Source organism: Lentzea sp. NPDC004782 (assembly GCF_040609115.1).
Lineage (GTDB): Bacteria > Actinomycetota > Actinomycetes > Mycobacteriales > Pseudonocardiaceae > Lentzea.
Genome location: NZ_JBEXJN010000001.1, coordinates 56,980 through 113,568, shown reverse-complemented (window position 1 = coordinate 113,568; position 56,589 = coordinate 56,980). Strand labels below are relative to the sequence as shown.

Below are 56,589 nucleotides of genomic sequence, written 5' to 3'. Positions count from 1 at the left end.
GGCCGTGCTGCTGGTCGCACATCACCTGGTGATCGACTTCGTGTCGTGGCAGGTGGTGATCGACGATCTCGGCCGCGCTTGCGAGCAACTGGGGCTCATGCCGGTGGCCACGCCGTTCCCGGTGTGGACGGAGCTGTCCCCGCCGGGCAGCCCGAGGACGGGACCGCCGATCGGTTCGTTCGAGGAACGGCACACCCGCGTCACCTCGGGTCGGCTCGGCACAGCGGAGACCGAGGCGTTGCTCGCCACGCCCGCGGACCGCGAAAGCCCGCGACCGCAGGTGATCGTGCTCGCCGCCGTGGTGCGCGCGGTCTCGCTGTGGACCGGCTGCACCAGCATCGGCGTCGACGTCGAGGGCCACGGTCGCGACGCCGACGCCGATCTCAGCCGGACCGTCGGCTGGCTCACCGCCGTGCGTCCGCTGCAGTTCGAGTTCGATCATTCGCTGGCACCGCCGGAGGTGCTCAAGAACGTCGTCGAAGAGCTCCGCCGCGAACCGGGAACGACTCCCGCGCCTCAGGCGACGATCTCGTTCAACTACCTGGGCCGGCTCGGCGACGTACTCGGTGACGACAAGCGCGGGGGGCTTTTCGCCACCGTGCCTCTGCCGTCCGGACTGGACCGCGGACCGGGCAATCGGCGTCCGTACCCGTTGGAGATCAGTGCGATGAACGAGTCGGGCCAGCTCCTGATCAGGGTGGCGCACGGGCCGGACCGCGGTGTCGACCGGCTCGTCGAACTCATCATCGACGACCTGACCGCACTCGTGACGCCGGAACCCGAGCCGGACCTGGCCACGTGCGTGCGCGCGGTCTGGGCGGACGTGCTCGGCCACGACGACTTCACCGACACCGACGACTTCTTCGCGATCGGCGGCCACTCGCTGCTGATCGCCCGGATCATGGCGAAGCTCGGCAAGGTCAGCGGCCTGCGTCTGCCGTTGCGGCTGTTCTTCGACCATCCGACGGTGGGCGGCCTCGCCGACGTGATCGCGACCCGGAAGGCGGACGTCCGATGACCGAGCTGCCACCTGCGGCGTGGAACGACACGGCTCGTCCGTTCCCCCGGGACCTCACGATTCCGGATCTGACTCGCGCGGCAGCCGCCCGCCACCCCGACCGCCCCGCGCTGATCGCGTCGGACGGTTCGATCACCACCCACGCCGAGCTGGACGCGTACACCGACCGGCTTGCCAGGACGTTGAGTGATCTCGGCGCGGGGCCGGGAACGTTCGTCGGGCTCTACAGCGACCGCAGTCCTCTCGCCTGCGCGGCGCTGCTCGCCGTGCTGAAGGCGGGCGCGGCGTACGTCCCGCTCGATCCGGCGTGGCCCGTGCGGCGGGTGGTGGCTCTGCTCGGTGATCTCGACGTGCGACTGCTGGTGACCAGCCGCGCCCACCTCAAGGCGGCGCAGGAGTTCCGCTGGGATCTGCCGTCGCTGCGGGACGTGATCTGCCCGGAGATCTCCGCGGAGCTGACCTGGGCGCCGGATCTGGACCGTGAGCTGGTCGAGGAGTTCTTCGACTTCCTGTCCGGTCAGCCGGATCCGCTGGAGGCGGCCGGGTTCAACCTGCGCAGGACCGACCGGGAGTACACGCCCGACGACGTGACCCACTACCGCGACCACGTTGCCGCGCTCGCGCTCGAGGCCGCCGGCGAGGGCGCGGCCGTGCTGGAGATCGGATGCGGCTCCGGCCAGATCGTCGCCGCGTTGTGCGAGTCGACGAGCAGGTACGTCGCCGCGGACCCGTCTCCCGTCGCGGTCGCGCGGTCGGTGGAGGAAGGCGCACGACGCGGCGTCGAGGTGGAAGGTCTCGTCGGTTACGGTCACGAGATCGCGTTCAAGGCCACCGGGTCGTTCGACCTGGTGCTGATGGCCAGCACCGTGCAGTTTCTCCCGGATCTCGCCTACCTGCTGGAGGTGTTGAGGTCGCTGGTACCGGTGTTGCGGCCGGGTGGGGCGATCGTGCTGGCCGATGTCATCGATCCAGCCCTGGAGAACCACGCGGGCGTGCGCGTGCCGCCCGCGTTGATCGAACGCCTGCCGGAGCTGGTCGACGGCATCTCCGAGGTCGGGGTTCGTCGCCGCGTCCCGGACGGCTTCGCGGGTGAGCTGCGGCAACGGTACGACGTGCTGATCCGCACCGGAACGTCGAAGTCGACCTGGGAGGGTCGCGTGTGGACAGGAGCGGACGTGGCTGTGCGTGAGGCCGCTCCGCCGCAGGTGGAGGTTGCGCCGGAGGACATCGCGTACGCCATCTTCACCTCCGGGTCCACTGGAACACCGAAGGGCGTGCTGGTCGGGCACCGCTCGGTCGTCAACCTCGTCGACTGGGTCAACCGCACCTACGAGGTCGGCCCGTTCGACCGTCTCCTGTTCGTCACCTCGTTCTGCTTCGACCTCTCGGTTTACGACATCTTCGGCGTGCTGGCCGCCGGCGGCGCCATCCGTGTTGCGACCGAGGCCGAGATCGCGGAGCCGGACGTGCTGATCGACATCCTGGAGAACGAACCGGTCACCCTCTGGGACTCGGCGCCGGCCGCACTCGCGATGGTGATGCCATTCGTGGACAACAGGGAGCCCAACGGCCGCACCAGTCTGCGGCTCGCCCTGCTGAGCGGCGACTGGATCCCGGTGGCGCTGCCGGACAAGCTGCGCGAGGCCTTCCCCCGCACACGGGTGGTCGCTCTCGGTGGCGCGACCGAGTGCACGGTGTGGTCCAACCACTACCCGGTGAATGTCGTCGATCCGGCGTGGCCGAGCATCCCGTACGGCAAGCCGATGCAGAACGCGCGCTACTACGTGCTCGACGACAAATGTTCGCCGTGTGCCGTCGGCACACCAGGTGACCTCTACATCGCAGGCGAGTGCGTGGCCGTCGGCTACCACGGCGCGCCCGAGATCACCGCGGCGAAGTTTCTGCCCGACCCGTGGGTGCCCACCGAGCGCATGTACCGCACAGGTGACCGCGCCCGGTGGTTGCCCGACGGCAACATGGAGTTCCTCGGCAGGCAAGACGACCAGGTGAAGATCCGCGGGCACCGCATCGAGCTGGGCGAGGTGCAGAGCGCTCTTTCGCAGTGCCCCGGCGTGCTCGCCGGGATCGCGCTGGCCCGGGACACCAGCACCGGCAAGGAGCTCGTGGGTTTCTACGTGCCGACTGCGGACGGCCCGGACGACGTCCGGGCGCACCTGCGCGCCATCCTGCCCGCGCACATGATCCCTTCACGGATCGTGGAAGTTGCCTCATTCCCGTTGCGCACCACCGGCAAGGTAGATCGAGACGAGCTGCTGCGCACCTTGTGACCCCTCAGGGCAGGTGTCCTGGACGTAAGCGCTTACGTTGGCCTCACTGGAAACGTAAGCGCTTACGTCTGTTCCCGTAAGCGCTTGCAATGCCTAACGTCGCGCCCAGACATAGGGTGAAAGGTGCGTCACATGGCTGAGGTGTCCTACATCAAGGCGTCACGGGTCTTCCCCGGCAACCCGCCGGTCCGTGCCGTCGACGAGCTCTCTCTCGAGGTGAGCGACGGCGAGTTCCTAGTGCTGGTCGGCCCGTCCGGTTCCGGCAAGTCGACCGCGCTGCGCATGCTCGCGGGCCTCGAGGACGTCGACGAGGGCGCCATCCACATCGGTGGCAAGGACGTCACGAACGTGCCGCCCAAGGGCCGCGACATCGCCATGGTGTTCCAGTCGTACGCGCTCTACCCGCACATGACGGTCGCGGAGAACATGGGCTTCGCGCTCAAGCTGCGCGGTGTCAACAAGACCGAGATCAAGGCCAAGGTCGACGAGGCCGCCAAGATGCTCGACCTGACCAAGTACCTGGACCGCAAGCCGAAGGCGCTGTCCGGTGGTCAGCGGCAACGTGTCGCGATGGGGCGCGCCATCGTGCGTGAGCCGAGCGTGTTCCTCATGGACGAGCCGCTGTCCAACCTGGACGCGAAGCTGCGCGTCGAGACCCGTGCGAACATCGCGGCGCTGCAGCAGCGGCTCGGCACCACGACGATCTACGTCACGCACGACCAGGTCGAGGCCATGACGATGGGTCACCGCGTGGCGGTGCTCAAGGACGGTCTGCTGCAGCAGTGCGACACGCCTCGCGCGCTGTACGACCGCCCGGCCAACGCGTTCGTCGCCGGGTTCATCGGTTCGCCGGCCATGAACCTCAAGACCGTGCCGATCACGTCCGAGGGCGCGAAGCTCGACGGCATCATCGTGCCGCTGTCCCGTGCCGCGCTGGACGCCGCCGGTGGGCTGGACGAGGTCACCTTCGGCATCCGGCCGGAGGCGCTCGGCATCGTGCCGTCGGGTGAAGAGGGCATGGAGATGACGGTCGAGCTGGTCGAGGAGCTCGGTGCCGACGCGCTCGTGCACGGTGCCGTGAAGATCGGTGACTCGACGCAGCGCTTCGTGGTCCGCGTCGACGGCCGCACGCCGCCGACCCTGGGCCAGCAGGTCAAGGTCGCCGTCCGCGACCACACCGAGATTCACCTGTTCCACCCCGAGTCGGGCGAGCGCCTGGAGGCGTGAGTCACACCTGAAAGCCCCCGGCGTGACCGCCGGGGGCTTTTTCGTGTTCTAAACTGAACTCGACAACGGTTTCCATTACCTGATCGAGGTACGTGTGATGACTCTCCGCAACCTCCTGGTGGGCGCACTTGCGGTCGTGAGCCTTGCTGCCTGCGGTACGACGAGCACGCCCTCGGCGGACAGCGGCAAGATCCAGGTCGTCGCGTCCACCAACGTGTGGGGCAGCGTGATCAAGGCGGTCGGCGGCGACGAGGTCGACGTCAAGGCGCTGCTGGACGACCCGAGCGCGGACCCGCACTCGTACGAGAGCAAGCCCGCGGACGTCGCGCTGGTCAAGGACGCCAAGCTGGTCGTGTTCAACGGCGGCGGCTACGACGACTTCTTCGCCAAGCTGATCACCGGCGACGCGCAGAAGAAGATCGAGGCGTTCCCGCTGCGCAAGCACGACAAGGACGAGAACGAGCACGTCTGGTACGACCTCGACACCGTGCGCGCGGTGGCCGAGGCGGCCGCGAACGAGCTGGGCGCCGTCAAGCCGGACAAGAAGACGACCTTCGAGAGCAACACCCAGCAGTTCACCGCCAAGCTGGAGGAGCTGGGGAAGAAGGTCGACGGCATCGGCAAGGGCAAGAAGGTCGTCGCCACCGAGCCGATCGCCCACTACCTGCTCGACGCGACCGGCGCCGAGGACGTGACCCCCCAGGCGTTCAGCAAGGCCGTCGAGGAGGAGTCGGACGTGCCGGCCGCCGCACTGGCGTCGATCAACCAGCTGGTCGAGGGCAAGCAGGCCAACGTGCTGGTCGACAACACCCAGACCGAGAACCAGGTCACCAAGCAGCTCGTCGAGAAGGCCAAGACGGCGGGGGTGCCGGTCGTCGCGGTGACCGAGACCCTGCCCGAAGGGGTGACCGGCTACCTTGACTGGATGAGCAAGCAGGTGGACGCGCTTTCGCAGGCGCTGAAGGCATGACCGCGATCTCGCTGCGCGGGGCCCGGCTGTCCTACTCCGACCGAGTGCTGTGGGACGGGCTCGACCTCGACGTCGAGCCCGGTGAGTTCCTCGCGGTCCTCGGTCCGAACGGGTCCGGCAAGACCAGCCTGATGAGGGTGCTGCTCGGGTTGCAGCCGCTGTCGTCGGGCACGGTGACGGTCGCCGGTGGCAAGGAGGCCGTCGGCTACATCCCGCAGCAGCGAGCGCTCGACCAGTCGATGACGTTGCGCGGCCGCGACCTCGTCGGTCTCGGCCTCGACGGCTACCGCTGGGGCCTCGGCCTGCGCCACCGCCGCGAGCGCAGGATCCGGGTCGACGCGGCCATCGAGTCCGTCGGCGCCACGCGGTACGCGGACGAGCCGATCGGCCTGCTGTCCGGTGGTGAGCAGCAGCGGTTGCGCGTCGCCCAGGCGCTCGTCGGCGATCCGGCGGTGATGCTCTGCGACGAACCGCTGCTGTCGCTGGACCTCGCGAACCAGCGGGTGGTCAGCGAGCTGATCGACAAGCGGCGGCGGGAGGCCGGCACGGCCGTCCTGTTCGTCACGCACGAGCTCAACCCGGTGCTGCCGCTCGTGGACCGGGTCCTGTACCTGGTGGGCGGCCGGTTCCGCGTCGGCACACCGGAAGAGGTCATGAACTCCCGCACCCTGTCCGAGCTGTACCGGACGCCGGTCGAGGTCGTGCGCGTGCGCGACCAGATCCTCGTCGTCGGCGCGGGTGCCTGCGAGGAGCAGACCCACCACCTCACGGCGGAGGCCGCGTCGTGACGATCTTCGACCTGCTTGAGATCGACTTCGTGCAGACCGCGTTGATCGCGGCCGCGGTGCTGGGCCTCGTCGCCGGCGTGCTCGGCCCGTTCATCGTCACCCGCAGGATGGCGTTCGCGGTGCACGGCACGAGCGAACTGGCGTTCACCGGTGGTGCGGCGGCCCTGCTGCTCGGCATCGGCGTGGGCTACGGCGCGCTGGCCGGGTCGATCATCGCCGCGGTGCTCCTCGGCGTGCTGTCGCGGCGGGAGAGCGACCGCGACTCGGTGATCGGGGCGATCCTCGCGTTCGGGCTCGGCATGGGCATCCTCATGCTGTCCCTCTACAAAGGACGCACGAAGAACAAGTTCGGGCTGCTGACCGGGCAGATCGTCGGCGTCGACTCGACGGACCTGAAGCTGCTGGTGGTGTCGTCGATCGCGGTGCTGGCCGTGCTCGCGTTCATCTACCGGCCGTTGTTCTTCGCCTCGGTCGATCCGGACGTGGCGGTCTCCCGCGGCGTTCCGGTGCGCTGGCTGTCGATCGTGTTCGCCGTGCTGGTCGGTGTGGCGACCGCGTTGAGCGTGCAGGTCGTCGGCGCACTGCTGGTGCTGGCGTTGATGATCACGCCCGCCGCGGCCGCCATGCGCGTCACCGCCTCGCCTTTGCGCGCGACCCTTCTTTCCGTTCTTTTCGCGGAGACGGCAGCGGTCGGCGGCATCCTTCTGTCGCTGCAACCGGGGCTTCCGGTTTCCGCTCTCGTCACGGCGGTGAGCTTCGTGATCTACCTCGTCTGCCGAGGTGTCGGGGCCGTTCAGCGCCGTTCCGCCTGACGGACTGGCTGATTGGCCTCAGGCCGTGCGGGACGTGATCGGCTTGGTGATGTCGTCCTGGCGCGGGGCCGGCATCAGGCGCGGCGGGATGTCCAGGCCCGCCACGCGGACCTGGTTGCGGCCGTTCTCCTTGGCCTTGTAGAGCGCGGCGTCCGCTGAGTGCTGGGCGGTGGCCATGTCCGGGCCGTTGTCCGGGATGACCGCCACGCCGATCGAGGCCGAGATCGCCTGCAGGGACTCGCCTTCCGGTTCCAGGGGCTGGGTTTCGCGGCCGTAGAGGGTCACGACGTTGCGGTGCTTGTCGGTGGTCGGGACGGCCAGGTTGCCGATGGCCTCGCGGATGCGTTCGGCGATGGTCACGCCCTGGGCGACCGGGGTGTCCTTCAGCGCCACCACGAACTCCTCGCCGCCGTCCCGGCCCGCCACGTCGCCGGGGCGGAGCTTCTCGCGGAGGATCCGGCCCACTTCGGCCAGGACGGCGTTGCCCGCCGGGTGACCCCAGGTGTCGTTGATGCGCTTGAAGTGGTCCAGGTCGATGACCAGGACGGTCATCGGTTCGCCGTCGATACGGCAGCGCTCGGCCAGGCGGCCCGCGTATTCGGCCAGGCCGTTGGTGTTGAGCAGGCCCGTTCGGTAGTCGGTGTGGGCGTCCGCGGCGAGGCGTTGGTGGAGCTGTTCCTGTTCGCGCAGCAGGCGTTCGAGGTGGGCGCGGCGTTCGCCTGCACGCGAGAGCAGCGCGTTAACCAGGATCACGGGGACGACGAGCAGTAACGGGCCCACCCAGTGGGACGTCATCAGCATGCCGAGCATGGCACCGGCGCCGAGAGTGCTCATCTCCAGCATGTTGTCGACCTTGGAGCCCAGGAAGTCGAGGACCTTCGAGTTCGGCGTGACGATCTTGAAGGCGACCGCGACCGTCATCACCTGCACGAACCAGTAGAGGAGGGCGGTGATGGCGAGGACCAGGACCAGGCCCAGGTCGGTCGGGACGTTGCCGGTCGCCGCGAGAGATACACCCGAAAGGTGGACGAGCGCCCAGGACAGCAGGGTCGAGGCGAGCATCGAGGCGGTGCCGAAGACGAAGCGGTACGGCTGGCGGCGGGCGATCGGCTGGATCAGGATGCGCATCCAGATCGTGGCGATCACGGCAAGACCACCCGGAAGAGCGACGGCTGCGGCGAAGGTCCAGACCGAGGTGAGGTCGATGTGGGGGCCGGAGGCCTCGTTGCGGCGGGCCTCTTCCGCTCTGCGTACCACGGTCAGGTGAATTGTGATCGCGGCGATGATCGCGCCGAAGCGGAGCCAGTCCGAGGTCGACACGGACGTGAGCTTCGTCAGCAGCCAAATGGAGGCTGCGATCACGGCCGCTTCGAGCACGAAAAAGTACGCGATCGCACTAGGCGCAACGGTCCAAAGGTCCCAGTTGCGAATCGGAGTCAAGCCGAGTGCCCGCGATCGCCTGCGATCAGTCAAACTGTTCTTCACCACGACCCCCTACGCTCATGCACGTCATGAGCAAAGCCGCCGCTGACCAGGTCGTAGACCTACCGCGCTGCTGCTCGTTGCAACGAGGAGGTGCCTTCCATGTGCAACCGTGACTTCTGACGCCGCCTCTCTCTTCGCGACCCGACTTCAATCGCACCTCGATCATCAGGTGCCTCTTGGTACGGATATCGCTATTGGTGACCGTTCTGTTTCAGATTGCCACCGCCTTCGTGTCGTTGCGACCTCGCGCGCGTCGCCAGGCGATGGTGGCTTGCGTCGCCAGCAGCAGCCCGACACCGCCCGCTCCCGCGATCGTGGCCGTCACCGATCCGATCGAATGGGCGACGACGCCGGCCAGCGCCATTCCCCCGCCCTGGCTCGAGCGCAACGCAGCGCGCCCAATGCCATAAGCCCTTCCTCGGTACTGATCGGGCAGCAGCCGCATCCACGCCGAACGAGCCGGTGTGTGATAAGCGCCCCCTATACCGGCAATCACCAGCAAAACGATCGTCCACGTCAGGTTCGGGCTGAGCGCGAACATGATCAATGGTGCCAGTGACAGGATCGCAAGAGGACCGATCAACCGTTCACGTTTTGCCGGATCTCGCACGAGGCGGAACAACAACGCCACGCCCAGCACGTTCGCCGCGGGTTCGATCGCGAGGATCAGGCCCACCGCCCACACCGCGTTGAGGCTCGCCGCGAGAGGTACGGCGAGTCCTTCCGGGACCATCGCGAGGCCCGCGAGCAGCCGGACGCCCAGCAGGGTCCTCAGCCGCGGCTCGGACACCATCAACGTCAGCGCACCGCGCGGCTCGTCGTCCTTCTTCTTGCGGCCCAGCGGATCCGCCGCCGGACGGTGCTTCACGGACAGCTGCACCAAGATCGCCAGCAGGGCGAACGTGCCGGCGTCGATCATGAGCGCCACGCCGGGGTTCGTGTGGGTGACCAGGAAGCCGGCGGCGGCGAGGCCCGCCATCTGAGCTATGTCGACGGACGTGCCGAAGAGCGCCACGCCGTCGTCGTAACGGTGTGACGGGAGAACGTGCGGAAGGCTCGCCTCCTGCGCCGCGAGGTACGGCGACGAGATCGCCAGGACCGCCACGAGCAGCACGATCATGGCCCACAGCGGCATGCCCGGAATGGCCATCGCCCCCATGAGCGCGGCCTGCAGCCAGGCCGTGGTCACCATTACCGTGCGTCGCGGGAACCGGTCGGCGACCCAGCCGAGCAACGGGCCCGAAATCAGGGGCGGGAAGAGCGTCAACGACCAGGTGAGCGCGGTCCACGCTGCGGAATGTGTTCGCTCGAATACGAGCAGTGACAATGCGACCGCGGCGAGTTGGTCACCGGCGGTCGAAGCGGTCGAACCGATCCACATGGCGCGGAACTCACGCAAACCGACGAGCTCGCGGAGAGCGCCGCGGGTCGTCATGCGGGTCCTCGGAGCGCCGCGCCACGCGCGCGGCGAATCAGCACGTCCTGATTCGCTCTACGCCGAGTCACGTCGCCCCCGCCGGTGGTAATCAATTTCTATCGACAATCACGGTAGAAGCTGCCTGACCGTTCAACGTCTGTCCTACCACAGTGTGTACCTAAACGGAGCAGGCCAGTTACCTAAAGTAGTTACAATAGCGAAACGCAGGGCTGATCTTCTTCACAGTTGACCTGAGGTTCGCCTGATTGGACCCCAAATGGTCACGCCCCGTGTCAACCGGTGCCAAACGGGTGTCGTGCGTTCGGCCAACCGGTCCAACTCGCTCCGACTCCTGCCTGTAGAACTGGCAATTGGCGAACACGGGAGAACGCACCCGCGCTCGGGAGTGCCGCGGAATGGGCCACGTCGTTTGTCATGGCAGTCACCCGCAAGCCCTTGGCGAGAGGGTAGATCGCGGTTTCCCCGCCCGCTGGACGAAACCGGTTCAGCGGGCAGGAAAACGATCACTAACGTCGGCTAATGGACGCCCTTAGCGTCACGAACTAGCCGATATCGTCAGGCCTTGGCCGCGATCCGGCGACGCCGGGCGACCTCGGCCAGCACGACACCGGCGGCGACGGACGCGTTCAGCGACTCGACACCGGACGCCATCGGGATCGACACGGTCTGGTCGCAGGTCTCCTTCACCAGACGGCCGAGGCCGCGGCCCTCCGAGCCCACCACGACCACCAGCGGACCGGTCGCGAGATCCAGACCGTCGACGTCCACGTCGCCGTCGGCGTCGAGACCCACGATCATCAGACCCGCCTCCGCCCAGTCACGCAGCGTGCGGGTGAGGTTCGTGGCCATCGCGATCGGCAGCTTGGCCGCCGTGCCCGCGCTGGTCCGCCAGGCGACCGCCGTCATCGACGCGCTGCGCCGCTGCGGCAGCACCACGCCGTGCGCACCGAACGCCGCTGCCGACCGCACGACGGCACCCAGGTTGCGCGGGTCCGTCACGCCGTCCAGCGCCACCAGCAACGGCGGCTCGCCGGCGCGCTGGGCCAGGTCGAGCAGCTCGTCCGGCGTGGCGTAGTCGAACGGCGGCACCTGCAGGCCGAGGCCCTGGTGCATCGCCCCGCCGGTGATCCGGTCGAGCTCGCCGCGCGCCACCTCCAGCACGGAGATGCCCCGGTCGGCGGCCAGGCGCACGGCCTCGGCCACGCGGTCGTCCGCGTCGATGCCCAGCGCCACGTACAGCGCCGTCGCCGGGGTGCCCGCGCGCAGGCACTCCACGACGGGGTTGCGGCCCGCCACGGTCTCGGCCTGGGCCTTCTCGGTCTTCTGGCGCCGCTGCTGCTTGACCGCCTCGGTCTTCGCGACGGCCTTGGCCCGCTTGTACGCGGGGTGGTTCGGGCGGTCCGACGCCTTGGGGGTCGGACCCTTGCCCTGCAGCCCCTTGGACTTCTGCCCGCCGGAGCCGACGACCGCGCCCTTCTTCGAGCCCGGATTGCGCATCGCGCCCTTGCGCTTGGAGTTGCCAGCCACGGAAGTCAGTCGTCCTTCAAAGTCCACTGCGGACCGTCGGGGGTGTCCTCGACGGCGATGCCCGCCTCCAGCAGCGAGTCGCGCAACGCGTCAGCACGCGCGAAGTCCCTGCTCTTGCGGGCTTCCTGGCGCTCGACGAGCAGCCGGTCCACGAGCGTGGTCAACGCCTGCCGCATGCCGAGGTCGGCAGCCGAGACGTCGTTCCACTTCGGCGACAACGGGTCGACGCCGAGGACGTCGGCCATGCGGCGGACGCACTCGGCGGCTTCGCGAGCCGCGTCGTGGTCGCCGTCGGCGAGCGCCGTGTTCCCCTGCCGCACCTTGTTGTGCAGCGCGGCCACGGCCTGGGGGGTGTTCAGGTCGTTGTCCATCGCGACGACGAAGTCCGGGCACATCTCACCGCGCAGCTCGACCGGACCCACCCGCTCGACGGTGCGGCGCAGGAACGACTCGATGCGCCCGTAGGACGTCACCGCCTCCTGCAGCGCCGCCTCCGAGTACTCGATGTGCGACCGGTAGTGCGGCGCCACCAGGTAGTACCGCAGCTCCTGCGCGCGGACCTTGTCCAGCATCGCCGGGATGGACACGGTGTTGCCCAGCGACTTGGCCATCTTCTCGCCGGACATCGTGACCCAGTAGTTGTGCATCCAGTAGTTCGCGAAGCCGTCACCGGCCGCGCGCGACTGGGCCTGCTCGTTCTCGTGGTGCGGGAAGATCAGGTCGAGCCCGCCGCCGTGGATGTCGAACGTGCTGCCGAGGTACGTCGTGGCCATCGCCGAGCACTCCAGGTGCCAGCCGGGCCTGCCGTTGCCCCACGGCGTCGGCCAGGACGGCTCGCCGGGCTTCGCGGCCTTCCACAACGTGAAGTCGCGCGGGTCGCGCTTGCCGCGGACGTCGGTCTCGCCCTGCTGCTGCTCGTCGAGCTTGCGCCCGGACAACGCGCCGTACTCGGGGAACGAGCGCACGTCGAAGTAGACGTCGCCGTCGACGTCGTAGGCGTGGCCCTTGTCGATCAGCCGCTGCATCAGCTCGACCATCTGCGTGACGTGGCCGGTGGCGCGCGGCGCGTACGACGGCGGCAGGCAGCCCAGCGCGTCGTAGGCGTCCTCGAAGGCGCGCTCGTGCGTGTACGCCCACTCCCACCACGGCCGGTCGTGCTCGGCGGCCTTGGTGAGGATCTTGTCGTCGATGTCGGTGACGTTGCGCACCAGCGTGACGTCGGCACCGTCGCGCGCCAGCCAACGACGCAGGACGTCGAAGTTCAGGCCGCTGCGGACGTGGCCGATGTGCGGGATGCCCTGCACGGTCGCCCCACACACGTAGATCGACGCCGTTCCGTTGACCTGCGGGTGGAACTCCCGCATGCTCCGGCTCGCCGTGTCGTAGATGTGGAGGCTCACACGGGAATGGTACGGGCCACATCCAAAAGAGCATTGGGGCGGTCACTCGTCGGAACCGGGTTGACGAGCCGGAAGGCGCAACCGACGGTCTCTGCTCCGCCGTCCGCCTCCGCGCTGTCGCCGACCATCACGGCGTGGCGGGGATCGACGCCCAACCGTTCGCACGCGGTGGTGAAGATCTTCGGGTCCGGCTTGATCACGCCCTCCTCGTAGGAGAGGACGAACTCGTCCACGAGGTGCGTGAGGCCGTGCCGCTCGAAGACCGCGCGGATGTCCCAGCCGATGTTGCTGACGACCGCGACCGGGACGTCGGCGAGGTGCTCCAGCGCGGCCCTGGTGTCGGGGTAGGGCTGCCACGAGTCGGGGTGCAGCAGCTGGTCGTAGAACGCCTCGGCGTCCGGCACCAGGGCGTCGTTCAGCACCCGCACGTGCACCCAGCGGTGGACGTCGGCGTCGAGGTCGCGGCGGTGCCACGCGTCGACCAGCTCGGGGTCCATGCCGTCGGCGATCCCGACGGGGGCGGTGAGCGCACGCAACAGGTCACCGTTGGACTCGAGCTCGGGGTGCTCGAGCCGGAAGAGCGTGCCGGAGAAGTCGAAGAGCGCGGCCTGGATCGTCACGTCCCCGACTCTACGTTCTCCGTAGCTAGGTGGTCTGGACCTTTTTGAGCTCGGCCTCGACCTCTGACGCGTCGTAGCTCAGGGTGAGCCGCAGGTCACCCGCATTGCGCTCGGTGGCCGCCGCCAGCTGCGCCAGGAACTCCTCGATCTGCGCCAGCGGTTCGTCGGCCAGCTGCGCGGTGGCCGTGTAGAGCGGCTCGAAGCGGGCCGGTGTCGTGGTGCCACGCAGGTCGGCCGCCCACTTGAGCAGCTCCTCGTACGACTTCACGAACTGCGTCGCCAGGTGCTTGATCCGGTCGCGGTCGCCCGCCCGGCCCGCCGGACCGAACGCCCACTGCTGCTTGCCGTCCGAAAGCAGGTCCGCGACCCCGTTGACGATCTTGTCGAACGCACGGGAACGCATCAGGTAGTAGTCGAGCGCCTCGGTGTCCGTGGTGAACGTGCGCACGTCCTCCGCGAAGCGCATCTCGTGGCTGAGCCGCTTGTCCTTGAGCTTGCGCAGGTGCATCGACGCGGTGTCGGAGAAGAGCTGGTACTCCCAGCCTTCCGGGGTCGCCTCGACCGGGGCGCCCACCTTCTGCGCGATCATGACGGCCAGCTCGCGCGGCGTGCGGTTGCGCAGGTCGAGGTAGCCGGTGCCGGCGCGCAACGCCGGGACCTCGGTGTCGTCGAACCGCGCGGGCAGCACGTACTCGGTGTCCTGCACCAACGCCCGGTCGAACGCGGACCGCCGCTCGTGCCGCGTCCACATCTTCCGCACGTAGGCCTCGGAAACGAACATCACGCAGAACCGCGAGTCCTTGCGGTAGATCTCGTCGAGGTGCTCGACGAGGTTCTTGCCCCACAGGTCGGCCTGCTCGTCGGTGTCGTAGAAGCGGGAGACGCCCAGCTCGGCCAGGTGGCGGGCCACCTCTTCGACGTAGTCGCGGTCTTCGCCGGCAAAGGAGAGGCAAACGTCGTACTTGGGCACCACGGTGATGTTAGTGGCGGGAACCACACTCCGGTGCCGGGAGTTGTTCAGGACGTGGAACTGGGGATGATCTGGGCGATGTCGTTACCGGGCCTGGTGACGATCTTGTTCGTGCTGGCCGTGGTCGAGTGGGTGGCCCGCCGCAAGAAGGGCGGCACGCCGCTCGCGACGATCAGCTTCGACGAACTGGGTGCGACGTTCGAGGGCGCCAAGCGCGACGAGCTCGAGTACCGCAAGGAAGAGCGGCAGCGCCGTGATGAGGAGGGTGACGCAGCCCCGCCGCGTACCCGGATCGACCTCGACGGCGGCACGGCCGTCATCAAGCTCCCGGACTAGGCGTCGGCGGGCATCAGCAACGCCGTGGCGATGGCCGCGATGCCCTCGTTGCGTCCCGTGAGGCCCAGGCCGTCCGTGGTGGTGCCGGCGACCGAGACCGGGCCGCCGACGGCCTCGGAAAGCGTTTTCTGGGCCTCGTCGCGGCGCTTGCCGATGCGGGGCTGGTTGCCGATCACCTGGACTGTGGCGTTTCCCACACGGAACCCGGCCTCCTCGACGAGCCGGCGCACCTCCGTGAGAAGAACCACTCCGTGTGCGCCTGACCAGCGCGGATCGGACGTGCCGAAGACCGCGCCCAGGTCGCCCAGGCCCGCGGCGGACAGCAACGCGTCGCACAGCGCGTGCGAGGCGACGTCACCGTCGGAGTGACCCGCGCACCCGTCGACGCCCTCCCACAGCAGTCCGGCGATCCAGCACTCGCGACCTGCCTCGATCGGGTGGACGTCGACGCCCTGGCCGATCCTCACGCGCTTCCTCCAGCGAACAGTGCTTCCGCGACCGCGAGGTCGAACGGGGTGGTGATCTTCATGGCGTGCGCGTGACCGGGAACCGTGTGGACCTTGCCACCGTTCTTCTCCACGAGACCAGCGTCATCAGTCGCGGCAATACCGGAGCAATAGGCGGCTTTGAGAGTCTCGGCTCGGAAACCCTGCGGGGTCTGGACGACCCGCAGACCGGCCCGGTCAGGTGTGGAGACGACTACTCCGACCTCGTCCACCTGCTTGATCGTGTCGGCCACCGGAAGAACCGGGATGACGGCGTCGTGCCCGTCGCGCACCGCGGCCACGACGTCGGCGATGACCTCGGGAGGAGTGAACGCGCGGGCGGCGTCGTGCACGAGCACGATCGAGGTGTCCGGAATCACGCGGAGCGCGTGGTCGAGGGCGAGGCGCACCGAGTCGGTGCGTTCGGCGCCCCCTGAAAGCACGTGCACCGCCCCGTCGGCCGGGGCCAGCGAGGCGGTTGCGGTGTGCACGAGATCCACATCGGACGGTGGAGCGGCGATGACGACGTGCTGAACCTGGCCTGACGCGAACAGACCACGAACGGCACGGGTCAGGAGCGGTACCCCGTTGACCGGCACGAGCGCCTTGGGCATCCCGTAGCCCAGACGCTCACCCCGCCCTGCCGCAGGAACGAGCGCGACAACACTCATCTTGCGGCGTTATCCGATGCTCAGTGTGTTTGTTTGTCGAAACTACGACGCTGTGGCGAGAACTTCGTCGAGAAGAACCTCGGCCTTGTCCTCGTCAGTACCCTCGGCCAGCGCCAGCTCGCTGACCAGTATCTGCCGCGCCTTCGCCAGCATCCGCTTCTCGCCGGCGGACAACCCGCGATCCTTCTCGCGCCGCCAGAGGTCGCGCACCACTTCCGCAACCTTGTTCACGTCGCCGGAGGCGAGCTTCTCAAGGTTGGCCTTGTACCGCCGAGACCAGTTGGTCGGCTCCTCGGTGTGGGGAGCACGCAAGACCTCGAAGACCCGGTCGAGCCCTTCCTGGCCGACAACGTCACGAACGCCCACGATCTCGGCGTTGTCAGCGGGAACCCGAACGGTGAGGTCGCCCTGCGCCACCTTGAGAACGAGGTACTTCTTCTCCTCGCCCTTGATCACGCGGGTCTCGATTGCTTCGATGAGAGCGGCACCGTGGTGCGGGTAGACGACGGTCTCTCCGACCTTGAAAACCATGTGTCCTCTGCCCCTTTCGCTTCCTCCATCCTAACACGTCCGGCAAGGCTGCGAACGCCGCGCGATGATCCGTTAGTGCTGGTCAGGGCCATGCGGGGGGTTGACAAACCACCTGTTCGCGTGCAACGTACGGGCTTGTCAAGATCGAACGGCACCACGTCGAGTCGGCTTTCGAGCCCCCGGTTAGGCTCCTTGCCTGGTGGTTGTTCCCTAGGAAGGACGCTGGAGCCGTGAACTCAGGAGTGTCTCGCCGGATGATCGTGACGGCAGCGCTGGCCGCGGGCCTCGGCCTGGTGGCGGTCGGCTGCAGCGCCGGTCAGATCACCCAGACCGACACCCAGGTCGCCGCCGTCGACGGTGCGAGCGGAAACGCGGGCCCGATCGCGGTGCGCAACGTCATGCTGGCGTTCCCGCCGGACGGCAACCGCTACCACGACGGTGACGACGTGCCGATGACGTTCGTCATCGCCAACACGGGTGAGAACGCCGACAAGCTGCTGTCGATCAAGTCCGAGGCCACCGAGGGCGAGGCCGAGGTCGTGGGCGGCAAGGACATCCCGTCCCGCTACGCCCTGCAGGCCGAGTACGACCCGTCGAAGGCGCCGACGAAGACCTCCGCGCCGTCGTCCTCCTCGGCCGCGCCGTCCTCGACGGGCACGCCTTCCTCGTCGGTGTCGCCGACCTCCGGTGCCCCGTCGTCTGCTCCGTCGTCCTCGTCGGTCGCGCCGACGTCGGGTTCGGTGTCGCCCTCGTCGTCCGGTTCTGCGTCGCCGTCGTCCGGCAAGCCGTCGGGCTCGTCCTCGGCGTACCCGAGCGCGTCCGCGATCCCGAACGACCTCGAGGTGCTGCACGTCCGCTGCACCCTGAAGAAGGTCAAGCGCGACATCGTGGCCGCGCAGACCGTCAAGGTCACGTTCGTCTTCGAGAAGGCCGGTTCGGTCACGCTCGAGGTGCCGATCGCGCCGTCCGAGCACAAGCGCACGAGCGAGAACCACGAGACCGCGGGCCACTGAGTCTCTGACACGCGAAAAACGCCGCTCCCTCGACTGAGGGGGCGGCGTTTCGCTTGCGCCGGGCGGAACCTGCCCCGGGACTGTCAGACCCTTGCTCTAACGTTCGGCGTGTGGCGAAGACAGCGCGGCCGATCTTCCGGTGTGCCGAGTGCGGGCACGAGGTGGCGAAGTGGTTCGGCCGCTGCCCCGAATGTCAGGCGTGGGGCAGCATCGAGGAACGCGGCACCGCGTCGGTGACCCGTGTCGTGGCGGGCGCGCCCACGTCGGCGGCGCGGCCGATCGGCGAGGTCGACATCGAGTCGGCGCGGGCGCTCTCGACCGGCGTCGGGGAGTTCGACCGGGTGCTGGGCGGCGGGCTGGTGCCGGGTGCCGTGGTGCTGCTGGCGGGCGAGCCGGGCGTCGGCAAGTCGACGTTGCTGCTGGAGACGGCGCACCGGTGGGCCGAGTCGCACGGGCGCTGCCTCTACGTCACCGGTGAGGAGTCCGCGGGGCAGGTGCGGTTGCGGGCGGAGCGCACCGGCAACCTGCACCCCGAGATGTACCTGGCGGCCGAGAGCGAGCTCAGCGCGTTGCTCGGGCAGGTCGACCAGGTGAAGCCGTCGATGCTGATCGTCGACTCGGTGCAGACCATGTCCACGGTGAGCGTCGAGGGCGTGCCGGGTGGCGTCACGCAGGTGCGCACCGTCGCGTCCGGGCTCATCGCGATGGCCAAGGAGCGCGGTCTGCCCGTCGTGCTGGTCGGGCACGTCACCAAGGACGGATCCGTTGCCGGGCCTCGGGTTCTGGAGCACCTCGTCGACGTCGTGCTGCAGTTCGAGGGCGACCGGCACTCCAGCCTGAGGTTGTTGCGCGGCATCAAGAACCGCTACGGCGCGGCCGACGAGGTGGGCTGCTTCGAGCTGCGCGACGACGGCATCGTCGGCGTGCCGGACCCGTCCGGGTTGTTCCTCACGCGCCGCGAGAAGGCCGTCGAGGGCACCTGCGTCACGGTGATCGTCGAGGGCAAGCGCCCGATGCTCGGTGAGGTGCAGGCGCTCGTCGCCAAGACGAACCTGCCCGCGCCCCGTCGCGCGGTCAGCGGGCTCGACTCCGCCCGGATCTCGATGGCGCTGGCGGTGCTGGAGAAGCGCGGCAAGGTCAACCTGTTCCAGAAGGACGTCTTCACCGCGACCGTGGGCGGCATGCGGCTCGTCGAGCCCGCCGCCGACCTCGCGGTGGTGCTGGCGGTGGCCTCCGCGGAACGGGAGATCGCGCTGCCGGCCGACCTGGTGGTGCTCGGCGAGGTCGGGCTGGCCGGTGAGATCAGGCGCGTCAACGGCGTCGGCAAGCGGCTCACCGAGGCGGCGCGGCTGGGGTTCAAGAAGGCGCTGGTGCCGCCGGACCACGGACCGCTGCCCGACGGCGTGCGGGCGCTCGTGGCGAACGACCTGGTGTCGGCGCTGGACGTGCTGGGGCTGAACCGGCGTCGCAGCACCAAGGGCGAGGACGACTGAGCCACCGTGATCGAATAGGTGGGTGTTGGGGAGACACGACCGCGAGATCGGTGAGTTGTTGCGGTTCGCGGCGAGCCTGGTGCCGGCCGAGGTGCAGAGCGAGGACGTGCTCGACCACCTCGACCACGAGGAGTGGGAGCTGGTGCTCGACCTGCTCGGGGAGTTCGACGGCCACACCTGGCAGACGCCGCGCTACTGGGCGCTGCTGGCCGAGGCCGCCGTCCAGCTGGACGCGGACGGGGCCTGGTTCCAGTGGCGGTGCGTGGAGTCGATCCAGGGCGTGCTCAGGGTCGAGCTGGTGCTCGGACGCGACGCGGAACCGTTGCGGGCCAGGGGAGAGCGGCCGCTGTGGGACGTGACGGGCAAGCACCAGCGCCTGGCGGCGTTGTGGATCGAGACCAAACCGGTGCTGGGGCCTGGCGAGCGCGCCACGGCCCGGTTGCGGCCGTTCGTGCCGCCGGCGTGGGCGCATCTGATCCGCGGCGACATGATCACGCTGCTGGGCAGCTCGCCGGGCAGAGCGACGATCATCGAACGAGTGCCGCCACGCCCGTAGTTGAGGGGAACGCGGGGGCCCCGCGTTCCCCTCAAGGAAACGCGGGGCCCCCGCGTTCCGCTGAAAACAGCGTTATTGCGAGAGCAGCTGGGCGCAGCGGATCAGGCCCAGGTGCGAGTACGCCTGCGGGTGGTTGCCCAGCGAGCGCTCGGCCACCGGGTCGTACTCCTCGGGCAGCAGGCCTGTGGGACCAGCGGCCGCGACGATCTGACCGAACAGCTCCTCGGCCTCCGTGCGACGGCCGGTGAGCAGGTAGGCCTCGATCATCCACGCGGCGCACAGGTGGAAGCCGCCCTCGTCGCCCGGCAGGCCGTCGTCGCGGTGGTAGCGGTAGACGGTGCAGCCGGACCGCAGCTCCGCCTCGATCGCCGTGACGGTGGACTGGAAGCGCTCGTCGGTCGGGTCGATCAGACCGGAGAGTCCGACGAACAGCGAGGCCGCGTCCAGGTCGTCGCCGTCGTAGGCCGTGGTGAACGACTGGACCTCGTCGTTCCAGCCGTTCTTCAGCACGTCCGTGGCGATCGTGTCGCGCAACGGCACCCACGACGGGTCGAGGTCGCGGCCGAACTGCTCGCCGAGCTTGATCGCGCGGTCGATGGTCAGCCAGCACATGACCTTCGAGTACACGTGGTGGCGCGGCGCGTGCCGCTCCTCCCAGATGCCGTGGTCCGGCTCGTGCCAGCGCCGCGAGACGGCCTCCGCCATCGCCTGGACCATCTTCCAGTCCTGGTCCGACAGCGAACCGCGTGCGGTCGCCAGCTGCACGACCAGGTCGACGACCGGGCCGAACACGTCGAGCTGCACCTGCTGGTTCGCCAGGTTGCCGACGCGCACCGGACGTGAGCCCGCGTAACCCGGCAGCGTGTCGATCACGGCCTCGGCACCGAGCTGCGTGCCGTGCAGCGTGTACAGCGGGTGCAGGCGCTCCGGGCCGGGGATGGTCTCCAGAACGCGGTGCAGCCACGCCAGGAAACCGTCGGCCTCCGCGTAGGAGCCCACCGACACCAGCGCGGCGGCGGTCATCGCGCCGTCACGCAGCCAGCAGTAGCGGTAGTCCCAGTTGCGGACACCGCCGAGCTCCTCCGGCAGCGACGTGGTGGCCGCGGCCATGATCGAGCCGGAGTCCTTGTGCACCAGGCCGCGCAACGTCAGCGCCGAACGCAGCACCAGGTCCGTCTGCACGGTCGGGAGCTTCAGCCCCGCCGCCCAGTCCGACCAGTAGCCGGCCGCGCGGTCCCGCCGCACGGACTCGGGCAGCGCGTGCTCGGAGATGTCGTCGGTGCCGCAGCGCAGTTCCAGCAGCACCGGCGCACCCTCGCGCGGGCGGACGACCGCGCGTGCGGTCTCCTGCACGCCGTCGGAGGTGATCTCCCAGTCGACGCCCGGCGAGCGCAGCACCATCGGGTCGGACGTGCCGACCACGCGCAGGCCGTCGCGCTCGCGGATGAACCGCACCGGCACCTGGCCGAACTCCGGGCGCGGCGCGAACGTGATCACCGCGTTGGTCGAACCGGAAATTCGCCGCACGAGGTCCGTGCGGTGCGAGGCGAGGTCGTGCTCCAGGTAGTCCGTCACCAGGAGCCGCGACCAGCGGGTCTCCACGATCATCGTGCCCGGCAGGTAGCGCTGGCCCAGCGGCAGCGACCCGTGCTCCGGCTTGATCGAGAAGTGGCCCGCGGCGGGACCGCCCAGCAGGTCGGCGAAGATCGCCGCCGAGTCCGGCTCGGGGTGGCACAGCCAGTTCACCTTGGCGTCCGGCGTGATCAGCGCGACCGAACGCTCGTTCGCGAGCATCGTGAGGCGCTCGATCGGCACCGCCTGGTCGCCGTGCAGCCACGCCCGGCGCTCCTCCAGCAGGAACGCGAGCACGGTGGCGACGTCGGCGGGGTCCTTCACGTAGTGCTCGGCGAGCGACTCCCCGGCACCGACGCGGATGCCGACGTCCGGGCCGGACAGGCGCGCGAACGCCTTCTCGTCCGTCACGTCGTCGCCCAGGAAGATCGCCGCGGTGGCGCCGACCTGGTGCCGCAGGATGTCGAGGGCGTGGCCCTTGTTGGTCTCGACGACCGCGAGCTCGATGACGGCCTTGCCCTCGGTGACCTGCACACCTTCCCAGGTGCACGGACCGGAGCGGACGGCGTCGAGCACGCTCTCGCCGACGGACGCGTCCGCGCGGCGCACGTGCACCGCGATGGACGCGGGCTTGACCTCGAGGTGCACGCCCTCGTGGCCGTCGACGATCTGTTCCAGCTCGGCTTCGATGCGGCGCAGCAGCGCCTTGGCGTTCGCGTCCAGCGCGTGGACGAAGCCGACGTCGAACTCCGAGCCGTGGGAGCCGACGAGGTGGACCTCGCCGGGTAGGCGGGACAGGGTGGCGAGGTCGCGCAGCGCGCGACCGGAGATCACGGCTGAGGTGGTCTCGTGCAGGCTCGCGAGTGAACGCAGCGCGTTCACCGACTCCGGAAGCGGGCGAGCCTGCTCCGGGTCAGCCACGATCGGCGCGAGTGTTCCGTCGTAGTCGCTGGCGACCAGCAGTCGCGGGGTCCTGGCCAGTTGCACGATGGCTCGGCGCAGTTCGGCGGGGAGGGCCTCGGCGGTCAACGCCCCTCCTGGAGCACTCGATGGGTCAGTGGGATCTGAAAGGATTCAGACCGAGGTCTGCGTGCCCAACGCCTCCAGGAACGACCTCGCCCATCGGTCAACGTCGTGGGTGAGGACTTGGCGGCGCAGCGCGCGCATCCTACGGCGGCCTTCAGCAGGATCGATGTCGAGGGCGGCCTGCAGAGCGTTCTTGACACCGTCCAGATCATGGGGGTTCACCAGGAACGCGCTGGTCAGTTCTGCGGCAGCGCCGGCGAACTCGCTGAGCACCAGAGCTCCACCAAGATCATATCGGCAGGCGACGTACTCCTTGCAGACCAGGTTCATCCCGTCCCGAACCGGCGTCACGACCATGACGTCCGCCGCGCTCATGAACGCGACCAGTTCCTCGCGGTTGACCGACTGGTGGAGGTAGTGCACCACCGGTTTGCCGACCCGCCCGAACTCCCCGTTGATCCGGCCGACCGACTGCTCGATGTCCCTGCGCATCGTCACGTAGTGGTCGACCCGCTCCCGGCTGGGAGTGGCGAGCTGGACCATCGCGACGTCCTCCGGGTCCACGCGACCGTCCGCGATCAGCTCGTACAGAGCCTTGATCCGGACGTCGATGCCCTTCGTGTAGTCGAGTCGGTCCACGCCCAGCAGGATGCGCTTCGGGTTGCCCAGGTCCTCTCGAATCTGCCTCGCGCGGGCCTGCGTCTCCTTCTTCCGCGCCAGCGCGTCGAGACCGGCGCTGTCGATCGAGATCGGGAACGCGCCGACGCGCACGGTCCGGTCGCCGACCTGCACGACACCCGGCCGGGTGCGGACACCGACCGTGCCGCGGCTGGGCTCCAGGCCGACGAGGCGGCGGGCCAGCCAGAGGAAGTTCTGCGCGCCGCCGGGCCGGTGGAAGCCCACCAGGTCGGCGCCGAGCAGGCCGCGGATGATCTCCGTGCGCCACGGGAGCTGCATGAACAGCTCGACCGGCGGGAACGGGATGTGCAGGAAGAAGCCGATCTTCAGGTCGGGCCGCTGCTCGCGCAGCATCGCCGGGACGAGCTGCAGCTGGTAGTCCTGCACCCACACGGTCGCGCCCTGCGCGGCGATCTTCGCCGTCGCGTCGGCGAACCGCTGGTTCACTCGAACGTAGGAGTTCCACCAGTGCCGGTGGAACGCGGGCTGCGCCACGACGTCGTGGTAGAGCGGCCAGAGCGTGCCGTTGGAGAAGCCCTCGTAGTAGTCCTCGACCTCTTTGGCGGACAGCTGGACGGGGTGCAGGAGCAGTCCGTCGTCCTCGAACGGCGCCACCTCGGCGTCCGCGACGCCCGGCCAGCCGACCCAGGCTCCGCTGTGCGAGCGGAGAAATGGTTCGAGTGCGCTCACCAACCCGCCGGGGCTGTGCTTCCACCGTTCTGTGCCGTCGGGCAAGCGCTCCAGGTCAACCGGGAGCCGGTTGGCCACGACTACGAACTCCGCCCCGTTCTCGCCAATGTCCATGCTCACATTTCCGAGGCTAGTGCGAGCACGTGTCCGAGGCGTGTCGTGTAACCCCCGTCACAGCAACGTTCACTCCAACCGACGCTTGGTGGGTTTGAGCGGGCCGGACATGCGTGGACCTGCGAACTTGCGCTCCAAACGGCCCAGTCCGGTGCGCACCGGCTGGGCCAGGTACTCGCCGAACACCACCCCTCCGGCCAGAGCGAGAGCAATGCCACTCGCGAACACCAAAGTGCTCAAACCGGCTGGATCGCCCTCGGCGGTGAGCTGGAACAGGCCTCGGTACGTGGTCCAGCCGGGCAGCAGCGGCACGACGCCCGCCTGCACGACGACCAGCGTCGGGATGCCCAGCCGGCGGGTCAGCGTCGCGCCGCCGAACCCGGTGATCGCGGCCGCCACGGCCGACCCGAGCAGCGCGTCCGCGCCGAGGCTCGTGAAGAGCCCGTAGGAGGCCGTGCCGACCGCGCCGGAGAGGGCGGCGGCGACGAGCGCGCGGGGCTGGGCGTAGCAGGCGAGCGCGAAGAACGCACTCGTCGCCGCGCCGGCCGCGAACTGCATGGGCACCGCGGAGATCAACGGCGGCAGCGGGTCGGTGAGCCGGATCTGCAGTCCGAAGTGGACGGCGGTGCGGATCGCGATCGCGACGCCCGCGATCAGTCCGGCGCTGAGCAGGACGGTCTCGACGGTGCGGCCCGCGGCGGTGACGTTGTAGCCGGAGATCGCGTCCTGCACGGTGCTCACCAGTGCGAGTCCGGACAGCAGCACGACGATGCCGACGGCGACCAGCAGGCTGGGCCGGACGTTGGGCAGCAACCCGGTGGCGAACACGGTGAGCGCCGCACCCGTGGCGAGCGCGCCGCCGACGAGTTGCTGGAAGAAAAACGGCAGCGCACGGCGGTTGAGGATCCGGCCGACCCGGTCGATCACGGCGGTCACGATCCCGGCGGTGATCGCGAGCTCCCACCCGCCGCCGACGAGGAACGCGACGGCCGCGGCCATGCCGGCCCACGCGACCGTGGCCACCCAGCGCGGGTACGGGTGCCTGGCGTTGGTGATGTCCTCGAGTTCCGCGTGCGCGTCCTCGATCGGCCCGAGGTGGCGCACGAGGTGTTCGACGGCCGCGAGGCGCGTGTAGTCGAGGCTGCGCTGCCGGACCACCCGCACCGCCGTGATCGGTGGCGCGTCCGTTCCCCGGTGGCACGAGACGCTGATGGAGGTGTAGATCACGTCGACTTCCGTGTGCGGAAGTCCGTAGCTCTCGGTGACCGAGAGAATCGTGGCTGTCACATCCGCGGCACCGGCCCCGCTGGCCATTTGGACCTCGCCGATCTTCAGTGCGAGATCGAGTACCAGGTGAACGGTGGTGTCATCGGGCAGAGAGGGGCCGTGCAGGCTGTTCGGGGAAATCTCGCGCACCTCCGTCGTGTGATCGTGAGGAGTCCGTCGACTGTTGCTGTGGCGTCTGCCACCTCCGATCGGGCGACCCGAAAAGGAGGACATGATCACTGTCCGTTGGTTACCCTCCTGACCTGGTCAAGGCGACCCGTCCGGCGCCTTGATCCACTCAGTTGGTTGGTGTGCCTCCGACCGGAGCAATCCGATCACACTGAGAGCAGACCGTTCGCCGCAGGTAGCTCCCGCAACGGGCGCTTACGATGTTCGCGAACACGAGCCAGGCCGGCGTAGCTCAATTGGCAGAGCACTCGCCTTGTAAGCGAAAGGTTAGGGGTTCGATTCCCCTCGCCGGCTCTTCTGCAACGAGGGTTCCCCCAGGTGGGCGGGCCCTCGTCTCATTTCGCGGTCAGCTTTTGCGCACGAGCCCCGTGAAGCCCGCGACGGACAAAGTGGCGAACGACCAGCCCAGGATCTGCACGGCCCAGCCTGCTCCGGTCGCCCACTGCCCGGCTGGGCCGTTCGCCAGTTCGCATCTCGGTGTGCCGCCGAGCTTCACGAGCGGGATGGCGAGATCCGCCGCAAGACTGATTCTGTTCACGGTTGAACAGGAGTCCGCCGGGCGGTCCTTCGCCGGTGTCAGACCGTTGTAGGCGCCCGCTGTCCACACCAGACAGAGCGAGAGCAGGAACGTCACGAGCAGCCCGACGACCGCGCGGGACGGCTTGTAGCCGTAGGCCAGGGTCACGCCGAGGAAGTGGTGCCAGAGCCTGTTGCCGGGATCGCCGCGGCGGCCGAGGTCGCGTTGCTGGGCGATCAGGACCTTGCGGGCGGTGTGTTCGTGCCCTGCCGCGCGGTGCACGGCAGCGAGTTGTTGGTACGGCTGGGCTTCGTACAGGTGCGTGTGATCGCGCAGCATCCTGAGCCACACGTCGGTGTCCACCGGCGGGTTCGGGTAGGTCAGGCCGTCCAGGGTCACGGCGAAGTTCTCGGCCTCCAGCAGTTGCCGCTCCCTGAGGTAGAGGACGTTGCCCACCTTGGTGCCGGAGAGCTCGAGCTCCTCGCCACTGCCGTGGTTGATCAACTTGGTCGGCCGGAAGCCGAACTCGCCCTGCACCACCGCGTCCGTGAGGTCGACCGCGGCGCGGTGGTTGGTCGCCTCGATCTCGGCGTCGCCGAGGTGAACGCTCGCGCCGATCGCCGCCTGGCAGAGCACCAGGGCCTGCCCGCGGTGACTGCGCACCGAACCGTCGAGGATGAGCCCGGCCCCGATGCGCGTGTCGACCATGCGCACCGCCTCGTGGTCGCCGTACGTCCGAGCGTTGAAGCCGTTCATGAGCCGCACCTCGTTCCGGAAGTGCGCGGCGTCGAGGCACAGCGCCCAACCGTCGGCGCTGCGCAGCACCGTCTCCTTCATCTGCAGGGTGTGACCGGTGGCGCCCATCAGCGACACCGCCGCGCCTTGAGCCTTCACGACGGCTCTGTCGAGCACGAGGTCACCGCCGATCTTCGCGTTGATGGCGATGAGGGCCGCGCCCGACTCGGCGACGATCGCCGCCTCGGCCAGATGCACGTCGCCGCCGATGTCGCACCCGTCGAACCAGACACGGCTGGCGAACAACCGGTCGGCCTCGACGTCGCGGCTCACGTGCAGGCCGGAACCGAACAGCGGCATGGCGGTGGCCCCGGAGAGCAGCAGTGAGCCGTCGATGCGGGCGTTCTGAAGGTCGAGGATTCCCGTGCAGCGGGTGTTCTCCATCGTGAGGTAGCGGGTGCGCAGGTTCTCCGCGTGCAGCGCCGGCAGCGTGGACCCGTCGAGTGACAGTGCCGGCAGCTCTGTGTCGTGGAGTGTGAACGGTTCCTCGAACAGACAGTTGTCCAGCTGCAACGGCGTCGGGGTCCGGATGAAGTCGAGGTCGAGGGAGCCGGTGATCCGCGCGCCGACCACCAGGAGGCCACGCGGGTCCACGTCGCCCGACCGCAGCAGGTCGCGGATCACCTTCGCCGGGAGGGTGTTGTCTCCGCGACGCGAAAGATCGAGCACCTCACCGGCCTCGGCGGCGCGGCGCAGCTCCTGCTCTGTCTCACTAGGACGTGACATCGTGTGCACCATGTCCTACCTCGCGGATAGCGCGCGCTACGACCAGATGACGTACCGGCGGACGGGTCGCAGCGGTCTCAAGCTGCCTGCCATCTCGCTCGGCCTGTGGCACAACTTCGGCGGCGACCGGCCGTACGAGCTGGGCCGCGGCATCGCGCGGCGGGCGTTCGACCTCGGTGTCACGCACTTCGACCTCGCCAACAACTACGGCCCGCCGTACGGTTCGGCGGAGATCACGTTCGGGCAGATCCTCAAGGATGATCTCAGGCCCTACCGCGACGAGCTCGTCATTTCCACCAAGGCCGGCTACGACATGTGGCCGGGGCCGTACGGGGAGTGGGGCAGCCGCAAGTACCTGCTGAGCTCGCTCGACCAGTCGCTGACCCGGATGGGCCTGGACTACGTCGACATCTTCTACTCGCACCGGTTCGATCCGGAGACGCCGCTCGAGGAGACGATGGGAGCGCTGGTCAGCGCGGTGCAGCAGGGCAAGGCGCTCTACGCGGGCATCTCGTCGTACTCGCCGGCCAAGACCCGTGAGGCGGCCGAGCTGCTGAGGTCCGCCGGGGTGCCGTTGCTGATCCACCAGCCGAGCTACTCGATGCTCAACCGCTGGATCGAGCCGGAGCTGCTGGACACGCTGGAGGAGGTCGGCGCGGGCTGCATCGCGTTCTCGCCGCTCGCGCAGGGCATGCTGACCGACCGCTACCTCAACGGCGTGCCGGCGGACTCGCGTGCGGCGCAGGGCAAGTCGCTGTCGACGGACCTGTTGAGCGAGGAGAACCTCGGCCGGATCCGGGCGCTGAACGAGGTCGCGGCCTCGCGCGGGCAGTCGCTCGCCCAGCTCGCGCTGACGTGGACGATCCGCGACCCGCGGGTCACGTCGGCGTTGATCGGCGCGTCGTCGGTGGCGCAGCTGGAGCAGAACCTCGCGGCACTGCAGGCGCCGCCGCTGACCGACGACGAGCTCGCCGAGATCGACAAGTACGCCGTCGAGTCGGGCATCGACCTGTGGGCGACGAGCTCGCAGGCCGAGTAGCCGGAGTGCACGCGGGGAGCTTTCGTTCGCTCCTGGCGCACGCAAGGGCCCCGCGTGCGGTCAGTGCAGCAGGTTCTGGGGAACGCGGGGGCCCCGCGTTCCCTCAGGCCAGCAGGTGGCGGGGGAGGCGGATGGTGAAGGTGGTGGAGCCGGGGTGGCTGGTGAGGGTGATGGTGCCGCCGTGGGCCTGCACCAGGGACTGCACGACCGCGAGGCCCAGGCCGCTGCCGCCGCGCTGGCGGGTGCGTGAGTTGTCGACGCGGTAGAACCGGTCGAAGATCCGGGCCTGGTCGGCCTCCGGGATGCCGGGGCCCGTGTCGCTCACCTTGATCACCGCTTCGCCGTCTTCGGCCGTGACCTGCAACGACACCGCGGTGCCCGCCGGGGTGTGCACGGCCGCGTTGGTCAGCAGGTTGTCGAGCACCTGCCGCAACCGAGTCGCGTCCGCGCGCATGGACACCGTGTCCGCGTCGACCTCCAACGAGTGCGATGGACGGGCCGCGCGGAACGCGTCGGCGGCCGCCTCGGCGATCACCGCCAGGTCCAGCTCCTCCGGCCGCAGCGGTGGTTCGGACTCGGCGGAGTCGAGGCGTGCCAGCAACAACAGGTCGTCAAGCAGCACGCTCATCCGGGACGCCTCGGACCGCAGCTTCTCCAGGTGCTTCTCGCGTTCGCCCGGCTCGTTGGCCGCCGCGTACCGGAAGAGGTCCGCGTAGCCGCGCAACGACGTGAGCGGCGTGCGCAGCTCGTGAGACGCGTCGGCGATGAACCGCCGCAGCCGTTGCTCTGCGGCCGTGCGGGCGGCCAAAGAAGAGTCGATGTGCGCGAGCATCTTGTTGAACGCCTCGCGCAGCTCGTCGACCTCGACGCCGCCTCCGTTGCCGTCCACGCGCACGGTGAGGTCGGCCGAGTCGGTCAGGTCGTGCGAGGAGATGTGGTGGGCGGTGTCGGCCATGTCCGACAGCGGCCGCAGGCCCCTGCGCAGCAGCGCCTGACCGCCCACGACCAGCGTGACCAGCGCGGCGAGGAACGCGATCACGCTGACCGTGATCAGCTGGGACATCGTGCTTTCCGTGTCGGCCAGCGGTGCGGCGCTGACCAGCACGAGCTCGTTCGCCTTGATCGGGCACGCGCGCAGCCGGAACTTGCCCTGCTCGCCCAGGTAGGCGGTGTCGAAGTTGTCGTCGGTCAGCGATCTCTTCGCGAGCGCGTCGAACTTCGTCCGGTCGGAGGGCTGCTGGCCGCCGGGAAGAGCGCGCAGTTCGCCGTTCTGCATCTTGTAGACGACGGCGAACCAGTCGGGCGGGAGCTTGGTGACCGTCTCGTCGTACTCGACGTCGTGGGCGGCGCTGGTCTGGCTGATCGCCATCTGGTCGTCGAGGCGCTTGTCGAGGAACGTCCTCATCGACGTGACCATGACCGCGCCGACGATCGCGAACACCGCGAGCGCCAGCGCGCCGAGGCCGAGCGCGAGCCGCGTGCCGAGGCGCAGTTGCCGCCCTCTCATTCCGCGGCTCGGCGGAGCACGTACCCCACGCCGCGCACGGTGTGGATCAACGGCTCGCGGCCGTCGTCGAGCTTGCGGCGCAGGTGGGAGATGACCAGTTCGACCACGTTGGACCGGCCGCCGAAGTCGTACTCCCACACGTGGTCGAGGATCTGCGCCTTCGTGAGCACGGCGGGCGATCGGCGCATCAGGTACCGCAGCAGCTCGTACTCGGTCGGCGTCAGCGTCACGAGCTTGCCGCCGCGACGCACCTCGCGGGTGTCCTCGTCCATCACGAGGTCGGCGACCTTCAGCACCGAACGCTTCCACGACGGACCGGTCGAGCGGCGCAGCACCGCCCGCAACCGGGCCATCAGCTCTTCGACGGAGAACGGCTTCACGAGGTAGTCGTCGCCGCCGCGGGTGAGTCCCGCCACACGGTCGGCGGTGCCGTCGCGGGCGGTCAGGAACACCACGGGCACCATCGCGCCGGCCGCGCGCATTCGATCAAGAACGGTGAATCCGTCCAGGTCAGGCAGCATGAGGTCGAGCACGACGATGTCCGGCTGGAACTCGGCGGCCTCTCTCAAGGCCTCTTCACCGTTGAGCGCGGTCGCGGCCTGCCAGCCCTCGTACCGGGCGACCGTCGCGACCAGGTCAGCGATGTGCGGCTCGTCGTCGACGACGAGCAATCGAACCGAGTTCCCCTTGTCCACGTGCTCATGGTGCGTCACCTGGTGCTCCACCCGCCTGATCGACAGGAAGTCGACAGCCCGGGCAAAGGGGAGCCACAGCTCGCACACGAAGGATCGAGACCGAACGAGACCGCCGACCGAGGAGCCCGCCGTGACGACCACCCTGCAGCACCCCGTGCGACCGGCTCCGGCCGGCCGTGCGACGCCGCACAAGGTGCTGGCCAAAGCCGGCCTCTACGTGTTCCTGCTGGCCAACGCGGCGTTCGTGACCTACCTGTTCAACGCGGCCGGCGTCGGGTCGAACAAGCTGGTCAACTTCGGCCGCCTGACCGGCCTGTACGGCGCGCTCGCCATGGCGTTCCAGCTGCTGCTGGTCGCGCGGCTGCCGTGGCTCGACCGCCGGCTCGGGATGGACAAGCTCACCTCGTGGCACCGCTGGGTCGGCTTCACGATCTTCTGGATGCTGATCGGCCACCTGACCTTCATCGCGTTCGGCAACGCCGGTTCCGACGGCCCGATCGCCGAGATCATCAGGCAGGCCACCGAGCTCGAAGGCATCCTCCGCGCGCTGGTGGCGTGGACGATCATCATGGTCGTCGGCGTGGTCTCGGCTCGCTTCGCACGGCGCAAGCTGGCCTACGAGACGTGGCACTTCATCCACCTGTACACCTACATCGCGATCTTCCTCGCGTTCACGCACCAGGTCGCGGTCGGCAGCACGTTCCGCAAGTCCGCGCTGGCGACCGGCTACTGGTGGGGGCTCTGGGCGTTCGCGATCGGGGCTGTCGTGATCGGACGGGTGGTGCTCCCGCTCTGGCGCAACCAGCGTCACCAGTTCCGGGTCGCCGCGGTGGTGCCGGAGGCGCACAACGTCGTCTCCGTCTACATCGAGGGCAAGGACCTGGACCGGTTGGGCGCCAAGGCCGGTCAGTTCTTCCTCTGGCGCTTCCTCACCAAGGACCGCTGGTGGCAGGCCAACCCGTTCTCGCTGTCCGCGGCACCCAACGGCAAGTACCTGCGGCTCACCGCGAAGGCACTGGGCGAGGGCAGCGCCGACATCCGCAACGTCGAGGTCGGCACCCGTGTGTTCGCCGAGGGTCCGTACGGTGCCTTCACGACCATGCACCAGACCAAGCCGAATGCGCTGCTCGTCGCGGGCGGGGTCGGTGTCACGCCGATCCGCGCGCTGCTGGAGGAGATCCAGGGCCACGTCGTGGTGCTGTACCGGGTCACCGACCCGCGGGAGGCCGTGCTGCTGCGCGAGCTCGAAGGGCTGGCGCGGGCCAAGGGCGCGGTGCTGCGCCTGGTCACCGGTTCCTCGAAGACCGTCACCGCGAACGGCCCGTTGCTCGGACCGGAGAACATCGCCGCGCTGGTGCCGGACGTGCAGGACCGCGACGTGTTCATCTGCGGCCCGAACGGCATGACCGACGCCGTGGTGCGCAGCCTGTCCGAACTGGGAGTGCCTGACAACCAGGTCCACGCCGAGCGCTTCGCGCTGGCCAACTGAGAGGGTTCGACGACGTGAAGAGGGCGATTCCCGTACTGGCGCTGAGCGTGGCCGGTCTCGTGCCCGTCTGGCTGTACTCGCCGGGCCCCGCGCACGAGGGCGAGATCAACGAGGCCGCCGCCGCTCCGGAAACCCAGCAGACCCAGACCACCACGGCGGCGCCGAAGGCGACCGGGTCGGCGCCGACCGCCCAGCAGCAGAAGCCACAGCAACAGTCGCAGACCAGGACCGTGGCCGGTCCGGCGGTGAACACCTCCGAAGGCACGGTCCAGGTGCAGGTCACGTTGCAGGGCAACAAGATCACCGACGTGAAGGCGTTGCGGGCGCCCAACAGCGAGCCGACCAGGACGGCGCTGCCGATCCTGAAGCAGGAGGCGCTCAAGGCGCAGAGCGCGGACATCGACACGGTGTCCGGCGCGACCGCGACCTCGCAGGGCTACAAGCAGTCGCTGCAGGCCGCGCTCGACGGGGCGCAGTAGGCATGTCGGTGCGGCGCGTCGAGCAGATCATGGGCCTGCCGATCTCGGTGGACCTGCGTGACGGTGACGACGCTCTGGCGGAACGGGTGTTCGCCTGGCTGCGTGAGGCGGACGAGCGGTTCTCGCCGTTCAAGCCGGACAGCGAGGTGTCCCGGTTGGACCGGGGTGAGCTCACCAGGGAAGAGCTCACCCCGGATCTGGTCGAGGTGCTCTCGTTGTGCGACTGGTACGAGGAGTCGACGGGCGGGGCGTTCACGGCACAGGTGCCGGGACGCGGGCTCGACCCGTGCGCGGTGGTGAAGGGCTGGGCCGTGCAGCGGGCCGCCGACCTCCTGCGCGAGGGCGGGGCGTCGGCGTTCTGCCTCAACGCCGGCGGCGACGTCGTCACCGCCGGCGAGCCCGAGCCGGGAAAGCCTTGGCGCGTGGGCGTTCGGCATCCCGATCTCGCCGACCAGCTGTGCGTCGTGCTCGGTGTGCGCGACGGAGCCGTTGCCACGTCAGCGTTGTACGAACGCGGGCAGCACATCCTGGACGGCCGTACCGGTCAGCCCGTCACCGGAATCCTGTCGGTCACGATTTTCGCCGAGGACCTCGCGATCGCCGACACCACTGCCACAGCAGCGTTTGCGCTGGGCAAGGAGGGGATCGAGTGGGCGGCGGCGCAGGAGGACTGCGAGATCTTCATCGTCGACGAAGATCGTCGCGTCTTCCGCAGCCCTGGACTTCCGGTACACATCTGTTAACATGCCCGCCCAACGGAGCTTGACTCCGGGGCACGGATTTCGTTGATCAAGAGCTGGATCGGAGCTCGCGCTCGGGGCAAGACCCGGCCTGCTGTCGACCAACTACTCGTGCGGAAGAGCCTGTCGGCGCGCGAATTCGGGAGCGCGCACCGGCAGGCTCTTTCTGTTCTCGAACCTCAGGCGTAGCGGTTCTCGTCGAACTCCAGGTTCACCGCGGAGCAGCCCAGGTCGCGGCCCACCGCGTCCAGGACGTCGACCAGTTCCAGGGCGCTCAGCCAGTCGCGAGGGAGGGCGTCGGTGCCGTGCAGTGCGCCCAGCACGTTGCCGGTCAAGGCCGCGGTGGCGTCACTGCCGCCGGAGTGGTTGGCGGCTGCGCGCATCGCGTCGACGAACTGCACCGGCTTCGGATGCGTCAGCACGGTGTAGACCGCGATCGCCAGCGCCTCGGGGCCGGTCCAGCCGCTGCCGAGCCGGTCGACGCGCACGGACGACTCGCCGTCGTGTTCCTCCGCCAGCACCACGGCGCGGGTCAGCACCGTCGCCGTGTAGGTGTCGTCGCGCAGCACCCGGCCGATGACCTGGTCGATCGCCTCGCGCAACGGCCTGCCCTTCACGGCGAGCAGGTGGATCAGCAGCGCCAGCGCGCCGCCGGACACCCAACCGCCGGTGCCGCCGTGGGTGAGCGCCGCGAACCGGCAGCCGAGGTCGTAGGCGATCGCCGCGGACGGCGCGAACCCGGCGGGCGCGGTGCGCGTGACGCCGTTGCAACCGGACGACTCGTTGTGCGGGTTCTCCGGCGTGGACGGCGTTTCCGCGGCCAGCGCGCGCAGGCACGTCAGTCCTGGCGACCGGCTCTCGTACAGCCGTTCGTCTGCGAGCAGGCCCACCGCACCCCGCTCCGGGCCCGGTTGCTGCTGGGTGATCAACCAGCGCCGGTAGCTGTGCCACACCATCTCCGACGGCTCCCACTCGCCGGTGCGTTTCCCGCGCACCCAGGCGCGCAGGTACCCGTCGGCGGTGAAGAGCGTCAGCTGGGTGTCGTCGGTGACCAGCGCGGGCTTCGGCGGTGCGAGCACACCCTCGGTGCCGTGTTCGCGCTGGATGTCGGCCCAGCCGAGGTACTGCACAGGTGCGCCGAGCGCATCACCGAGAGCGCCGCCGAGGAGGCACCCGGCGCCGCGGTCAACCACGGAGTTCCGATCTCGCGGCACAGTGGAACAGTAGCGTCCCGCGAACTTGAACCGCACTTGTATCTGCGTCCCGGGCTCGCACACCTGTTGAAGTGACAAGGTCAGCGGGCGCGAGGGAGGGGCATGCGGAGCAAGAACGGACTCGAGTTCGGCGTGCTCGGCCCACTCCAGGTGCTCGCGGACGGACGGCTCATCCAGCTGGGCCGCCGCGGCATGCGCGGACTGCTGGCCATGCTGGTCGTCGAGGCGAACCGACCCGTCTCGATCGACCAGATCGTCGACGCGCTGTGGACGGACTCGCCGCCGGCCACGGCACGGACGATCGTGCACGGCTACGTCTCCCGGCTGCGCAAGGTGCTGGAGGAGGCCGACTCGTCGGGCTCCGCGATCATCCGCACCACGCCGACCGGGTACCAGCTGGCCGTGGACCCGTGGCGCCTCGACCTGCACCGCGCCCGGCAGCTCGTGGCGTCCGCCCGCGGCAAGCCCGCCGCCATCAGGGCGGGCCTGCTGCGCGAGGCCCTGGGGCTGTGGCGCGGTCCGGTGCTCGCGGACGTGCCGGGCGACCCGATGACCTCCGACCTGGAGGAGCTGCGGCTGTCGGCGCTGGAGGAACGCATCGACGCCGAGCTCGAGCTCGGCCGCCACCTGGAGCTGGTGGGCGAGCTGCGCGGGCTGTGCACCGAGTACCCGTACCGGGAACGCCTGGTGGCGCACAGCATGCGGGCGCTCTACCGGTCCGGTCAGCGGGCCGACGCTCTTGAGGCCTATCAACGGTTCCAGCGCCGCGCGAGCGAGGAGCTGGGCATCGATCCCGGGCCGGAACTGCGGTTGCTGCAGGAACAGGTGCTGCGTGACGACCCGGCGTTGAGCTTGATCAGCCCGGTCGAGTCGCGGCCGGTCGCGCCACGCGCCGGGATCGTGGCGCCGGCGTTGCTGCCCGCTTCGGCGTCCCGGCTGTTCGGCCGTGACGACGACAGGGCTTGGCTGGACAACGTGTGCGCGGCCAGGAACCTGCTGGGGACCTGCGTCGCGGTGCTGACCGGCCCGCCCGGGGTGGGCAAGAGCGCGCTCGCGATCACCTGGGGGCACGAGAACGCCGAGATGTTCCCGCACGGCGTGCTGTTCGCGTCGCTGGGCGACACCGAACCGGGCGAGGTGCTGACGAGGTTCCTGGTGGCGCTGGGCGTACCCGCGGACGGCGTGCCGGTCGCGCTGGAGGACCGCGTCGGGCTCTACCGGTCGTTGCTGAACCGCCGTCGCGTGCTGGTGGTGCTGGACGACGCGACGGGCTTCGATCAGGTGCAACCGCTGCTGCCACCCGGTTCCGGCTCGGTGGTGCTGGTGACGTCGCGTTCGCACCTGGAACGGCTGGTCGTCACCAACAGCGCTCGGGTGCGCAAGCTCGGGCCGTTGGACGACGACGCCGCGCGTGCGCTGGTGGACGACGTGCTGGGCAGGCCGCTGTCGTCGGAGGACCCGGCGGCGGCGCGCAAGCTCGCCGAACTGTGCGGCGGTCTGCCGCTCGCGTTGCGGGTGGCCGCGGCGAAGCTCGTGATCAGTCCGGAGTGGACGGTCGAGGAGCTGGTGGGCGAGCTGGCCGACGACGGGCACCGGCTGCGTGGCTTGGACCTACCTGAGGCAGGCGTGGGGGTGTCGCGGGCACTGGACCTGTCGACCCGCGACCTGCCGTCCGAGCTGGCCGAGGTCTTCAAGGCCGTCGGGCTGGCGCCCGGCCGGTTCATGTCGTCGCACGCCGTCGCCGCCCTGACCCGGATCCGGGTCGAGTCCGCACGCGCCCGGCTGGCCCAGCTCGTCGAGGTGAACCTGCTGGTCGAGCCGTGGCCGGACGGGTTCACGATGCACGAGCTGGTGCGCCTGTACGTGCGCGGAGCCGGCCGTCCGGACCTGGACTCGTTGCGGCGCCTCGTGAACTACTACCTCGTCAGCTGCGACCACGTCCGTCGCGCCATCCGACCGGCGCGGGACGGCCTGGACTTCGCGCTGGGAGACAACGGTTCCACGGCGCTGCCGGTGTTCCGCGACCCGATCGCCTGGTTCGACCGGGAGTGGCCGAACATCGTGGCGGTGGTGCACGCGGTCGCCGAAGCGGGCCTGCACGACCAGGTGTGGCAGCTGGTTCGGCTGTTGCACCCGTACGCGACCGTGCGCGCGCTCACCGGGGAGTGGGTCGCGCTGGTCGGGTTCGGCCTGGCCGCGGCCGAGGTGACGGGGAGCCGCCTCGGCCAGGTCCTGATGCTGGACACGGCCTACACGACGAACGCCCGGCTGGGACGACCGGTCCTGCTGCCGGACGCTCGCCGCGCGCACCGGCTCGCGACCGAGCTGGGCGAGCGCCAGTACCTGGTGCTGACGCTCGCCCAGCTCGCCGACGTGCTGTTCCGCTTGGAGCAGCACGACGAGGCGTTGCTGCACTTCTGGGAGTCGGTGCAGCTCGCGCAGCAGTCCGGTGACGTCGTCGGCGAGGGCCACGGGCTGAACAACGTGGCGCAGGTCGAACAGGCGCGCGGCCGGATCGACGTCGCCTTGCAGCACCAGGCGCACGCCGTCGAGGTGTACCGGCGTTCCGGCGACCAGGTGGCGTTGATCCGCGGCCTGGCGAACCTGGCGGAACTCCACCTGGAGGCCGGTTCGCTGGACGAGGCGGAGTCGTTGGCGCGTCAGGTGGTCGACCTGGCCGCCGTCGCCGAGGTGACGTACCTGGAGGGTTTTGGCCGGCAGGTGCTCGGCGGTGTACTGCTCCGGCGGGCCGAATGGGTTGCTGCCGCAGCGGAATTGACGGAGGCGCTGCGCCTGTACGCGCAGGTCAACTCGGCCCGCGCGGTCGAGGTGCGGGCTGCTTTGGACTCACTGTCGTCGGAGGTTTAGCGGGCGTTTAGTCGTCTGGTCCCAAAAAATGGGATGTTGGAGGTGCAGGCCGCCGATTGGGGGATTACCGAGGGGGTAAGGCGCGCCTGCGGTGAAGAGGCCCGACCGGCATTCGGGGGAGAGTGCCGGTCGGGCCGCTTGGTCCTACCGGTAGTTCTCCCCGGTGCACCGGGCCACCGGCAGCAGCTCCGGCCGCTTCGGCGCCAGACCGTCCCCCATCGACTCGCCCCGCAGCTGCCTGCCGATCCACGGCACGACGTGCTCGCGGGCCCACTTCAGGTCGGCTTTCCGCTGCGTGACCCAGTCGGTCTGCTCCAGCACGGGCCACGGTGCGCTCCACGAGTGGTCGTCCGTCAGTCCCAGCACCTCGGCCGTTTTGAGCGCAACTCGTTGGTGGCCCTCAGGAGAGAGGTGCAGGCGGTCCTCGCTCCACGCGCGGCGGTCGTGCAGGACGTGCATCGACCAGAGGTCGACCATGCGGCAGTGGTAGCGCTCGGCGATCGACCACAGGTGCGAGTTGTAGATCGCGATCTTGCCGCGCAGGCTCCTGAGGAGCGGCGTCGACCGAGTGTCGAAGCCGGTGAAGATGACGACGTCGCAGCCGGCTGCGCGGAGGTCGGCCACCGCCACCTCGTAGACCTCGGCCAGTGCGTCCGGGTCGCTGTTCGGGACCATGATGTCGTTGCCGCCACCGCAGAACGTGACGAGGTCCGGTTTGAGGGAGATCGCCAGCGGCACCTGCTCGTCGATGATCTCCTGCAGCATCTTGCCCCGGATCGCGAGGTTGGCGTACCTGAAGTCAGGTGCCATCCGGGCCATCAGCTCCGCCAGCCGGTCCGCCCAGCCGACGTAGGTGTCCCCTGGGCCTGGGTCGTCCATGCCCTCGGTGAAGCTGTCCCCCAGGGACACGAGACTGTTCCATCGCAGCAGCACAACATCCCCCTATCTCGCGCGACTTGCGGCCTTCGCATCGCGGTTGCCCGCGGCTCCCGATCGTGGGCGACTGATTAGCATGCACAACCAACCGCTGGTTACGCCACCGTCGGTTACGCAATCGTAGGTTTTGTCGCTGTGGGTGACGATTCTTTACCACTCGATCGAGCGAAGCTCGAGGCTCGTCCAGGGTGATCGCGGGGATTCGGCGCGACCGGTCGCTAGCTTCTGGTGCGTGCGTTCTCGGGTGCCGCTGCCTTCTGTTTCGCTTGGTGTCGCGCTGGTCACGCTCGGAGTGCTGGCCGGGGTGGCCATGTCCGCCGGAGTCGTGCCGGTTCCCGTGACGTCCGGTCCAGAACCTGAGGTGGCTCAGGAGGGTGGCGATCAGCCGCCCATGGAGTTCTCGCCGACCACCTCGTCGTCTGCGGTTCGGGTGGTGCGAGGGCGGCCGTCCGGCGTTTCCGGCGTTTCCGGGGCTTCTGCGGTTCGGGTCACGCCGCCTCCGCATTCGAATCCGGTGGTTGCGCCGGAGAGGGCGGAGCCTTCCGCCAGCGTCGTCGAGACGACCGCGGTGCCGTCGGTCTCGGTGCCCAGCCTGTCGTCCGAGCCGTTGGTCAGTTCTTCTTCCGAAGCACCGGTTCCGTAGGGGCGTGGGACCTTTCCGAGGGGGAGCACCGCCGCCGATCAGCTCCCCCTCGGAAAGGGGTGGGACCACTGCTCGGGACGCCGCCGCCGATCTGCCCCGAGCAGTGGGCTTGGGACCGTCTCAGGGGGCGCCGCCGCCGATCTACCCCCTGAGACGGGGTCTGGTCAGCCGCTGGCTGCTACGTCCAGTGCGGCTGTGGGGAGGTGTTCGTCGTAGGCCGAGCGCAGCCTCAGCTCCGCGCCCGGCGAGGCTCCGATGTGGTCCAGGCCCAGGAGCGCGGCGCCCACCACGGGCGGGACGTCCACCACTCGAACTTGGGCCAGAGGGGCGGCTTCCGTGATCTGTTGGCGCACAGGGCCGACGACCACGTCGCCGGTGTTGGTCAGGACGCCACCGCCCAGCACCACGTCGACGGGCTCGTCCATCAGGTCGAGCTTGCGCATCGAGACGGTGGCGAGGAGGACGATCTCCTCGATCAGCCGGTCGATTTGGGCGAGGGCGACGGAGTCACCGCGGGCCGCCACCTCGAAGACGAGCGGGCACAGGGCGTGCGGATCCAGTTCGATCTCCTCGAAGTGGATCTTTTCGACCACTTTGAGGATGGAGGTTTCGCCGTAGTGGGCGAGGAGGGCCGGGAGGAGCTCGGTGGGCTTGCCCCGGCCGTCTTCCGCGCGGACCGCGTGCCACAGCGCGTCGTTGCCGAGCTGGCCGCCGCCGCCCCAGTCGCCGGAGATGGCGCCCAGCGCGGGGAAGCGGTGGGTGCGGCCGTCCCGGGCCACGCCCACCGCGTTGATGCCCGCGCCGCAGACGACCGCGATGCCCCCTGCGGCGGCGGTGCCCGCGCGGAGCAGGGCGAAGGTGTCGTTGCCCACGAAGGTCGTGCTGGACCAGCCTCGCTCGGAGATCGCTCGCGTCAGGTCCTCCTCCTCGCGGGGCAGGTCCGCTCCCGCGAGGTAGGCGGAGGTGTGCGAGGCGATCGGCTCGTTCGGGGACAGTCCCGCCTGCGCTGCGGCCTCGCGTGCCAGTCCCTCGAACACGTCGAGCCCGTGCTTCATGCCCACGGTCTGCGGCGGCGCGCCGGGGCCGCGCACCTGCGCGAGCACCTTGCCGTCCGCGTCGACCAGCAGCACCGCGGTCTTGCTGTTCCCGCCGTCGATCGCGAGCACCCGGTCCGTCATCGGTGTCAGGCTCCCTTCACCCACGGCAGCAGGTCGCGGTTCTGCGCGATCAGCTCGTCGGCCAGCTGGTCCGCGACGGCCTGCTGGCCGATCAACGGGTGGGCGAGCAGTGCGTTGGCCACTCGGTCGCGGCCGCCGTGGACCGCGGCCTCCAGGGCCAGGTACTCGTAGGCCGTCACGTGCGAGATCAGGCCCGAGATGGTGGGCTCGACCGGGCGCACCGGCAGCGGGACACCGCCCTTGGCGTCCACTGTGGACGACACCTCGATGACGGCGTCGTCCGGCAGGAACGGCAGGGTGCCGTTGTTCTGGACGTTCACCACGTGCTTCTCGGCGCCGGCGCCGCCCGTCAGTGCGTGCACGAGCTGCACCGCGGCCTCGGAGTAGTAGGCGCCACCGCGCTGCGAGAGCTGCTCCGGCTTCGTCACGACCGACGGGTCGCCGTAGATGTCCAGCAGCTCCTTTTCCACCGTGGCCACGACCTCGGCGCGCGGCGGTTCCTTGAGCTGCTTCTTCACGACCACGTCGTGGTTGTAGAAGTAGTTCAGGTAGTACGAGGGGACCATGTTCAGGCGCTGCATGAGGGCGGCGTCGATGCCGATGTGCTCGGCGAGGCCTTCCGCGTGCTGCGAGAGGAGCTCCGGCAGGCGGTCGACGCCGTCGACGTGCACGCCGCGTTCCCACGTCAGGTGGTTCAGGCCGACGTGCTCAAGCTCCACAGTGGACGGATCGACGCCGAGCAGGCGGGAGGTCCAGCGCTGGAACGTGATCGCCACGTTGCACAGGCCGATCGCCTTGTGGCCGTGCTGCAGCAGAGCCCGCGTCACGATGCCGACCGGGTTCGTGAAGTTCACGATCCAGGTGTTCTCGCCGGCGATCGCACGGACCTTGTCCGCGATGTCCAGGACGACCGGCACGGTCCGCAGGGCCTTGGCGAGGCCACCCGCGCCGGTCGTCTCCTGGCCGACGCACCCGCAGGTCAGCGGGAACGTCTCGTCGGAAGCACGGGCCGCCTGGCCGCCCACCCGCAGCTGGAGCAGCACCGCCGAGGCGCCCTCGACACCCTGTTCCAGCGACGTGGTGGTGCGCACCTTCGCCGGGTGCCCGGCGTGTTGCAGCAGCCGGCGGCAGAACGGGCCGATGATCGACAGACGGTGCTCGTCCGGGTCGACGAGGACGATCTCGTCCACCGCGAGGCTGGTGCGACGGCCCGCAATGCCGTCGATCAGCTCCGGTGTGTAGGTGGACCCGCCACCGACGACGGTCAGTTTCATCCCTTGACTCCTGTGAAGGTGATGCCCTTGACGAACGACTTCTGGGCGAAGATGAAGAGGATGATCGCCGGGATCATCGTCAGGAACGTCACCGCCATTGCTGAGTTCCACTGCACGATGTGCATGCCCTTGAACGTCGCCAGTGCCAGCGACAACGTCCACTGCTCCTTCACCTCGCCGGTGTAGAGCAACGGGCCGAAGTAGTCGTTCCAGGTGAAGAGGAAGCAGAACAGCGCCGTGGCGGCGATGCCGGGCTTGGCCATCGGCACGATGATCCGCACCAGTGCCTGGAACTCCGAGCAGCCGTCCACCCTCGCAGCGTCCACATAGGACTGAGGGATGGTCAGCATGAACTGACGCAGCAAGAAGATGCTGAACGCGTCGAACAAGAAGTAAGGAGCGATCAACGGCACCAGCGTGCCGGTCAGACCGAGCGACGACCACGTGTCGTACAGCGGCACCGCCACGACCTGCGGCGGCAGCATCATCGCGCCGATCACCAGCAGGAAGGCCACGTTCCGCCCGCGCCACTTGAGCTTCGCGAGCGCGTAGGCCGCCGGGATCGACGAGATCAGCATGCCCGCGGTGGCGAGCAGCGAGTACGTGAGGCTGTTGAACAGGTACTGGAACAGCGGGGCCTTGTTGAAGACCTCGATGAAGTTCTCCCAGTGCCATTCCCGCGGCCACAGGTCCGAGGTGAACGCCTGGTTGTCCGACATCACCGCGGTGAGGAACACGAACAGCACGGGCGTCGCGAACATCAGGCCCAGGACGAGACCGATCGCGTGCGTGGCGACCCAGGTGAGGATTCCCCTGGTGTCACGGGGTTTCTTCGGCTGTTCCGGCTCGGTGGAGACGTCCACCGGTGGCTTGGTGAGCGTGGCGGTCATGCTCCCGGGCCCCCTTCCTCAGCGGCGGAGCCCTTGCGCATCCGCTGCACCAGCACGATCGTCACGGCGAACGAGATGACGAACAGGACGGTCGCCATCGCGGCGGCGTAGCCCATGTCGAAGTACCGGAAGCCTTGCGTGTACAGGTAAACCGGGAACGTCAGCGTCGAGTTGTCCGGGAACCCGAGGTACTTGGTCGACCCCGTGGAGTCCGCCGAACCCGAGCCCGCCGACCCCGCGACGACGGCCTGGGTGAACAGCTGCAGGGCGAGGATCACCGAGTTCACGATGCCGAAGAGCAGCACCGGGGAGATCGTCGGCAGCGTGACGTGCCACCACCGGCGGACCGGGCCGGCGCCGTCGAGCTCGGCCGCCTCGTACTGCTCCTGCGGCACGTCGAGGATCGCCGCCAGGATGATGATCATCAGGTCGCCGGAGATCCACAGCATGATCGCGGTGATGCCGGGCTTGGCCCACGACGGGTCGGAGAACCACAGCGGTGAGTCGAGACCGAACCAGCCGAGCAACGTGGCGAACGGGCCGCCGTTGGGGCGCAGCACCATGAAGAACACGAGCGTCGCGGCCACCGGCGGTGCCAGCGACGGGAGGTAGCAGAGCGTGCGGATCAGGCCCACACCGGATTTGAGACGTGCGATGACGGACGCCACGCCCAGCGCGAACACGGTCCGCGCGAAGGTCAGCACGACGACGAACCACAGCGTGTTCTGGATCGCCTTGATGAACAAGGGGTCCTTGAACATGAACGTGTAGTTGTCGAGGCCGGTGAACTCCGGGGCGTTGATCAGGTCGTACTTCGTGAACGAGAAGACGACCGTGGCGACCAGCGGATAGCCGAAGAACAGGACGAAGCCGATGGTGGCCGGGGCCATGAACCCGAGCACGGTGAGACGGTTGCGGGCACGTGCCCGCCCCCTGCCGGGGGCGGGACGGGCGCCGAGCGTGGCGGTCATCGTGAGATCCCCTACTTGCCGCTCTTGGCGACCTGGTCGTCGATGTTCTTGTCGACTTCCTTGAGGCCTGCCGCCAGGTCCGGGACCTTGCCGGAGGTGTAGGACACCGCGAAGTCGGTCATGGCCTTGATGTGCGCGTCACCGATCGGGGTGACCGGGTTGCCCTTGAGCTTGTCGCTCTTGGCCAGGTCGATGAACGTCTTGAACTGCTCGTCGACGTCCAGCTTCGGGCTGTCCATCGCGGCCTTGGTGCTCGGCACGTTCTTGATGGCGTTGGACAGGTCGACGATCGTGTCGGTGTCGAACGACAGGTGCTTGATCAGCTCCCACGCGGCGCCGGGGTGCTTGGCGCCCTTGGGAATGCCCATGATCGTGCCGGTGGTGAAGGCGGTGCCGTAGTCGGCGGGCTTCCAGGTCGGGAACGGGGCCGTGCCGAACTTGATCTGCGGCGCCTGGGCCTTGAGGAAGGCGGTGCGGTACTCGCCGTCCATCATGATCGCGATCTTGCCCTGGTGGAACGCGTGGTCGGCCGAGTACTCCTGACCGAGACCGGCGCGGAAGCGCTCCAGCGCCTCGTAGCCGTAGAAGTCCACGAGCTTCTTCTGGAACGTCATCATCTCGGTGAAGCCGGGCGAGGTGGAGAGCGCCGACTTGCCGTCCGGGGTCGTCCACTCGGCACCGAACGTCGGTCCCAGGATGGTCGGGCGGTTGGCGTAGAAGCCCATGGTGGGCAGGTAACCCGCGACCTCGATATCGCCGTTCGGGGCCTTCTTGGTCAGCTTCTTGGTGTCCTCGAACAGCTCGTCCAGCGTCTTCGGCGGGGCCGGGATCCCGGCCGTCGTCAGCATGTCCGTGTTGTAGTACATGGCGTAGACGTCGGTGAGCATGGGCATCGCGCAGCGGTTGCCCTTGTACTCGGTGTACTCGCGCACGGCCGGGGTGATCTGGTTGAGGTCGACCTTGTCGCGATCGATGTACGGCTTCAGCGGCTGGAACGCGCCGGAGGAGCAGAACTGACCGATGTTGTCGGTGGTGAACGACAGCGCGACGTCAGGCGTGTTGCCCGACCGGATGCCCGCGGTGATCTTGTCGTCGTCCTGCGAGCCCTCGTGCTTGATCTCGATGTTCGGGAACTTCTTGTTGAACGTCTTGAGGGCCTTGGTGACCTCTTCGTACTCGCGGTCGGCGTAGTTGCTCCAGACCGTGAGGGTGAGCTTGTCGTCCTTGCCAGGAGCAGCTGCGGCATCGGAATTCGCGCCGCCACCCTTGCCCGCCGCACATGCGGTGAGGGTCAGCGCTGTAGCCATTCCTGCGGCGACACAGAGCAAGGCAGCACGGGTGTGCTTGCGCATGTGCACTCCTTCTCGATCAACGTGGGGACCCGGCGACCACAGGGCCGCGGAATGGAGCCGTGGTGGCTGCCGGCAGGCCGAACACCTGTTCGCGTGCCACGGCCAGGGCCGAGTGCAGTGCGCCGCTGCGCACCGGTTTCCCGGTCACCAGAGCCAGCTGGACAGGGGTCCTCGGCACCACCAGTTGCCGCAGTTCCGCGGCAACGAGATCGTTCAGCGTGGTTCCGCCTGCCTGGGCGATGTCGCCGGACAGGAGGATGAGTTCCGGGTCGAGCACCGCGACGACGCTGGCCACGCCCGTGGCGATGCGCCTGGCGAGATCGACCATGAACTCCCGGCCCGCCGGCCCCGCGGCCAACGCCTTGCGCACGGCCCCGTGGCCGTTGCGCGCGGCGAGCCCGTGGGCCCTGGCGAGCTTGCAGATCGATGCGTTGCTGAGCAGCTCACCGAACGTGCCGCCGGAGCGGTCGGTGTCGGTGTCGGCCGATGCGCGGTCGGGGATCATCAGCCCGTCGATCTCGCCCGCGCCACCGGAGGCGCCGCGCAGCAGCACCCCGTTGATCACGACGGCGGCACCGACGAGGTCCGCGGGCCAGATGACGACGAAGTTGCGCACCTCGGTGGCCCGTCCGGCGACCATCTCCTCCAGCGCGACGAGGTTGACGTCGTTCTCGACGCTCACCGAGGTCGCGAGCTGCTCGGACAACCGGCCGGGCAGGTCGAAACCGCTCCAGCCGGGCAGGTGAGGTGCGTAGGCGAGCTCGCCGTTCGCGGGGTTCACCGCTCCGGGACAACCCACCACGACGTGCAGCAGCTGGTCGGACTGCAGGCCTGCCTGCCCGCACGCCTTGCCGACCGCGCTCACGAACGCCTCGAGCACACCGTGCTTGGCGGGCATCGGCGCCTTGTGCTCGGTGAGCACGGTGCCGGAGATGTCCGCGATCGCGATGTCGACCGTCTCCGGGGTGAGGTCGACGGCCGCGATGTGCGCGAGGGCCCCGTTGACCGACCACAGCTGGGCACGCGGCCCGCGTCCACCGCCGCGCAGCCCGTTGCGGACCACGGTGTCGGCGGTTTCCAGCCGGGTGAGCAGCTGTGCGGTCGCCGGCTTGGAAAGACCGATCAGGCCTTCCAACTCCGACCTGGTCAGCGGCCCGTTGCGCAGCAAAGCCTCGATGGCTGCGCGGTCGTTGATCTCCCGCAGCAGTCGTGGGCTTCCGGCACGCATTAGGTCCGCTCCTGTCTGTTAACTTTCCAGACGATTTCGTGGAGACGGTAGTGACCTGGTTCACCGGGGTCAATCCCCGATATGGGTCCGTTACCTGACTTAGGTTCACCTAAGGCACCCTGGAACCATGACGGACGTGCGCCAGGAGTCGCTCGCATCACTGCTCGGAGGCCGGGGCGGCGCGCTCGACGCCTCGCTGCCGCCACTGGCGTTCGTCGCGGGCTGGCTGCTGTGGAGCCACTCCGTCGGCGCCGGTGCCGTCGCCGCCGTGCTGTGCGGCGTGGTGATCGGCGTGGTCCGCTTCGTGCGCGGCGAGAAACCGCGCGCGGTCGTGCTGTCCGTGCTGCTGGTGGTGGCGGCTTCGCTGGTCGCTTTGTACACCGGGCGCGTCGAGGACTTCTTCCTCATCCAGCTGCTGTCCAACGTGGCCTCGGCCCTGGCGTGGGCGGGCTCGATCGCGGTGCGCTGGCCGTTGCTCGGCGTGGTGGTGGGGACGCTGTTGGGGCAGAAGACGCGGTGGCGGCGAGATCCTGCCCTTTTGCGCGCCTATTCAGTCGCATCGTGGGCCTGGGTCGGTCAGTACGTGCTGCGTGTTGCCGTGTTCACGCCATTGTGGCTTGATGCGCAGATCTTCTGGCTGGCCGGTTTGCGGGTCATGTTGTCGTGGCCGTTGCAGATCGTCTGTGTCCTGGTGTCGGGGTGGCTGTTGCGGCAGGCGTTGCCCGCCGGTCACCCCGGCTTCCGGCACCCGCAGTTGCCGGAGTCCGCCGCTTAGTGCAGGGGCGGGTCCTCCTGCTGTGGCTTCTGCTGTTGCTGCTGGAGCCGCTGCAGCGCCAGGTACTCCTGTCGCCGGCGCTCAAGGGTCTTCTGGTGGCTGCGGCCCAGCACGATCACCACGGTGAAGGAGATGAGCGAGAACACGAGGACGAGGCCGATCGGGCCCATTGGACCGAGGAGCTCGAAGGGGCCGGAATCTGGGCCCCACTCCGCCGCTGGAAGGTGGATCACCGCTGACCATGACACATCCGGATGCGCCCTTGTGGACAGACGCGACGAGTCGTGTGTGATCTGTGACGCCTAGCGCTTCTTGGCAGGTGGTGCCGGATAGGCCTCGATGAAGTCCTGGACCTCCATCGCCTTCAGGAAGGCCTTGATCACGAAGCGGTGCAGCAGGTAGAGGAACACGATCGAGGCGACGCCGAGAAGTGCGACTCCGGCCGGATCCACCACCCCGCCGCGCGCGTAGAACTGCTCCTGCATCCTCGCTGAACCGATGACGAGCGAGAGCGTCATCCCGGACAGCATGACCAGCGGCATGAGCAGGAACGCGCCGACGATCGCGAGGATGTAGGGACGACTGTCGGTGCGGATAGGTTCCTTTCGCCGCAAGTCCGGATAAACGCGAGTAGCGGCGTTCCAACTCAGCCTTGCGAACGGGTCTTCCACCAGTTCGACAGCCGCGGACCGGGCCCGCACTGCGGTGAGCGCGGCCTCGCCCACTCGTGCGGTCACCGGTATCAGCAGCTCTCGCGCGGTTCCGACGACGTGCAGTGCGGGGCCGGGTGTCACCTCGAACTCACGGGTGTTCGGAACGACCCAGTTCGAGAACACGTGCACCTGACAGACCGTCTTCTGCCCGACCTCCATCAACTCGATCGACCTGAGAGACGTCCACGGCACAGCGATCACGTCACGAGAACGTTTGCGCCGCGACGCCAGGCTGTCCAGGACCAGCCGGTCAGCCCTGACGCACAAGCGAGCCTTGAGTCCCCTGGTGGGAAACGGGATTTCCAGTTTCGAGGAGATCAGCCCGGCAGTGACGGGCCGGGTCAGGACGAGCCGCGCCGCCTCGCCCACCAACCAGCACGCCACGACGAGACCGACGCCGATGGCCAGTGCGATCGGCGTGTTCCGCTCGCCCGCGATGAAGAAGCAGGTGAAGACGGAGACGAAGAGGCCGGGGAAGGCGGCCCATCGGGCCCAGATCGGCCACATCGTCGTGCGGCGCCAGTGCCAGCCCAGCCCAATGGCGATGATCAGCCAGATGGCGCTGCTGCCGAGCACGAGTTCGAGCACGGTATGAGCGGACGGATTGCGACGTCCTGCGAGCTTGGCGTCCCAGTCGTCGAGGCTCGGGTAGGCGGCGAAGGGGATGAACGCGGCCAGGGCGACCAGCATCAGCCCGACTGCCCTACGTGCCAGGACTTCGATCACAGGTCGCCTTCCAAACCGCGCTGAGAGCCGCCGTGTTCACGCCGCTGCATCGGCCATCGCACTACCGATGCCTTTTCCGCTTCCTGCCTGATCCAGGAACCGTTCCGGCCTTCGGAGGGGGAGGAGGCGGTTCTGGAAACGCTTCGATGTAGTCCTGGACCTTCATGTGCTGGATGAAGGCTTTGATCACAAGGCGGTTCAACAGGTACAGGAATACGATCGAACCGACACCCAGCACCACGACGTTCGCCGGCTTGACCACACCTCCGTGTGCGTAGAACTGGTCTTGCATCCTCGCCGAGCCAGTGATGAGCGACAGCGTCATGCCGGAAAGCATGAAGAGCGGCATGAGCAGGAAGATTCCGACGACTCCGAGGATGTAAGGGCGGCCGTCGGTGCGGTAGTTGCCCTTTGGGCTGTCCCCCCGGTACACGCCGGTCTCGCGGGACCAGTCCTTTTCCGTGAGCGGCTCCTCGGGTTCGATGCCGGCAGATCGTGCCCGTATCGCGGCGAGTGCGGTTCGACCCACCTGTTCGGTCACCGGTATCAGCAGTTCTCGTGCGGTGCCGATCACGTGCAGTGCAGGGCCTGGCCGCACGTCGAACTCACGCGCGTTCGCCTCGTGGCTGTTCGAGAACACGAGCACCTGGCAGACCATTTCCTGCTCGACCTCGACGAGTTCGATCGATCGCAACGCCGCCCACGGGACGGCGATCACATCACGCGAACGTTTGCGCCGGGAGGTGAGGCTGTCCAGCACGAGCCGGTCCGCCCGCACGCACAGCCGTGCCTTGAGATCCCTCGTGGGAAACGGGATCTCCAGCTTCGATCCGATCAGGCCTGCGGTCACGGGCCGCGTGACGACGAGGCGCGCCGCCTCGCCCAGCGCCCAGCACGCGAGGAGCATTCCCAGCCAGATCGCCAGCGCGGACGGCTGCCCTCGGTCACCCGCGAGCTGGAGGCTGGTGAGCAGTGCTGCGAAAAGGCCTGTTGCGGAGGCCCACCGAGCCCAGACCGACCACATCGTCGTTCGCCGCCAGTGCCACCACAGACCCGCCAGGATGATCCCCCACAGGCCGGTGCCGACGACCGCGATGTCGCCGAAGCCGAGAGGCTGGACGGACTTCCTCCCGGCGAGAGTGTTCTCCCAGCTGGACAGGCGGGCAGCGGCGACGATCGGGAGCAGTGCGGCCAGGACGATCAGAGCCAGCCCGATCACCCGGCGTGCGAACAGCTCGATCACAGGTCGCCTTCCATGCGCTGGAACGGACCTGTCTTGCCGGCGTTTCCGCGCTGCTCCTCCCAGTACTTCCGCCAGGCTTCGTCCTTCTCGTCCTGCTTGACACCGGCGTCAGCCTCGCGGTGCGTCTGGTCGCTCCACTCCTGGACAGCCGCGTTGCCGAGGATCTTGGGGTATTTCGGCAGCGAAACCTCAGGCAACTCGTGTCCGAACACCTTCGGCGTGACCTCACGCTCGAGCAGGTCGGCTGCGTCGTCGAAGCGCGGGTTTCCCACGTTCAAGCTTTCGCGGAGGTTCGAGTTGCGGGTGTCCGCCAGTGAGTCGATGGCGTCCTTCCTGGCGCCTTTCAGCCGCTCGCCCTCTGCGCCGATCTCTTTGAGACGCTTGACGTCATCCGCGTCGAGCTTGCCTGCCTGTGCTCTCTTCGCCGCCTTCAAGGCGTCCTTGGCGTGCTTCGCTGCGTCTCTGTTGTAGTCCGTGACGGTCTTCTTGAGGTTCTTCCCCGCTCCTTTGAGCATGTCCCGCGAGTGCTTTGCCTCGTCGGCGACCTTCTCCAGCTGTTTGACGACCTTGCTGATCTTCTTCGCGTTCTTTCCCGCCGTGATCGCGCCCTCCGCGACCGTGTCGGCGATGAAGGCCGCCTCCGAGGCCCCGAACGTCAACGGCGCAAGCGCCGTCGCGGCTGCGAACTTGATGATCGTGTTGGAGATGAAGCTCGCGATGGCGTCCCGGATCGCGCCGCGCACCACACCGACCGCTGAGGCGGCGACCGTCATCGCCTGCGCGGCCGAGGTGGCGTGGCTCGCACCGCCCGCCACCACGTTCGAGAAGTCCTGCACGGCCTTGCGGTAGCCGTCGATCGCGGCGCCCCGCGCACCGGAGAGCGCGCCCAGAGTGCCCGTGTACTTGTCGGCGGTCTCCTGCATCCGCTTGGCGATGTTGCTCCAGGTCGAGGCGATCGCGTTGACGGCATCGGGGTCACCCGCGACAAAATCGAGAGCCTCTTTGATGAACGCGATGTGCTCGATCAACCAGCCGATGCCGGCGGACAGCAGGCTGCCCAGCGGATTGGTCACGAACCCGAGCAGGTCCATGCCGAAGCCCACCGCGTCTCCGAGAAACGCGGTCCAGTCGCCCTTGATGCCGTCGTAGACCAGGTTTGCGGAGCTGCTGAAGATGCCCGCGGCATCCCATGCCTGAGTGGGGCTGTCGAGATTGGAGAACCCCGCCAGGTCACTCGCCTTGAACTCCTCGGTCGCCTTCATCGGGTTGAGCTCTCCGATGTTCTTCGGCGCGTCCTCGCTCACGGCTTGCTCCCGTCCAGGTCCTCGCGCAGCTTCTGGAACATCCGCGCCATCGCTTCTTCCTGGTCTGCGTAGGTCTTGCGCATGTCTGCGAACCGCTCGATCAGCGCGTCGCCGGCCTTCTTGACGGTGTCGACGTAGTCACTCGCTTCCACCGTCCAGTTGTTCATGAGCAGGGCGAAGAACTGGCCTGCCAGACCCCAGGCCTCGAAGTTCCCGACGGTGCTGCCCCCGGCGGCCTTCGCATCGGGGAGACCCGCGATGAGGGCTTTGAGTTCGCGTTCGTGGACTTCGAGAGCTTGCAGGTCGATCTGGAAGCCGCCGGACATCACCAGCCACCTTCCTTCTTGAACAGGTCGCGCTGGTCGTAGTCGGTGTCGTCGTCCTCGGCCGGACGGCGGACGGGGCGAGGAGGAGGGGCGGCCTGGGCGGCTTCCTGCTGTTCCTCGTTCACCACGAACTGGCGCGGTGCCGGAGGTGTGTCGTCGGGCTCGTCCGGGACGTCGATGCGCGGGATCTGCGACTGGACGAACCGCATCGCGTCGCTGTTGTCGCCGATGACCGGGGCCATGATCGTGGCGATCTGGCCGACGGCCTGAGCTTGGGCGCGCTTCGCCGTAGCCATCACCAGGGCGGCCAGGCGGTCTTTGGGCATGTCGTCGGCCTTCGCGCCGAACGACAGGCTGAGCAGCGCGCCGCCAGCGCTGACGCTCACCGTCACGGCGCCGTCAGAGCTGGTGGCGGTGCCGGTCAGGTTCGCGATCTGGGACTTGGCTTCCTCCGCCCTTTCGAGCAGCGCTGCGGTGCGCTGCTCGTAGTCCTCGACGAGCTGGTGCGGATCGGTCATGGATGGCCCCCTTGCAACGAGATCGATGTGTCGGCGAGATGCCGGAGCCAGTCGGCGACCCAGCTGTGCGGGCCGTCGACCAGAACGTGGTCGTCACGTCGTTGCCAGTGCACCGAGTCTGCTCGCCATCGTGGTGAAGTCCCCGGGCTGCACCGTCATCCAGGGACCGCTGCCGCTGTTCACCTCGTACTGGAGGTACCGGCCTCCGGGAGTGTCGAAGAAGGTCACGGGTTTCGGTACCCGCACTCGTTTGCCGGTGCGGTCGCGGTGTCCCGCGAACAACTGCCCGCCGCCGAGCCGCGGCTCGGCCAGCAACCGGCGCAGGTCCTGTACCTGCTGTTCCTGTGGACTGCTGGCCGGGCGGTTCTTCTGCAGAACTGAGCCCGTGTCCTGGTATCCGACGGCTTTCGGCATGAGCGCGTCGGCGGGCAACGAGATCACTCGCCCTCGTCCGGGCGGGGCCTCCGGCAGTGCGGCGATCAAGGCCTGTGGTGCCTCATCGGCTCGCACGGGCTCGATCACGAAGTGCTTGTCCGGCAAGGTGATCACACGTACCGCTTCGCCACCCGAGACGGCGACGAGCGCGCTGCGGGTGTTCTCGTCGCCGGAGTTGAAGAACGCGTAGTAGTCGCGTCCAGCCTCGGCGATCAGCCGCAGCGTGCGCCCGAGGCCGGGATGGACCTGGCGGCCTCGCGCGAGCCCGTGCTGTTCCAGGACGGACCAGCTGTCCCGCAACGTCGCGAGCGCGCCGTCGACATCGCCTTCGGCGATGGCGTCGCCGTCGATGTCGAGATCGACGAGCAACGCCCGGTGCAGCTCGGGCAGAGCTTCTGCCTGCCACGCCACGTACACCGCCGTCACCGGCAGCACGACTCCGCTGTGCAGCACCGAGATCCCCGACCGTTCTCCGTCAGCCGCCGATGACCGGTGGCGCGACCACGCGGTCGTCGCCGAACGCTTCGTCGTTGGGCTCCACGTACTTCGTGGTGTGTTCGAGGTCGTCCGCGCCCTCACCACGACCGGCACCCGCAGCGGCACCGCCGCCCGCCATACCCGCGGCGCCACGAGCGCCGGCCGCACCGGTGTTGCCGCTGCCCGAGGGACCGAAAGCGCCCCCGCGACCCTGCTCGCCGAGCACGCCCGCGGCGCCACCCGAGCCGAGCGGTCCGAAGCCGCCCGGCTTCGCCGTGCTACCGAGACCTCCGCCACCAACACCCCCGGTCCCGCGTGCGGCACCGGCCGCGCCCGCACCCGGTCCACCTGGCCCACTCGGTCCACCCGGTGCGCGCGACTGGCCGCCGGGGCCGCCCAGCCCACCGGGCCTGCCCGCGAGGCCGCCCGGCCTGGGGGTGCTCGTGCTCCCGCCGGGCAACGGACCTCCCGGCAGAGGCAGCCCCGGCAGCGGTACACCCGGTTGGTTCAGGTTGCCGCCCGGCGGGGTGTTCGGGACGTTCGGAGTGTTCTGCACCGCGGCCGGCGGTGCGGTCCACGACGGCGTGGTGGTGCCGCCCGGAGGGGTTGCTGCAAGGGGCGTTGGCGTGGTGGCGACGCTGCTCGTGCTCGTCTGGCGGTTGTACCCGTCGTAGGACTTGGGCTGGTCGATCTGCGAGGGCGGCGTCTCCTGCACGGTGGCGGTGGAGGAGTTCGGCGACTCGAACTTCGGCGAGCTCGACGTCGCGGCGGTCGCCGTCTCGGCATAGGTGTTGAGCACCTGCATGTTCGCGCTGTCGACGCCCTGGCTCTTGCCCAGCGCCTCGTCGTAGTCGGTGTCCCACGGAACATGGTCGTTGTACCAGGGCTTGTCCGGCACGGCGACCGGCTGCTGCACCGAGTTCTGCGCGGTCCGGTAGGCGCTGCTCAGGGTCGCCACGGTGCTCGCTCCGGCGGTCGCGGTCGAGCCGGCGGTGTCGGCCCACGAGCTCAGCGGCGAGGTCGAACCGCGCATCTGGTCACCGGCGGCACCGCTCCAGGACGCCCCGGAGTCGCGGATCACCTTGTTGATCAGGTCGCTGACGTCGACCTGACCCTTCGAGATCTCGCTGTAGACCTCGTGGCCGGTGTCGAGCGTCTGCTGCGGGCCGCGGCCTTCCTTGAACCAGCCGTAGATCTTCTTCGCGCACATGGCCATACCCAGCGGACCGGTGAACAGAACCGCCATGTCGCTGTCGATCGCATTACCACCCGGAGCAGTCATCGCCTACCCCTTCAAATTCTGGACAACAAGCGCCGCGACCTTCTCGGTCGCACGACAGGAATCTTTGTACTCAGGTGTTTCCTTGTTCAATGTGCTGATCTGGACATAGATCGCTTCTTTGCTTGATGTCTTGACAGCGGTACCGCAATTGCCCTTGCCGGTGGTGCCGTCTTTGCTAAAGGCGGGGTACCCGGCGACGGTTGTCTCCCTGAATACCGGCTCGGCCTTGCTGGCCTCTCTCATTGACTCGAGGGTGTTGCCTTCTGTGGACAGCGTGACCGAGTACGCCGCTCCTTTGAGTACTTCCTTCGCTTCCCAACGACAGCCAGGCCCGAGTTCCTGATGACCTGACGTGGGGGGATCGAAGGTGCCGAGCTGGGCCAGTTGGGCGGCGGTGAGCAGGTCGCAGGGACGGCTGGTGAACTTGCTCAGATCGAGATCGGGTCCAGGGGCGGCCTTGGACGTGCTGGACGGGGTGGTTCCGGTCGGGTTGCTCGCCGTGGGGCGGCCTGGTTCCGTACCGGAACACGCGGACATGATGCCCGCGAGCGTGACGATTGTCAGCGCGATCAGTAGCGTGGATTTCACTCGTGTCATCCCTGCGGCTTGAGTGCGTCGCCAGCGGCCTGGTCGGTCTTATGATAGGTCTCGACCGCGCGCTTTATGTTCTCGATCGTCTTCTGGAGAGCCTGCTGAGCCTCCAGGTTCGCCCAGCGGTATCCGCCCTCCTCGTCACCGGCAGACTGTCGAATCGCCAGCACGGCGAATCCGCTGTACGGGTCCTTGCCAGGAGTTTTCATCGTGACCAGGCGGTCGGCCTTCTCATAAAGCACTCGAAGCTTTTTGATGGAGTCTTCGAGGCCTGCGATGATTTTGGGGGCCTGGTCGATGTCGATGGTGAAGTTGGTCTGGGTGAGGTGGTTCCAGACGGTGCCCGCGACGTCGGCCGCCGTTTTGCTGATGGTCTCGGCGATGAAGCTGATGCTCTTGCCGACGCCGCCGGTCTCTTCCGACATGACGCTCTGTGCCTCCCCCGTCTCTCTCGGTAGACGAGTATGGCGGGGGCTTCGGTTCCCTGTCAGGTGAATCAGTCGACAGGTGGCATGAGGTGCTTCACGCAGTGGGCGGTGGCTGATTCGAGGTTCTCCAGCAGCATCGCCGCCTCGGTCGGCGTCAGGCGCAGGACCTCGCCGTGCGCGGTCGTCAGGACGAGGCGTCGCCGCTCGACCTCGATGTTCAGCACCGATCTGGTTCCGGCCGCGTCGTGGTAGTAGGCCCACCAGGTGCTGAGCGGGTGGTTCACGGTGGGGTTCTCCCGTAGGTCGCGAGGGTGGTGAGCCGCGACCTGGGAGCTACCGGGTCACGGCCTGGGGTCGCCGAGCGTCAGCTTCAGGAACGCCGACCAGGCATCGGGTGACACGGGGAGATGGGTCTGCGGCGTCTTGCTGTCACGAATGCCGACGCTCCGGCCCACCTCGACGCAGTTGTTTCCGCCGCCGCTGTAGCTGCTCTTGCGCCAGGTGGTCATCAGAGACTCTCCAGGATGTTGTCGATCACCTCCCTGGAGTCTGCCTCAGACAGCGCGAGGGCCGCGAGGTCCGTCAGGATGTCCTCGTGGATCTTGATGGTCTCCGCGTCGTCGAAGAACAGGCAGTAGTTGACGCTCTCGACGTAGACGACGGGCGGGTACTTCGGGAACTTCATCATCCGGAAGTCACCAGCCGTGCCCGCGTGCATGCCCGCTGAGCGAGGAACGATCCGTAGGCTGATGTACTTCCGCACGGACATCCTGAGCAGGTGAGCGAGTTGCTCGCGCCAGATCTCGAGTCCGCCGACCGGGAGCCACAGCGCCTGCTCGTGCACGAGGAATGTGAACTTCCGTCCTGGTTCTAGGATGTTCGCTCGTGCCGCTCTCGCAGCGGCGACAGCAGGGACTGCTTCCGCTGCGACCGACGGTGCGTGCTCGGTGACGACATAGCCGTACTCAGGCGTTTGAAGAAGACCGGGTACGACGATCATCGACCAGTCGATGATCTCCTCGGCCTCCTGCTCCTGGTTGATCAGCGTGCGCACCTGGTCCGGCACGCCGTCCTTGGGCATCTGGAGCCAGGCCCTGCCCAGTTCTCGGAACAGCGCCAGCAGGTGCTCGCGTTCCTCGACCGTGGCCTGGCAGTAGGCGAGCAGCAGCAGGACGTCCTGCTCGGTCACGCCTCCCTTGCCCAGGGTCAGATCCGAGATCTTGGCTTCCTGCCAGCCGAGCAGTTCGGCGAGGCGGCGGTGGGTGAACCCGGTCCTGGCGATGACGGCGCGCACACCGTTGCCGAACTCTCGTCCCACCACACTGGACGATCTTTTGGGCATGCCGGGAAGTTAGGCCTGGTACGGCTTTCCGCTCCACTGTTTCCGGCCAAATCTGCCTGAAGGTGGGAGCCATGGAGCGGCTCCATTTTTCACGATCATCGTGAGGATCCGCGCCAGGTTGCGGCTCGGCCTGTCCGGCGGCACTGTCGGTGGCGGCTGCTACGTTCGCCCGCATGCGTGTGACCAGCGTCCAGCTCGACGTGGAGGATGTCGAGTACGCCGTCGGCAGGACCACCTTCGACCGGGGCGCGGCCTACGCGCGGCAGGGCCGGGTGAAGCAGATCGAGTGGGACGGGGAAGAGCCCGCGTTGCACGCGACCGTGCTCGGGCGCGGAGACACGTACGAGACGTCGGTGTACTTCGACTTCGTCGGTGCGAACGTCATCCAGTTCGCGCAGGGCGAGTGCACCTGCCCCGTGGGTTTCAACTGCAAGCACGTGGCGGCGGTGGTGGTCGCGGCCACGCAGACCGAGCAGCCGCGCGAGAAGTCCCAGAGGGCCACGTGGGACCAGTCGCTCGAGGCGTTGCTCGAAGGTGGGCAGACGCCCGACGCCGGTGTGCCGCTGGCGCTCGAACTCACGCTGAGTCAGTCGAACTCCCGTGCGGGACAGGCCTGTTCGTTGTCGACGCGCATCGTGCGGCCCGGCAAGAACGGTGGCTGGGTGGGCAGTGGCGTCAACTGGAGCCAGCTGGGCTACTACACCCGTGACTACCGGCCGGACCAC

54 protein-coding genes and 1 tRNA gene (2 of these 55 cut by a window edge) are annotated in these 56,589 nt (G+C 68.5%); 18 read left to right on the top strand and 37 right to left on the bottom strand.

Features of this window, described 5'->3' with window-relative positions; translation table 11 throughout:
- The 6 genes from ABZV40_RS00545 to ABZV40_RS00520 form a co-directional block, all read left to right on the top strand.
- Positions 1-1,018, top strand: partial view of an AMP-binding protein gene (locus tag ABZV40_RS00545; protein ID WP_355433719.1) — the 3' end only. The gene continues 5,000 nt to the left of window position 1, outside the view; the window shows 1,018 of its 6,018 coding nt (coding positions 5,001-6,018); its start codon lies off the left edge, out of view; it ends in the stop codon at positions 1,016-1,018.
- On the top strand, positions 1,015-3,306 hold the full coding sequence (locus ABZV40_RS00540; RefSeq protein WP_355433717.1) for an amino acid adenylation domain-containing protein: 2,292 nt from the start codon (positions 1,015-1,017) through the stop codon (positions 3,304-3,306). The genes ABZV40_RS00545 and ABZV40_RS00540 overlap by 4 nt, the downstream gene beginning before the upstream one ends.
- Positions 3,307-3,438: 132 nt before the next feature.
- Entirely contained in the window at positions 3,439-4,533 is a 1,095-nt protein-coding gene (gene ugpC, locus ABZV40_RS00535; RefSeq protein ID WP_355433715.1) for a sn-glycerol-3-phosphate ABC transporter ATP-binding protein UgpC, read from the top strand.
- A gap of 97 nt (positions 4,534-4,630) precedes the next feature.
- Entirely contained in the window at positions 4,631-5,503 is an 873-nt protein-coding gene (locus ABZV40_RS00530) for a zinc ABC transporter substrate-binding protein (RefSeq protein ID WP_355433713.1), read from the top strand.
- Positions 5,500-6,291 carry a metal ABC transporter ATP-binding protein gene (locus ABZV40_RS00525; RefSeq protein ID WP_355433711.1) on the top strand — a complete coding sequence of 264 codons (792 nt, stop codon included), beginning with the start codon at positions 5,500-5,502 and terminating at the stop codon, positions 6,289-6,291. Before ABZV40_RS00530 ends, ABZV40_RS00525 begins: the two co-directional genes overlap by 4 nt.
- On the top strand, positions 6,288-7,103 hold the full coding sequence (locus tag ABZV40_RS00520; RefSeq protein WP_355433709.1) for a metal ABC transporter permease: 816 nt from the start codon (positions 6,288-6,290) through the stop codon (positions 7,101-7,103). Before ABZV40_RS00525 ends, ABZV40_RS00520 begins: the two co-directional genes overlap by 4 nt.
- Before the next feature lie 18 nt (positions 7,104-7,121).
- Here the strand turns inward: ABZV40_RS00520 and ABZV40_RS00515 are convergent, their stop codons facing one another.
- The 6 genes from ABZV40_RS00515 to ABZV40_RS00490 form a co-directional block, all read right to left on the bottom strand.
- Positions 7,122-8,480, bottom strand: a complete 1,359-nt coding sequence (locus tag ABZV40_RS00515) for a GGDEF domain-containing protein (protein ID WP_355433707.1) — start codon at positions 8,478-8,480, stop codon at positions 7,122-7,124.
- Between the two features lie 319 nt (positions 8,481-8,799).
- Entirely contained in the window at positions 8,800-10,023 is a 1,224-nt protein-coding gene (locus ABZV40_RS00510; protein ID WP_355433705.1) for an MFS transporter, read from the bottom strand.
- A 558-nt stretch (positions 10,024-10,581) separates the two neighbouring features.
- Complete coding sequence (rlmB, locus tag ABZV40_RS00505; protein ID WP_355433703.1) at positions 10,582-11,553, bottom strand: 23S rRNA (guanosine(2251)-2'-O)-methyltransferase RlmB; 972 nt, start codon at positions 11,551-11,553, stop codon at positions 10,582-10,584.
- A gap of 5 nt (positions 11,554-11,558) precedes the next feature.
- The gene (gene cysS, locus ABZV40_RS00500) at positions 11,559-12,953 is read right to left on the bottom strand and encodes a cysteine--tRNA ligase (protein WP_355433701.1); all 1,395 of its coding nucleotides are present in this window, start codon (positions 12,951-12,953) and stop codon (positions 11,559-11,561) included.
- Positions 12,950-13,573 carry an HAD-IA family hydrolase gene (locus ABZV40_RS00495; protein ID WP_355433699.1) on the bottom strand — a complete coding sequence of 208 codons (624 nt, stop codon included), beginning with the start codon at positions 13,571-13,573 and terminating at the stop codon, positions 12,950-12,952. The genes cysS and ABZV40_RS00495 overlap by 4 nt, the downstream gene beginning before the upstream one ends.
- Before the next feature lie 25 nt (positions 13,574-13,598).
- Positions 13,599-14,543, bottom strand: coding sequence for a TIR domain-containing protein (locus tag ABZV40_RS00490; protein ID WP_355433697.1), 945 nt, complete (start codon positions 14,541-14,543; stop codon positions 13,599-13,601).
- 33 nt (positions 14,544-14,576) lie between these two features.
- On the opposite strand from ABZV40_RS00490, the gene ABZV40_RS00485 reads away from it, so the two are divergent.
- Positions 14,577-14,879 (top strand): DUF6191 domain-containing protein, encoded by a 303-nt coding sequence (locus ABZV40_RS00485; protein ID WP_355433695.1) that lies wholly within the window; start codon positions 14,577-14,579, stop codon positions 14,877-14,879.
- On the opposite strand, the gene ispF is transcribed toward ABZV40_RS00485, so the two are convergent.
- Genes ispF through ABZV40_RS00470 form a run of 3 tightly spaced genes read right to left on the bottom strand, consistent with a single transcriptional unit; the run spans position 14,876 to position 16,566 of the window.
- Positions 14,876-15,346: a 2-C-methyl-D-erythritol 2,4-cyclodiphosphate synthase gene (ispF, locus tag ABZV40_RS00480; protein WP_355433693.1), complete on the bottom strand. Its 471-nt coding sequence runs from the start codon at positions 15,344-15,346 to the stop codon at positions 14,876-14,878. The genes ABZV40_RS00485 and ispF overlap by 4 nt on opposite strands.
- A complete protein-coding gene (ispD, locus tag ABZV40_RS00475) occupies positions 15,343-16,035 on the bottom strand; it encodes a 2-C-methyl-D-erythritol 4-phosphate cytidylyltransferase (protein ID WP_355433691.1) in 693 nt (230 codons plus the stop codon). The genes ispF and ispD overlap by 4 nt, the downstream gene beginning before the upstream one ends.
- A gap of 42 nt (positions 16,036-16,077) precedes the next feature.
- Positions 16,078-16,566 (bottom strand): CarD family transcriptional regulator, encoded by a 489-nt coding sequence (locus ABZV40_RS00470; protein WP_065915127.1) that lies wholly within the window; start codon positions 16,564-16,566, stop codon positions 16,078-16,080.
- A 254-nt stretch (positions 16,567-16,820) separates the two neighbouring features.
- On the opposite strand from ABZV40_RS00470, the gene ABZV40_RS00465 reads away from it, so the two are divergent.
- The 3 genes from ABZV40_RS00465 (at position 16,821) to ABZV40_RS00455 (ending at position 19,628) form a co-directional block, all read left to right on the top strand.
- A complete protein-coding gene (locus ABZV40_RS00465; protein ID WP_355433688.1) occupies positions 16,821-17,579 on the top strand; it encodes a hypothetical protein in 759 nt (252 codons plus the stop codon).
- 110 nt (positions 17,580-17,689) lie between these two features.
- Positions 17,690-19,072 (top strand): DNA repair protein RadA, encoded by a 1,383-nt coding sequence (radA, locus tag ABZV40_RS00460; RefSeq protein ID WP_355433686.1) that lies wholly within the window; start codon positions 17,690-17,692, stop codon positions 19,070-19,072.
- 22 nt (positions 19,073-19,094) lie between these two features.
- Positions 19,095-19,628 carry a hypothetical protein gene (locus ABZV40_RS00455; RefSeq protein ID WP_355433684.1) on the top strand — a complete coding sequence of 178 codons (534 nt, stop codon included), beginning with the start codon at positions 19,095-19,097 and terminating at the stop codon, positions 19,626-19,628.
- 72 nt (positions 19,629-19,700) lie between these two features.
- Here ABZV40_RS00455 and otsB read toward each other — a convergent pair whose 3' ends face one another.
- From otsB to ABZV40_RS00440, 3 genes are all read right to left on the bottom strand, one after another.
- Positions 19,701-22,229, bottom strand: a complete 2,529-nt coding sequence (otsB, locus tag ABZV40_RS00450) for a trehalose-phosphatase (RefSeq protein WP_355433682.1) — start codon at positions 22,227-22,229, stop codon at positions 19,701-19,703.
- A gap of 45 nt (positions 22,230-22,274) precedes the next feature.
- On the bottom strand, positions 22,275-23,708 hold the full coding sequence (locus tag ABZV40_RS00445; RefSeq protein WP_355434096.1) for a trehalose-6-phosphate synthase: 1,434 nt from the start codon (positions 23,706-23,708) through the stop codon (positions 22,275-22,277).
- Between the two features lie 69 nt (positions 23,709-23,777).
- The gene (locus tag ABZV40_RS00440) at positions 23,778-25,124 is read right to left on the bottom strand and encodes a threonine/serine exporter family protein (protein WP_355433680.1); all 1,347 of its coding nucleotides are present in this window, start codon (positions 25,122-25,124) and stop codon (positions 23,778-23,780) included.
- Between the two features lie 260 nt (positions 25,125-25,384).
- On the opposite strand from ABZV40_RS00440, the gene ABZV40_RS00435 reads away from it, so the two are divergent.
- Positions 25,385-25,457, top strand: a tRNA-Thr gene (locus ABZV40_RS00435).
- 52 nt (positions 25,458-25,509) lie between these two features.
- Here the strand turns inward: ABZV40_RS00435 and ABZV40_RS00430 are convergent.
- On the bottom strand, positions 25,510-27,201 hold the full coding sequence (locus ABZV40_RS00430; protein ID WP_355433678.1) for a hypothetical protein: 1,692 nt from the start codon (positions 27,199-27,201) through the stop codon (positions 25,510-25,512).
- Between the two features lie 10 nt (positions 27,202-27,211).
- Here ABZV40_RS00430 and mgrA point away from each other — a divergent pair, with 10 nt between their 5' ends.
- On the top strand, positions 27,212-28,240 hold the full coding sequence (mgrA, locus tag ABZV40_RS00425; protein ID WP_355433676.1) for an L-glyceraldehyde 3-phosphate reductase: 1,029 nt from the start codon (positions 27,212-27,214) through the stop codon (positions 28,238-28,240).
- 103 nt (positions 28,241-28,343) lie between these two features.
- Here the strand turns inward: mgrA and ABZV40_RS00420 are convergent, their stop codons facing one another.
- Together ABZV40_RS00420 and ABZV40_RS00415 are read right to left on the bottom strand one after the other, a co-directional pair.
- Positions 28,344-29,747: a HAMP domain-containing sensor histidine kinase gene (locus ABZV40_RS00420; RefSeq protein WP_355433674.1), complete on the bottom strand. Its 1,404-nt coding sequence runs from the start codon at positions 29,745-29,747 to the stop codon at positions 28,344-28,346.
- Positions 29,744-30,442 (bottom strand): response regulator transcription factor, encoded by a 699-nt coding sequence (locus ABZV40_RS00415; protein WP_355434093.1) that lies wholly within the window; start codon positions 30,440-30,442, stop codon positions 29,744-29,746. Before ABZV40_RS00415 ends, ABZV40_RS00420 begins: the two co-directional genes overlap by 4 nt.
- Before the next feature lie 130 nt (positions 30,443-30,572).
- Between ABZV40_RS00415 and ABZV40_RS00410 the strand changes: the two genes are divergently transcribed.
- From ABZV40_RS00410 to ABZV40_RS00400, 3 genes are read left to right on the top strand one after another with little or no spacing between them, the layout of a single operon-like run.
- Positions 30,573-31,931, top strand: coding sequence for a ferredoxin reductase family protein (locus ABZV40_RS00410; protein WP_355433672.1), 1,359 nt, complete (start codon positions 30,573-30,575; stop codon positions 31,929-31,931).
- A 14-nt stretch (positions 31,932-31,945) separates the two neighbouring features.
- The gene (locus ABZV40_RS00405) at positions 31,946-32,410 is read left to right on the top strand and encodes an FMN-binding protein (RefSeq protein ID WP_355433670.1); all 465 of its coding nucleotides are present in this window, start codon (positions 31,946-31,948) and stop codon (positions 32,408-32,410) included.
- A 2-nt stretch (positions 32,411-32,412) separates the two neighbouring features.
- Positions 32,413-33,153, top strand: coding sequence for an FAD:protein FMN transferase (locus tag ABZV40_RS00400; RefSeq protein ID WP_355433668.1), 741 nt, complete (start codon positions 32,413-32,415; stop codon positions 33,151-33,153).
- Positions 33,154-33,329: 176 nt separating this feature from the next.
- Here ABZV40_RS00400 and ABZV40_RS00395 read toward each other — a convergent pair whose 3' ends face one another.
- Positions 33,330-34,364: an ADP-ribosylglycohydrolase family protein gene (locus tag ABZV40_RS00395; protein ID WP_355433666.1), complete on the bottom strand. Its 1,035-nt coding sequence runs from the start codon at positions 34,362-34,364 to the stop codon at positions 33,330-33,332.
- Positions 34,365-34,466: 102 nt separating this feature from the next.
- On the opposite strand from ABZV40_RS00395, the gene ABZV40_RS00390 reads away from it, so the two are divergent.
- Positions 34,467-37,232 carry a BTAD domain-containing putative transcriptional regulator gene (locus ABZV40_RS00390; protein WP_355433664.1) on the top strand — a complete coding sequence of 922 codons (2,766 nt, stop codon included), beginning with the start codon at positions 34,467-34,469 and terminating at the stop codon, positions 37,230-37,232.
- Positions 37,233-37,376: 144 nt separating this feature from the next.
- On the opposite strand, the gene ABZV40_RS00385 is transcribed toward ABZV40_RS00390, so the two are convergent.
- The 8 genes from ABZV40_RS00385 to ABZV40_RS00350 form a co-directional block, all read right to left on the bottom strand.
- Entirely contained in the window at positions 37,377-38,162 is a 786-nt protein-coding gene (locus ABZV40_RS00385; RefSeq protein ID WP_355434091.1) for an SGNH/GDSL hydrolase family protein, read from the bottom strand.
- A gap of 387 nt (positions 38,163-38,549) precedes the next feature.
- The gene (locus tag ABZV40_RS00380) at positions 38,550-38,840 is read right to left on the bottom strand and encodes a hypothetical protein (protein WP_355433662.1); all 291 of its coding nucleotides are present in this window, start codon (positions 38,838-38,840) and stop codon (positions 38,550-38,552) included.
- A gap of 135 nt (positions 38,841-38,975) precedes the next feature.
- Positions 38,976-39,989: a BadF/BadG/BcrA/BcrD ATPase family protein gene (locus ABZV40_RS00375; protein WP_355433660.1), complete on the bottom strand. Its 1,014-nt coding sequence runs from the start codon at positions 39,987-39,989 to the stop codon at positions 38,976-38,978.
- Between the two features lie 5 nt (positions 39,990-39,994).
- Positions 39,995-41,263 (bottom strand): 6-phospho-beta-glucosidase, encoded by a 1,269-nt coding sequence (locus ABZV40_RS00370; RefSeq protein WP_355433658.1) that lies wholly within the window; start codon positions 41,261-41,263, stop codon positions 39,995-39,997.
- Positions 41,260-42,153 carry a carbohydrate ABC transporter permease gene (locus tag ABZV40_RS00365; protein ID WP_355433656.1) on the bottom strand — a complete coding sequence of 298 codons (894 nt, stop codon included), beginning with the start codon at positions 42,151-42,153 and terminating at the stop codon, positions 41,260-41,262. The genes ABZV40_RS00370 and ABZV40_RS00365 overlap by 4 nt, the downstream gene beginning before the upstream one ends.
- Entirely contained in the window at positions 42,150-43,124 is a 975-nt protein-coding gene (locus tag ABZV40_RS00360) for a sugar ABC transporter permease (protein ID WP_355433654.1), read from the bottom strand. Before ABZV40_RS00360 ends, ABZV40_RS00365 begins: the two co-directional genes overlap by 4 nt.
- Before the next feature lie 11 nt (positions 43,125-43,135).
- Entirely contained in the window at positions 43,136-44,476 is a 1,341-nt protein-coding gene (locus tag ABZV40_RS00355) for an ABC transporter substrate-binding protein (protein WP_355433652.1), read from the bottom strand.
- Between the two features lie 16 nt (positions 44,477-44,492).
- On the bottom strand, positions 44,493-45,704 hold the full coding sequence (locus ABZV40_RS00350; protein WP_355433650.1) for an ROK family protein: 1,212 nt from the start codon (positions 45,702-45,704) through the stop codon (positions 44,493-44,495).
- Positions 45,705-45,831: 127 nt separating this feature from the next.
- On the opposite strand from ABZV40_RS00350, the gene ABZV40_RS00345 reads away from it, so the two are divergent.
- Positions 45,832-46,479: a DUF3159 domain-containing protein gene (locus ABZV40_RS00345; RefSeq protein WP_355433648.1), complete on the top strand. Its 648-nt coding sequence runs from the start codon at positions 45,832-45,834 to the stop codon at positions 46,477-46,479.
- Here the strand turns inward: ABZV40_RS00345 and ABZV40_RS00340 are convergent.
- From ABZV40_RS00340 to ABZV40_RS00280, 13 genes are all read right to left on the bottom strand, one after another.
- The gene (locus tag ABZV40_RS00340; protein WP_355433646.1) at positions 46,476-46,649 is read right to left on the bottom strand and encodes a hypothetical protein; all 174 of its coding nucleotides are present in this window, start codon (positions 46,647-46,649) and stop codon (positions 46,476-46,478) included. The two genes, ABZV40_RS00345 and ABZV40_RS00340, sit on opposite strands and share 4 nt — an antisense overlap.
- A gap of 132 nt (positions 46,650-46,781) precedes the next feature.
- A complete protein-coding gene (locus tag ABZV40_RS00335; protein WP_355433644.1) occupies positions 46,782-47,882 on the bottom strand; it encodes a hypothetical protein in 1,101 nt (366 codons plus the stop codon).
- A 97-nt stretch (positions 47,883-47,979) separates the two neighbouring features.
- Positions 47,980-48,942 (bottom strand): hypothetical protein, encoded by a 963-nt coding sequence (locus tag ABZV40_RS00330; RefSeq protein WP_355433642.1) that lies wholly within the window; start codon positions 48,940-48,942, stop codon positions 47,980-47,982.
- Between the two features lie 215 nt (positions 48,943-49,157).
- Positions 49,158-50,423, bottom strand: a complete 1,266-nt coding sequence (locus tag ABZV40_RS00325; RefSeq protein ID WP_355433641.1) for a hypothetical protein — start codon at positions 50,421-50,423, stop codon at positions 49,158-49,160.
- 38 nt (positions 50,424-50,461) lie between these two features.
- Positions 50,462-50,791, bottom strand: a complete 330-nt coding sequence (locus ABZV40_RS00320) for a hypothetical protein (RefSeq protein WP_355433639.1) — start codon at positions 50,789-50,791, stop codon at positions 50,462-50,464.
- Positions 50,791-51,309: a YbaB/EbfC family nucleoid-associated protein gene (locus ABZV40_RS00315; RefSeq protein ID WP_355433637.1), complete on the bottom strand. Its 519-nt coding sequence runs from the start codon at positions 51,307-51,309 to the stop codon at positions 50,791-50,793. Before ABZV40_RS00315 ends, ABZV40_RS00320 begins: the two co-directional genes overlap by 1 nt.
- A 93-nt stretch (positions 51,310-51,402) precedes the next feature.
- Positions 51,403-52,197, bottom strand: coding sequence for an ESX secretion-associated protein EspG (locus ABZV40_RS00310; RefSeq protein WP_355433635.1), 795 nt, complete (start codon positions 52,195-52,197; stop codon positions 51,403-51,405).
- 22 nt (positions 52,198-52,219) lie between these two features.
- A complete protein-coding gene (locus ABZV40_RS00305) occupies positions 52,220-53,503 on the bottom strand; it encodes a hypothetical protein (RefSeq protein ID WP_355433634.1) in 1,284 nt (427 codons plus the stop codon).
- Between the two features lie 3 nt (positions 53,504-53,506).
- Positions 53,507-54,091 carry a DUF3558 domain-containing protein gene (locus ABZV40_RS00300; protein WP_355433632.1) on the bottom strand — a complete coding sequence of 195 codons (585 nt, stop codon included), beginning with the start codon at positions 54,089-54,091 and terminating at the stop codon, positions 53,507-53,509.
- Between the two features lie 5 nt (positions 54,092-54,096).
- On the bottom strand, positions 54,097-54,519 hold the full coding sequence (locus tag ABZV40_RS00295) for a hypothetical protein (RefSeq protein WP_355433630.1): 423 nt from the start codon (positions 54,517-54,519) through the stop codon (positions 54,097-54,099).
- 71 nt (positions 54,520-54,590) lie between these two features.
- Positions 54,591-54,806 carry a hypothetical protein gene (locus tag ABZV40_RS00290; RefSeq protein ID WP_355433628.1) on the bottom strand — a complete coding sequence of 72 codons (216 nt, stop codon included), beginning with the start codon at positions 54,804-54,806 and terminating at the stop codon, positions 54,591-54,593.
- Between the two features lie 57 nt (positions 54,807-54,863).
- Positions 54,864-55,031, bottom strand: coding sequence for a DUF397 domain-containing protein (locus tag ABZV40_RS00285; RefSeq protein WP_355433626.1), 168 nt, complete (start codon positions 55,029-55,031; stop codon positions 54,864-54,866).
- Positions 55,031-55,864: a helix-turn-helix transcriptional regulator gene (locus ABZV40_RS00280; protein WP_355433624.1), complete on the bottom strand. Its 834-nt coding sequence runs from the start codon at positions 55,862-55,864 to the stop codon at positions 55,031-55,033. The genes ABZV40_RS00285 and ABZV40_RS00280 overlap by 1 nt, the downstream gene beginning before the upstream one ends.
- 173 nt (positions 55,865-56,037) lie before the next feature.
- On the opposite strand from ABZV40_RS00280, the gene ABZV40_RS00275 reads away from it, so the two are divergent.
- Positions 56,038-56,589, top strand: partial view of an SNF2-related protein gene (locus tag ABZV40_RS00275; RefSeq protein WP_355433623.1) — the 5' end (the start) only. The gene runs 2,670 nt beyond the window's last position; 552 of the gene's 3,222 nt are visible here — the first part of the coding sequence; it begins with the start codon at positions 56,038-56,040; its stop codon lies beyond the right edge, outside the window.

Bases quoted from the DNA above. Each gene is read 5' to 3' on its own strand.
- ABZV40_RS00530 (WP_355433713.1), top strand. From the start codon at position 4,631: ATGACTCTCCGCAACCTCCTGGTGGGCGCACTTGCGGTCGTGAGCCTT.
- ABZV40_RS00540 (WP_355433717.1), top strand. From the start codon at position 1,015: ATGACCGAGCTGCCACCTGCGGCGTGGAACGACACGGCTCGTCCGTTC.
- ABZV40_RS00430 (WP_355433678.1), bottom strand. From the start codon at position 27,201: ATGTCACGTCCTAGTGAGACAGAGCAGGAGCTGCGCCGCGCCGCCGAG.
- ABZV40_RS00390 (WP_355433664.1), top strand. From the start codon at position 34,467: ATGCGGAGCAAGAACGGACTCGAGTTCGGCGTGCTCGGCCCACTCCAG.
- ABZV40_RS00350 (WP_355433650.1), bottom strand. From the start codon at position 45,704: ATGCGTGCCGGAAGCCCACGACTGCTGCGGGAGATCAACGACCGCGCA.
- ABZV40_RS00510 (WP_355433705.1), bottom strand. From the start codon at position 10,023: ATGACGACCCGCGGCGCTCTCCGCGAGCTCGTCGGTTTGCGTGAGTTC.
- ABZV40_RS00340 (WP_355433646.1), bottom strand. From the start codon at position 46,649: ATGGGCCCGATCGGCCTCGTCCTCGTGTTCTCGCTCATCTCCTTCACC.
- ABZV40_RS00370 (WP_355433658.1), bottom strand. From the start codon at position 41,263: ATGAAACTGACCGTCGTCGGTGGCGGGTCCACCTACACACCGGAGCTG.
- ABZV40_RS00470 (WP_065915127.1), bottom strand. From the start codon at position 16,566: ATGGTTTTCAAGGTCGGAGAGACCGTCGTCTACCCGCACCACGGTGCC.
- ABZV40_RS00360 (WP_355433654.1), bottom strand. From the start codon at position 43,124: ATGACCGCCACGCTCGGCGCCCGTCCCGCCCCCGGCAGGGGGCGGGCA.
- ABZV40_RS00280 (WP_355433624.1), bottom strand. From the start codon at position 55,864: ATGCCCAAAAGATCGTCCAGTGTGGTGGGACGAGAGTTCGGCAACGGT.
- ABZV40_RS00445 (WP_355434096.1), bottom strand. From the start codon at position 23,708: ATGGACATTGGCGAGAACGGGGCGGAGTTCGTAGTCGTGGCCAACCGG.
- ABZV40_RS00525 (WP_355433711.1), top strand. From the start codon at position 5,500: ATGACCGCGATCTCGCTGCGCGGGGCCCGGCTGTCCTACTCCGACCGA.
- ABZV40_RS00365 (WP_355433656.1), bottom strand. From the start codon at position 42,153: ATGACCGCCACGCTCACCAAGCCACCGGTGGACGTCTCCACCGAGCCG.
- ABZV40_RS00330 (WP_355433642.1), bottom strand. From the start codon at position 48,942: ATGTGGTCGGTCTGGGCTCGGTGGGCCTCCGCAACAGGCCTTTTCGCA.
- ABZV40_RS00295 (WP_355433630.1), bottom strand. From the start codon at position 54,519: ATGTCGGAAGAGACCGGCGGCGTCGGCAAGAGCATCAGCTTCATCGCC.
- ABZV40_RS00305 (WP_355433634.1), bottom strand. From the start codon at position 53,503: ATGACTGCTCCGGGTGGTAATGCGATCGACAGCGACATGGCGGTTCTG.
- ABZV40_RS00400 (WP_355433668.1), top strand. From the start codon at position 32,413: ATGTCGGTGCGGCGCGTCGAGCAGATCATGGGCCTGCCGATCTCGGTG.
- ABZV40_RS00320 (WP_355433639.1), bottom strand. From the start codon at position 50,791: ATGTCCGGCGGCTTCCAGATCGACCTGCAAGCTCTCGAAGTCCACGAA.
- ABZV40_RS00285 (WP_355433626.1), bottom strand. From the start codon at position 55,031: ATGACCACCTGGCGCAAGAGCAGCTACAGCGGCGGCGGAAACAACTGC.
- ispD (WP_355433691.1), bottom strand. From the start codon at position 16,035: ATGAGTGTTGTCGCGCTCGTTCCTGCGGCAGGGCGGGGTGAGCGTCTG.
- ABZV40_RS00375 (WP_355433660.1), bottom strand. From the start codon at position 39,989: ATGACGGACCGGGTGCTCGCGATCGACGGCGGGAACAGCAAGACCGCG.
- ABZV40_RS00465 (WP_355433688.1), top strand. From the start codon at position 16,821: ATGATCGTGACGGCAGCGCTGGCCGCGGGCCTCGGCCTGGTGGCGGTC.
- mgrA (WP_355433676.1), top strand. From the start codon at position 27,212: ATGTCCTACCTCGCGGATAGCGCGCGCTACGACCAGATGACGTACCGG.
- ugpC (WP_355433715.1), top strand. From the start codon at position 3,439: ATGGCTGAGGTGTCCTACATCAAGGCGTCACGGGTCTTCCCCGGCAAC.
- ABZV40_RS00335 (WP_355433644.1), bottom strand. From the start codon at position 47,882: ATGCTGGTCGCCCTGGCCGCGTTCATCCCCTTCGCCGCCTACCCGAGC.
- ABZV40_RS00315 (WP_355433637.1), bottom strand. From the start codon at position 51,309: ATGACCGATCCGCACCAGCTCGTCGAGGACTACGAGCAGCGCACCGCA.
- ABZV40_RS00345 (WP_355433648.1), top strand. From the start codon at position 45,832: ATGACGGACGTGCGCCAGGAGTCGCTCGCATCACTGCTCGGAGGCCGG.
- ABZV40_RS00420 (WP_355433674.1), bottom strand. From the start codon at position 29,747: ATGAGAGGGCGGCAACTGCGCCTCGGCACGCGGCTCGCGCTCGGCCTC.
- ABZV40_RS00355 (WP_355433652.1), bottom strand. From the start codon at position 44,476: ATGCGCAAGCACACCCGTGCTGCCTTGCTCTGTGTCGCCGCAGGAATG.
- ABZV40_RS00325 (WP_355433641.1), bottom strand. From the start codon at position 50,423: ATGAAGGCGACCGAGGAGTTCAAGGCGAGTGACCTGGCGGGGTTCTCC.